Genomic DNA, 57201 nt, shown 5'->3' with positions numbered 1-57201 from the left:
GCGTTCACCGGCGGGCACCGGCCGGATGGCGCCCGAGGCAGCCAGGCGTTCGGCCGCCGGACCTGCCTCGCGCAGCCATGGGGCGGTCTGCGGCCAGGCTTCCAGCATGCGGGCGATGCCGCCGCGGCAGGCCTCGGGCAAGGCCGGCAATCCTGCCGCCAGGGCCGCGTCCAGGTCGTACAGGCGCTGGTCCAGGACCAGGGCGGGGGCCAGCCGGTCGGACCAGCGGTAAGTGGCAAGGGCAATCCAGGACATTCGACAACTCCTCTGTTGATGACATCCGGCACAGCTTTGCATTCACTTTCAATAAATTGTGTGCAATCTTATTTTCCAGCACGCAAATTGGTCAAGAAAATATGCATAGGGGGAAACGCGAAGAAACGATGCCAGGCAAGAGGAAGGAAATGGGAGGCGGCGGCAGGACGAGGCCAACTCCGGTACGGAGCCGGCCCGCCAGGCGCGGGAATGAAGGAGTGGCGTTCAGGACGAACGGCCGGAGGGAAGGTTCAGGCGGCGGAGGCCGATGGATGGCGCTCGCGGCCGAAATGCTGCAGGACGTTCATGGCGGAATTCGCCGCATGGCTGTGCATGGCCTGGGCGGCCGCCTCGCCGTCGTGCTCCAGCAAGGCCTTGACCAGGGCCTCGTGCTCGACGTGGGAATGCTGCAGCCGGTTCTCGGCCACGAAAAAACCTTGCGCGCGGAAAGGCGCCAGCCGCTGGCGCAGCCCCAGCGCGATTTCCTGCAAGGTCTTGTTGCGCGCGCCCGCATAGATGAGCGCATGGAACTCCTCGTTCAGGGCGGCATAGGCCTGGGAATCCCCGCGCGCCACCGCGTCGGTCGCCTGCTGGTGGATGAATTCGATCCGCTTGCGGTCGCTGGGGGCGGCCCGCAACGCACACAGCTTGGCGCACAGCGCCTCGACCTCGCCCGAGGCCTCGAACAGCCCATCCAGGTCGGACTCGGCCATGACCGCGACGGAAAATCCGCGCCGCGGCAGATACTCGACCAGGCGGGTCGATGCCAGCTGGCGCAGCGCATCCCGGACCGGGCTGCGCGAGACATTGAAGCGGGTGGCGATGGATTGTTCGTCCAGGCGTTCGCCGGGCTGGAAGCGGCCGCGCACGATTTCCTCGGCCAGTTGATCCGCCACGGTCTGCGAGAGCGTCTTGCCGGGTCCTTTGTCCGTCATCTGGGAACCTTGTGCGAGGGCGGTTGCGATTCGAAAATTGTCTACAAAAACAATCTACCGCATACAATTTTAGCACCGACGCCAAAATAGAAAAGGGGCTGCGCCGCAGCCCCCTTCTTCCCCTTCCCGATTCCCCCGGCCACGTCAGTGTACCGGCGCCCCATCCTGGAACCAGCGCGCCAGCAGGGCCCGCTCGTCGTCGGTCATGCCGGTGGCGTTGTTCAGCGGCATGGTCTTCTGCACCACGGCCTGCTGGTAGACCACCTGCGCATGCGATTTCAGCAGCTCGGGGGTTTGCAGCTGTATGCCCTTGTTCGCGAGCTGGGCGTTGTGGCACACCACGCACCGCTGCGCCACCACCTGCCGGACCTGCCCGATGTCCTGGGCGCCCAGCGGCGCCGACGGTGCGGCGGCCTTGTCCAGGCCGGGCGGCGCGATCGCCACGGCCACCCCCAGCAGCAGCGCGATGCCCGCCGCCGGATACCAGGGGTTGGTGACGCCCTTGTGGCGCAGCACGAAGAACTGTCGGATCAGGGCGCCCGCCAGCATCAGGGCGATCAGCACCAGCCAGTTGTGGGGGGCGGAATAGACCATGCTGTAGTGGTTCGACAGCATGGCGAACAGCACCGGCAGCGTGAAGTAGGTGTTGTGGACGCTGCGCTGCTTGCCCAGCTTGCCGTGGATGGGATCGACCGGCTCGCCCGCGCGCATGGCGGCCACGACCTTGCGCTGCCCCGGGATGATCACCATGAGCACGTTGGCGCTCATGATGGTGGCGATCATGGCCCCCACGATCAGGAAGGCCGCGCGCCCCGCGAACAGGTGGCAGGCCAGCCAGGCCGCCGCCGCCACGAACAGCGCCACCGCGATGCCGACCTTGCGGTCCGCGCGCTCGTCGGTGCCCGCGACACGGCAGATGATGTCGTACACCAGCCAGCCCACCACCAGGAAGCACAGCACCGCCACCACCGCCGCCACCGGCCCCCAGTCGAACACGTTGCGGTCGATCAGGTAGGTCTGGGCGTTGAACAGGTATAGCGCCACCAGCAGCGCGAAGCCCGACATCCAGGTGGAATAGCTTTCCCAGTAGAACCAGTGCAGGTGTTCGGGTAGGCGCTTGGGGGCGACGAGATACTTCTGCGGGTTGTAGAACCCGCCGCCGTGCACGGCCCAGAGTTCGCCGGAGACGCCCTTGTCGATCAGTTCCGGGTCTTGCGGCTTCATCAGGCTGTTGTCGAGCCAGACGAAGTAGAACGAGGATCCGATCCAGGCGATGCCCGTGATGATGTGCAGCCAACGCAGCAGCAGATTGGCCCAATCAAGGATGTAGGCTTCCATGCCCTTCCTGCCAGAGCAATGCTCACCACTGCGGGCGCTGTGAGCAGGACGGGTCGCGCCAGATGCGAAGCGCCGCGGCGACCTTACAATCAACGGGGGCCTGGCGGCCCCCGCTTGTGACGGTTTGCATCTTCACCCGACGCCCCGCGGCTTGTCAATATCGTCCGCCGGCACCCCGCCGCTCCTGGGAACGGAACTTGCGAGCTACGCGCGCCGGGTTTGTACAGGAGGTACGCGATGATGTTCGTTCCCCGCCTTCGGCTGTTCGCCGTATGCGCGGCCACGGCCGGCGCCATGGCCGCGGGCTGTTCCCACCCGAGCGATCCGCTGGCCTATACCCGCAACGAATTCGCCCGCACCGACACCTACTCGCGCGCCTATCCGAAGGCGCCCGAAATGGTGTGCGAGGCCGGCAAGCGTTCGCTGCTCAGCCAGGGCTACACGCTGGCCGACGCCGGCGCGCGCTCGATCGAGGGGCACAAACAGTTCCAGAGCGGCGACAACTACAAGGAGATCACCTTCCGCCTGGTCTGCGAACCCGACCATGCCGGAACCACCCGGTCGATCGCCTTCGTCAACGCGGTCGAATCGACCTTCGCGCTGAAGAAGACCAACAACTCGGCCAGCGTCGGCGTCGGGCTGCTGGGCTCGGTGTCCATGCCCTTCACCTCGTCGGACGACTCCATGGTCAAGACCGGCAGCGAGACCATCGTCTCGGATGATTTCTACAGCCGTTTCTTCGCGTTGCTGGAACAGTACATGCCGTCCGCCTCGCCGACGCCGCAGGGCGACGCCGCTGCGCCGGCCCCCAAGTCGCCCTAGCGGCGGGCAGCCATCCGCTAGAATGGACGGGATGCTCCAGAACGGAGCCCCACGCCCGGAGACGAGTCCATGGATCGCCCTGTCGCCCCGCCCCAACTGGCGGATTCCCGTCTTTTCAGAAACCAGGCCTACATAGGCGGCGCATGGGTGGATGCCCGGGATGGCGCCACCTTCGCGGTCGACAATCCGGCCGACGGCGGGACGCTGGCCCGCGTCGCCGACCTGGACGCCTCGCAGACCGAGGAAGCCATCGCCGCGGCCCAGGCGGCGTTCGGCCCCTGGCGGGCGCGCACGGCGAAGGACCGGGCCGCCATCCTGCGGCGCTGGTTCGAGCTGATCCTGGCGCATGCCGACGACCTGGCCGCGCTGATGACGCTGGAACAGGGCAAGCCCCTGGCCGAGGCCAAGGGCGAGGTCGCCTATGCCGCCTCGTTCGTCGAGTGGTTCGCCGAACAAGGCAAGCGCATCGCCGGCGATACGCTGGCGCCCGTGGCCGCCGGCACGCGCATGCTGGTGCTGCGCGAGCCCATAGGCGTGTGCGCGGCCATCACGCCGTGGAATTTCCCGCTGGCCATGATCACCCGCAAGGCGGGCCCCGCGCTGGCCGCGGGCTGCACCATGGTGCTCAAGCCCGCCGAGCAGACCCCGCTGTCCGCGCTGGCGCTGGCGGAACTGGCGCACCGCGCCGGCCTGCCCGCCGGCGTGCTGAACATCGTGACGGCAGACAGCGAACGCTCCATCGCCGCCGGCAAGGCGCTGTGCGCGAGCCCGGTGGTGCGCAAGCTCACCTTCACCGGCTCCACGCCGGTGGGCCGCATCCTGATGCAGCAAAGCGCACCCACCATCAAGAAGCTGTCGCTGGAGCTGGGCGGCCTGGCTCCCTTCATCGTCTTTGAAGACGCCGACCTGGACGCCGCCGTGGACGGCGCCATCGCTTCCAAGTACCGCAACGCCGGGCAGACCTGCGTCTGCACCAACCGCTTCTACGTACACGACAGCATCTACGATGCCTTCGTCCAGAAGCTGGCCGAGCGCACCGGCGGCCTGAAGGTGGGCAGCGGCTTCGACGCCGGCGTCGCCCAGGGCCCGCTGATCGACGAGGCCGCCATCGCCAAGGTCGACCAGCACGTGCAGGACGCCGTGGGCAAGGGCGCGCGGATCCTGGCGGGCGGCAAGCGGCATGCGCTGGGCGGCCGCTTCTACGAACCCACGGTACTGGCCGACGTGTCCGAGGACATGCTGTGCATGCGCGAGGAAACCTTCGGGCCGGTCGCCCCCGTGGTCCGTTTCCGCGACGAGGCCGACGTCATCCGCCTGGCCAACGACACGGAGTTCGGGCTCGCCTCGTACTTCTACAGCCGCGACATCGGCCGCATCTTCCGCGTGGCCGAGGCGCTGGAATACGGCATGGTCGGCGTCAACACCGGCCTGATCTCGAACGAGGTCGCACCCTTCGGCGGCGTCAAGCAGTCGGGCCTGGGCCGCGAGGGCTCGGTCTACGGCATCGACGACTACCTCGAGATGAAGTACGTGTGCCTGGGCGGGATATGAGCGTGCCCGCCCGGCCGCCCGAAGGGCGCGCGACCTCCCTCGGGGAGGATGTCGCGCAGCGACAGGAAGGTAGTCCAGTGAGCGGGCACGCTTCGGTCAGGCCGGCGCGGCCGCAGGACGTCGCGCCCATCCTCGCCCTGATGCGCGGACTGGCGGAATACGAGAACCTGACCCACCTGTTCCTGGCCCGCGACGAGGACCTGCGGGACGCCTTGTTCGGGCCGCATCCGGCGGCCGAATGCCTGGTGGCGGACGTGGCAGGCGAAGTGGTGGGCTATGCCCTCTTCTTCCACAACTACTCCACCTTCCTCGGCCGCCGTGGCCTGTACCTGGAGGATCTCTACGTACACCCCGACCAGCGGGGCCGCGGGCTGGGCAAGCGCCTGCTGCGCGCCCTGGCCGCCCTGGCGGTGGAGCGCCGCTGCGGCCGCTTCGAGTGGAGCGTGCTGGACTGGAACCAGCCCGCCATCGACTTCTACGAAGCCATGGGCGCCGAGGTGCTGCCCGATTGGCGCATCGTGCGCGTCACGGGCGAGGCCCTGGCGCGGCTGGGGTCGGCGGCCGGTTGAGCCGGGCCGCCGGGGGAGCCCCCTCCCCCGGGCCTAGACCCGGAACATTCCCACCATCCGGTCCAGCCGCTCGGCCATCTCGCGCATTTCCTCGGCCGAGCGGGCCGTCTCGCCCATGGCCGCGGTGGTTTCCTCGACCATCTGGGCGATGCTCTCCACCTGCTGGGCGATCGAGGTGCTGGCCGCCGACTGCTCCTTGGTCGCATGCGCCACTTCGCGCACGCGCTCGAGCGAGGTGTCCGCGCTGGAACTGATCTCGCGCAGCGACACGGCCACTTCGTCGGCCAGGCTGGTGCCCTCGGCCACCATGGGCAGGATGTGCTCCATCGTCACGGTGGACTCGGCCGTCTCGCGCTGGACCGCGCTGACCATTTCCTCGATCTCGACCGTGGCCGACGACGTACGCTCGGCCAGTTTGCGGACCTCGTCCGCCACCACGCTGAAGCCTCGGCCCTGCTCGCCGGCCCGGGCGGCCTCGATGGCCGCGTTCAGGGCCAGCAGGTTGGTCTGGCCGGCGATCTCTTTGATGGAAGCGGCGATGGAGTTGATCTGCACCGCCCTTTCCTCCAGGCCCCGGATCTTGTGCGAGGCCTCGCCCACCGCACTGGCGATGCGCTTCATGCTTTCGGCGGCGCTCATGACGCGGGTCTCGCCGTCGCGGCATTTCTCGGCCACGCCCTCGGAGTTGTGCTGGGTCTGGCTGGCCGCATCCGAAATATGGGCCACCGACACGGTCAATTCCTCGACCGCCGCGGCCATCGAGGACGTCGCGTCGCTCTGCTGCACCGCGGCCGTGGAGACCTGGTTCACCGACTCGGCGATGCGATGGGCGTCGCGCTTCATGGTGGCCGCTTCCTCGCGAACCCGCGAGATCAGGTTGCGCACGGACTCCGACATCCTGGCGAAGCCGTCCAGCAGGCTGCCCGGTTCGGCATCCGGCAGCTTCTGGCTGAGATCGCCGCCGGCGGCGCGGCGCATGATCTCGAGCACGGCGCGGGGCTCGCCGCCGATCTGGCGGATGACGCCGCGGGCGATGAGGCCGCTGGCCAGCAGCAGGACCACCGCCAGTACGAGCGCCGTGCCGATGCCCGTGACGAGCTGGCGCGAGATGGCCTCGTCCAGGTCGTCGACGTAGACGCCGGTGCCGATCACCCAGTTCCAGGGCTGGAAATGCTTGTAGATGTTCAGCTTGGGCACGGGCTCCGTCTCGCCGGGCCGGGCGAACAGGATGCGCATGTAGCTCTGCCCGCCCCCCTCGCGCATCGCCGCCAGGCGCTCCTGCATGGCCACGCCCGGATCGCGCTTGTCGCCCGAGCGGGTGATGGCGTTGGAGCCCGCCAGCGCCGGATTGCCCCCGTTCATCACGATGAGGCCCTGCTCGTCGGTGACGAAGATGTATTCGGTCTTGCCGTTGCTGCCGCCATAACGGAAGCCCTGCAACGCCGCCTTGGCGGCCTCCTGGGCCTGCTGCTGGGTCATCTGGCCCTTCTGCTGCAGTTCCTGGTAGTGGTTGACGACGCCCCAGGCGCCCTGGGCGACGGCCAGGATCTCCGATTTCTTGGCTTCGAGCAGCAATTGCCGCTCGCTGTAGATGGACCATCCCTGCACCGCCAGCAGCAGGACCACCGCCAGGGCCACCAGCGCCGCCAGCCGGCCCTTCAGCGACGACCTGGCCGTCAAGGACGCCGGGGCGGGACGTGTCTCGCCGCCGGAAAAACCACTCGTATCATGCATTACCGCGCTCATTCGATCCCCTTGCACGCGACCCGCCGGGGCATGGCGCACCGGCGCGGCGACGAAAACTCACTCAAGCCATTAACGGCATGCCCGGCGGGATCTGTATGGCGGAACACGGGACCGGGCCAGCCGGCAAACATGAAAAGAAAAAGGGGAGCTTTCGCTCCCCTTTTTCCTGGCTTTGCCAACCGCCGTCAGGCGGCTTCGCGGCTGGCGCGCTTGCGGTCGTGCTCCTTCAGGTGCAGCTTGCGCAGCCGGATGTTCTTGGGCGTGATCTCGACCAGTTCGTCGTCGGCGATGAATTCCACCGCGTACTCCAGCGTCAGCTGGATGGGCGGGACCAGGCGCACGGCCTCGTCCGTGCCCGAGGCGCGTACGTTGGTGAGCTGCTTGCCCTTGATCGGGTTGACCACCAGATCGTTGTCGCGGCTGTGGATGCCGATGATCATGCCTTCGTACAGCGCCTCGCCGGGCGAGACGAACATGCGGCCGCGGTCCTGCAGCTTCCACAGCGCGTAGGCCACGGCATCGCCGTCCTCCTGGCTGATCAGCACGCCGTTGTGGCGTTCGCCCAGGGTGCCGTCGCGAACCGGGGCATATTCGTCGAACACGTGGCTGATCAGGCCGGTGCCGCGCGTCAGCGTCATGAACTCGCCCTGGAAGCCGATCAGGCCGCGTGCGGGAATGCGGTATTCCAGGCGGGTACGGCCCTTGCCGTCCGACGCCATGTCCAGCAGTTCGCCCTTGCGGCGGCCCAGTTCTTCCATCACCGAGCCCTGGTGGCCGTCCTCGACATCCACCGTCAGCAGCTCGAACGGCTCGCACTTGACGCCGTCGATCTCCTTGAAGACCACGCGCGGACGCGAGACGGCCAGTTCGTAGCCCTCGCGGCGCATGTTCTCCAGCAGGATGGTCAGGTGCAGTTCGCCACGGCCCGACACCTCGAACACGGTATCGTCGCCGGTTTCGCGCACGCGCAGCGCCACGTTGGACTTGAGCTCGCGGTCCAGGCGGTCGCGCAGCTGGCGGCTGGTCACGAACTTGCCTTCGCGGCCGGCCAGCGGTGACGTGTTCACGCAGAAATTCATGGTCAGCGTCGGCTCGTCGACCTTGATCATGGGCAAGGCCTCGGGCGCCTCCGGTGCGCACACCGTGCAGCCGATGCCCAGTTCATCGATACCGTTGATCAGGACGATGTCGCCGGCCTGCGCCTCGGGAACGATCTCGCGCTCCAGGCCACGGAACTTCAGCACCTGGTTGACCCGGCCCTTGATGGGGTTGCCCTCGGGGCCGAACTTGATCACCACGTCCTGCAACGGACGCACGCGGCCGCGCGTGATGCGGCCCACGCCGATCTTGCCGACGTAGCTGGAATAGTCCAGCGACACGATCTGCAGTTGCAGCGGACCGTCGGCATCGTCGTTGCGCACGGGCACCTTGTCCAGGATCACGTCGAACAACGGCTTCATGTCGCCGCTGCGCACGTCCTCGGTCAGGCCCGCGTAGCCGTTCAGGCCCGACGCGTAGACGACCGGGAAGTCGAGTTGTTCCTCGCTTGCGCCCAGCTTGTCGAACAGGTCGAAGGTCTGGTTGATCACCCAGTCCGGACGCGCGCCCGGGCGGTCGATCTTGTTGATAACGACGATGGGCTTGAGGCCCAGGGCCAGCGCCTTGCGGGTGACGAAGCGGGTCTGGGGCATCGGCCCCTCGACCGCGTCGACCAGCAGCAGCACGCCGTCCACCATGGACAGCACCCGCTCGACCTCGCCGCCGAAGTCGGCGTGCCCCGGGGTGTCCACGATGTTGATGTGCGTGCCTTCGTATTCGACCGCACAGTTCTTGGCCAGGATCGTGATGCCACGTTCCTTTTCGATGTCGTTCGAGTCCATGACCCGTTCGGCCACCTGCTCGTTCTCGCGGAAGGTGCCCGCCTGCCGCAGCAGCTGGTCCACCAGGGTCGTCTTGCCATGGTCCACGTGGGCGATGATCGCCACGTTGCGCAATGCGCGTGTCATGTCGTTTCCTTGAATGAAATCAATCTGTCGGGCTGCAGCCAGCCGTCCTCGCAGCGAGCCGTTCCCAGGAATCCACCGTCCGGCCCGGCAACCCGGACCTTGCCTGCTTCTGTCTCGGCGGCCGCCGTGCCGGTTGCCTCGCCGGCGGCCATTCTTTCCTTGCGCCCCTGCATGAAGCGCTGGGCCGCCGCCGCCTCCAGCCGTACGACCGGCAGGTCGGCCAGCAGCGACTCCATCGGCAGCAGCGCGCCGGCCGGATCGGCCAGCGCCTCCAGCCGTTCCAGGGTCCAGGCCTGTGCCAGGTCGAACCCCGCCGTACGCGTGCGCCGCAGCGCCGTCAGGTGCGCGCCGCATCCCAGTGCCCGGCCGACGTCCTGCGCCAGCGTACGGACGTAGGTGCCCTTGCTGCACGAGACGTCGATCGTCGCCGATCGTCCGGACAGCGACAGCAGCCTCAACCCATGGATCGTGACCTGCCTCGGCTCCCGCTCCAGCTCGACGCCCTCGCGCGCGTATTCGTACAAGGGCTTGCCGTCGCGCTTGAGCGCCGAATACATGGGCGGCACCTGCGAAATCCTGCCGACGAAGCGTGACAACACGTCGCGCATCCTCGCCTCGTCCACGGCCAGGGCGGGATCCTGTCCGGGAAAACCGACCGGCATGCCCGTACGGTCGCCGCTGTCCGTTTCCTCGCCCAGCGCCAGCGTCGCGGTATAGCTCTTGTCGGCATCGAACATCCCGCCGGAGAACTTGGTCGCTTCGCCGAAGCACAGCACCATCAGGCCGGTCGCGAACGGATCCAGCGTCCCCGTGTGTCCCGCCTTGCGCGCATCCAGGATGCGGCGCGCGCGCTGCAAGGCATGATTGCTGGACAAGCCCTCGGGTTTGTCCAGCAGCAACACACCATCCAGCGCACGCCCGCGTCGGGAAGCCATCGCAATCGTCGGAAAAAAAGGACGCGGCGCGGCTTACGCGCGGTCGTCGTCAGGAGCGGACGGTTCTGCCGGCGCGATGCCCTCGCGCTCGTCCTGGCCGGTCTGGCCGGATTCGGTCAGTTCGTCGGCCTTGACGCCCGGCGTGTTGGCCTGGGCGATCAGCCGGTTCATTTCCATGCCGCGCGACATCTGGCGGTCGTGGAAGAAATGCAGCGTGGGGACGGTGTGGATATGCAGCCGCTTGAACAACAGCGAATGCAGCCAGCCCGCCTTTTCGTTCAGCGCGGTTTCGGCCGCGGCCGGCTCGGCGCCCATGACGGTGAAATACACCTTGGCATGGGCGTAGTCCGGCGTCAGGTCCACGCCCGTGAGCGTGACCAGTCCGGCGCGGGCCGTATCGACCTCGCGCTGGATCATCTCTGCCAGGTCCTTCTGGATCTGGTCGGCCAGCCGCTGGTTGCGGCCGCCGGGGAGCTTCTTCTGCCTGTGACGACTCATCTGCCTGCACGTGCCCCTTTACAGGGTACGCGCCACTTCCTTCACCTCGAACACCTCGAGCTGGTCGCCGATCGCGATGTCGTTGTTGTTGCGCAGCGTGATACCGCAATCGAAGCCGGACTTGACCTCGCGCACGTCGTCCTTGAAGCGGCGCAGCGAATCGACCTCGCCGGTCCACTGGACCACGTTGTTGCGCAGCAGGCGGACCTGCGAATTGCGGCGGACCACGCCATCGAGCACCATGCAGCCGGCGATGTTGCCGATGCGGGACACGTTGTAGACCTCGCGGATCTCGACCAGGCCGATGACCTCCTCGCGCTTCTCGGGGGCCAGCATGCCCGACATGGCCGACTTCACGTCATCCACGGCGTCGTAGATGATGTTGTAGTAGCGCACGTCGATGCCGTTGTTCTCGGCCAGCTTCTTGGCGCTGGCATCCGCCCGCACGTTGAAGCCGATGACGACCGCCTTCGAGGCGATGGCCAGGTTGATGTCGCTTTCCGACACGCCGCCGACCGCCGCGTGCACGACCTGCACGCGCACCTCGTCGGTGGACAGCTTGGTCAGCGCCTGCACCAGCGCTTCCTGCGAACCCTGGACGTCGGTCTTGACGATGAGCGCCAGCGTCTGCACGCCCTCGCCCATGTTGTCGAACAGCGATTCCAGCTTCGCGGCCTGCTGGCGGGCCAGCTTCACGTCGCGGAACTTGCCCTGGCGGAACAGCGCGATCTCGCGCGCCTTGCGCTCGTCGCTCAGCACCATCAATTCGTCGCCGGCGGCCGGGACCTCGGTCAGGCCCTGGATCTCGACGGGAATGGACGGGCCGGCCTCGGCGATCGGCTTGCCCACTTCGTCCAGCATCGCGCGCACCCGGCCGAAGCTCGCGCCGGCCAGCACGGCGTCGCCGCGCTTGAGCGTGCCGCTCTGGACCAGGATGGTGGCGACCGGGCCGCGGCCCTTGTCCAGCTTGGCTTCGATGACCAGGCCCTTGGCCGGCGCATCGACGGGCGCCTTCAGTTCCAGGACTTCGGCCTGCAGCAGCACCTGTTCGAGCAGTTCGTCGATGCCGGCGCCGGTCTTGGCCGACACGGGCACGAAGGGCGAATCGCCGCCGTACTCTTCCGGCACGACTTCCTCGGCCACCAGTTCCTGCTTGACGCGATCGGGGTTGCTCTCGGGCTTGTCGATCTTGTTGATCGCCACCACGATGGGCACGCCCGCCGCCTTGGCATGGTGGATCGCTTCCTTGGTCTGGGGCATGACGCCGTCATCGGCCGCCACCACCAGGATCACGATGTCCGTGGCCTGGGCGCCGCGCGCCCGCATGGCGGTGAACGCCTCGTGGCCCGGGGTATCCAGGAAGGTCACCACGCCACGCTCGGTTTCCACGTGGTAGGCGCCGATGTGCTGCGTGATCCCGCCCGCTTCGCCCGAGGCGACCTTGGCGCGGCGGATGTAGTCCAGCAGCGAGGTCTTGCCGTGGTCGACGTGGCCCATGACGGTCACCACCGGCGCACGCGGCATCTCCACGGCATCGGTGGCCGGCGCCTGGTCCAGGAAGGCCTCGGGATCGTCCAGCTTGGCCGCGATCGCGGTGTGGCCGAGTTCCTCGACCACGATCATCGCCGTTTCCTGGTCCAGCACCTGGTTGATGGTGACCATCTGGCCCATCTTCATCAGGACCTTGATGACCTCGGCCGCCTTGACCGCCATCTTGTGGGCCAGGTCGGCCACCGAAATGGTCTCGGGCACGTGCACTTCGCGCACGATGTTCTCGACCACCTGCTGCGCCTTCTGGTCCTGGTGACGGTTGCGGCCACCGCGGCCACCGCCGCGCCAGCCGTCGCGGCTCGCGCCGGCGGTCGCGTCGCCGCGGGTCTTCAGGCCCTTCTTGCGCGAGGCATCGTCGGACCAGGTCGAGGCGACGGCCCCGGCCTTCAGGACCTTCTTGCCCGGCGCGGCCTTGTTGTCGTCCTTCTTGGCGGCCGGCGCGGCGGCTGCCTTGTTGTCCTGGCCGGCAGCGGCCTTCGCGGCCGGCTTGTGCAGCGTACCGGCGATCGGCGCCGTCGGGGCGGCAGCCGGCGCGGGCGCCGGTTGCGGAGCGTGCAGGACCTTGTTGCGCGGACGGCTCAGCATCTCGCGCAACGCGGCGGCCTCGGCTTCGGCGGCGCGGCGCGCCTTGTCGCGCGCCTCGGCGGCCTTGGCGTCGGCCTTGCGCATTTCTTCCGCCTTCTTGCGGGCCTCTTCGGCCTTGACGCGCGCCGCCTCGGCGCTCGACGCAGCCTGGTTTGCTACGACATCGCTCACTGCAGCCCCTCCCTCGGGCACGGCAGGGTGGGTAGATTGGGCAGCGGCTGCCTCGGCGGCGGCACGCTTGGCTTTCTCGGCTTCGGCCGCGGCTTCCTCGGCTTCCTTGGCCGCGCGCTCGGCGGCCAGGCGGGCCTGTTCCTCGACTTCGCGCAGGCGCGCCTCGGCCTCGCGGCGCTCGCGTTCCTCGGCTTCGGCACGCTCGCGCGCCTGCGCCTCCTGCTGCTCGCGCTCGAGACGCGCGGCTTCCTGGGCCTCGGCTTCCGCCTGGCTGGCGCGCGCCTCGTCCTCGGGGCGCGCCTGGCTGGTTTCCAGTTCGGCGCCGTCGCCCGCGTCGCGCTTGATGAAGACGCGCTTCTTGCGCACCTCGACCTGGATCGTGCGGGCCTTGCCGGTCGCATCGGCCTGCTTGATCTCGGACGTCTGCTTGCGGGTGACCGTGATCTTCTTGCGGTCTTCGGACGCACCATGGGCACGGCGCAACGATTCGAGCAGTTGTGCCTTGTCGCTTTCGGTGACGGTATCGTCGACCGACTTGATGCTTACTCCCGCGGCGCGCAGCTGCTCCAGCAGTACGTTGGCGGGCAATTTCAGCTCGGTTGCGAACTGGGCGACAGTGTTACTCGACATTCGTTTCTCTTCCCCGGTGTGGCTGATCGACGGTATGGGCAAACTCAAGCCTGCTCGAACCAGTGCGCGCGCGCACGGACGATGAGCTGCTTGGCCTGCTCTTCATCGATGCCGGTCAACTCGATCAGTTCGTCGACGGACAGGTCCGCCAGGTCGTCGCGCGTGAGCACCTGCCCCTCCGCCAGCTTGGCGGCCAGTTCGGGCGTCACGCCTTCCAGACTCAGCAGATCCTGCGCGGTCTCGACCCGCTCTTCCTGCGCGATGGCCTCGGTCAGCAAGGCGTTGCGGGCACGATTGCGCAGTTCGTTGATCGTGTCCTCGTCGAAGGCTTCGATTTCCAGCAGTTCCTGGATCGGCACGTAGGCGATTTCCTCCAGGCCCGTGAAGCCTTCCTCGATCAGGATGTCGGCCACTTCCTGGTCGACGTCCAGCTTGGACATGAAGGTTTGGCGCAGGGAGCTGTGCTCCTGCTCCTGCTTGGCCTGGCTTTCGTCAGGCGTCATGATGTTGATCTGCCAGCCGGTCAGCTCGGACGCCAGGCGTACGTTCTGGCCGCTGCGGCCGATGGCGATCGCCAGGTTGTCCTCGTCGACCACCACGTCCATGGCATGGCGGTCTTCGTCGACCACGATGGACTGGACGTTGGCCGGCGCCAGCGCGCCGATCACGAACTGCGCAGGATCCTCGGACCATAGCACGATATCGACCTGCTCACCGCCCAGCTCGTTGCGCACCGCCTGCACGCGCGAACCGCGCATGCCGACGCAGGTGCCGATCGGGTCGATGCGGCGGTCGTGGGCGACCACGGCGATCTTGGCGCGCACGCCGGGATCCCGGGCCGCGCCCTTGAGCTCGAGCAGGCCCTGCTCGATCTCGGGCACTTCGTTCTCGAACAGCTGGGCGATGAACAGCGGCGTGGCGCGCGACAGGATGATCTGCTGGCCGCGGGCCTGGCGGTCGATGCCCTTCAGGTAGGCACGCACGCGGTCGCCCACGCGCAGGTTTTCCTTGGGGATCATTTCCGAACGCGGCAGGCGCGCCTCGACCTTGCCGATCTCGACGATGGCGTCGCCCTTGTCCATGCGCTTGATGGTGCCGGACACGATCGACTCGCCGCGCTCCAGGAAATCGTTCAGCAGTTGCTCGCGCTCGGCGTCGCGGATTCGCTGCAGGATGACCTGCTTGGCGGCCTGCGCGCCGATGCGGCCGAACTCGATGGGCTCGAGCGGCTCTTCGATGTATTCGTCCAGCTCGATGTTGGGCACGACCTCGCGCGCTTCCGACAGCAGCGTCTGCTGGTCGGGCATCTGCAGGCCGGCCTCGTCGGGCACGACCAGCCAACGGCGGAACGCCTCATGGTCGCCCGTCTCGCGGTCGATCGCGACACGAATGTCGACATCCTCTTTGTAGAGCTTCTTCATGGCGGAGGCCAGCGCGCTCTCGAGAGCACCGAACACCACGTCGCGCGTGACGTTCTTCTCGCGCGCCAGCGCGTCCACCAACAACAGAATCTCGCGGCTCATCGCTTTTTGCCCCTGAAATTCAGAACCGGATCCAGCTTGGCCCGCTCGATCTCGTCGAGCGTGAACCGCAATACCTGGATATCCCCTTCCTTTGCTTCGAATTCGATGCCGAACGTCTCGGGTTCGGCGCCCTTGTCTGCCCCATCCGCCTGCGCGGCCGGATCGGCTTCCGGAACGACCAGCGTGCCGGCGAAAACCTTGCGTCCCTCGAACGGCAGGCGCAGCTTGACCTGCGCGCGCTCGCCGGCGAACCGGATGAAGTCCCTGGCGGTGCGCAGCGGCCGGTCGGTGCCGGGGGAACCGACTTCCAGCCGCGCGTAGTCGATGTTCTCGACCTCGTAGACGCGCGACAACTGCCGGGAGACCGCCTCGCAGTCCTCGATGCGCACCCCGCCTTCGCGATCTATCGTGACACGCAGCAGCCCCTGCCCGGCGCGTTCCACGTCGACCAGTTCAACCCCCAGGCCCGCCAGGGATTGTTCGGTAAGCTGAAAAAGATCTGCCATGCCTCGTTATGCGCCCTCGTTCGTGAACGGCATGCCTGGCATGCCGCCGTGTATCGGCCGTGGCCCGTCGCCCGGCGCTGGCCAGGGATCCGACGGACACGAACCGGAAAACCAAAAAAAAATGGGCTGCACGGCCCAGCCCATTTTGCGACATCGCCCGGATCGCGCGCTTACGCGCCGCGAGGTCCGAACGACCGCCTGTTCTGTTGTCGGAGGACTCAACCGGGGACCAGCCTTCGGGCACGAATGCCGCAAGCCGCCTTTCAACCGGAGAACCCTCCTGCCCTACAACACACCAGCCGCCCACGCAAAACGTCGGACAGCCATCGCGCAAGGTGGAGACCGGCTCGAAAAGTGCCCTGTTCGCGCACTGAACCCTAAACGCGGTGTCTAGCCTGTAGATGTTAAGCCAAATCGGCCTTTTTTTCAAGCCAATGACCACCGCGCCACAGGAGAGGCCTAGCCGCGGCCCCGGCGTGCCCGTCCGTTCGCTCCGCCCAGGAATCCCAGGTGGGACTCGTGCGCCGAAGCGCTGCGAGGCTGGCGATCTTCGCCGGCGCCACGACCGGCGCCCTTCCCCGCCTTGGGACCGTTGCCGCCCTTGCCCCGGCCGCGCTGGGCGCGGCCGCCGGCCGCCGCCCCGGCCTCGGGCTTGCGGCCGTCGGGCCGCGCCCCCGGACGGGCCGGGCCTTTCTTGCCGTGCTTGCGGCCGCCGGGTCCGCCGGCGCGCTCGGCACCACCGTGGGGGTGCCCATTGGGCAGGCCGCCCGCGAAACTCTGGCCCGTGCCATAGGGGTCGGAGGGGAAACTCTGCCCCACTCCCGGCATGGCGGCCTTGCCGCCCTGGATGCGCCCCTTGCGGCCGACCCGGGCGCCATGCATGCCGTTCTGCTCCAGCGTACCGAACCCCGGGGGCAGCGCAGCCTCGTGCGATACGGGCTGCGTGCTGCGCCGTCCCCGGCGCCCGCCTTCCTCGTCGTCCGCGCGGACCAGGCCCAGCTGGACCTGCAACGCCGTCACCAGCGAAGGATCGAGCTCCTCCCACCGTCCGCGGCGCAGGTTGCGCGGCAGGGACACGTCACCGAAGCGGGTACGCAGCAGGCGGCTTACCACCACGCCCTGCGACTCGAACATGCGCCGCACTTCGCGATTGCGGCCTTCCTGCAGCGTGACGCGGTACCAGCGGTTGCTGCCGTCGCCGCCCAGGTAGTCCAGGGAACCGAACGCGGCCATGCCGTCATCCAGCTGCACGCCCTCGACCAGCGCCCGGCGCTGCTCGTCGGTCATCTCGCCCAGCACGCGCACCGCATATTCGCGCTCCTGCCCATAGCGGGGATGGCTGAGGCGGTTGGCCAGGTCGCCGGAGGTCGTGAAGATCAGCAGGCCCTCGGTGTTCAGGTCCAGCCGGCCGACCGACAGCCATTTGCCGTTCTTGATCTTGGGCAGCCGCGAGAACACCGTGGCACGGCCCTCGGGGTCGTCCTGGGTGACGATCTCGCCCGCGGGCTTGTGGTAGAGCACGACCCGCGGCGGACGCGAGGTATGGCGCCGCTGCACCAGCTTGCCGTTCACGCGCACCTGGTCATTGGGCGCCACGCGCTGCCCGATGTGGGCGGGCTCGCCATTGACCGACACCCGGCCGGCCACGATCAGCTCTTCCATTTCGCGCCGCGACCCGATGCCGGCATCGGCCAGCACCTTGTGCAGCTTGGGCATGACGGCCTCGCTGGACAGGTACTTGCCCAGGCGGCGCTTGAGGTCGGGGGCCTTGTCGAGGAAGGACAGCGCCTGTTCGGCCTCTTTCTCGGCCGCGCGCAGTTCCTCGGGACTCAGTTCGGGCAGCGCCATCTGGGCGCCGTCATCGGCCTGGACACCCGCCTCGCGGCGCTTCTGCCCCGCGCGCCGCTGCTGCGGTGGCTTCGGACCCTTGGCGCCCCTGGGGCCCTTGGCATCCTGGGCACCCTTCGCCTCGCGCGGCTTGCGGCGCGGCGGCTTGGCTTCGGCGGGAAACAGCGTAGCCTGGCCGTCTTCGGCGGCAGGCGCCTCGGCCGGGGCCCCCGCTTCCGGAGCAGCCTCATCGGCCGGACGGCGCCGACGGAAAGGCGTACGCAAATTCCGCCGGCCCCGGGCCTTTTCCTGCGTGGGCGCACCTGCCTCCAATGGAGCGGACGCCTCCACGCTTTCGGCGGGGGGCATATCGTGCGTGGTTTCGTTCATGTATGGTCTTGGTTGCTTGTCTTCGTAACCGAGGACTCCTCGTCCTCGACACTCGGCGCCGGCTCGGCGTCGGGCGCTTGCATTTCGGTTTCCTGCTGGCTGGCGGACTCGTCCGCCGCATCGCCGGCGGCGATTTCCTCGCCCACCGGCTCCCGGGCCTGCGCCGCCTGGGCAGAAGCCTCGTCCGCCCCGGCGCCGCCGGAGTCGGCGCCTTCGACGACGGCTACTTCATCGGCGACAGTCACCTCATCGGCGACGGCCACATCCTCCGCGGCGACCACCTCGTCAACGGCAGTCCATTCATCCGCTGCGGCCGCTTCCTCGACGGTGGCCGCGCCCTCGGCGACGGCCACTTCTTCAACGGCGGCCTCGCGCGTTTCGCCGGCTCCGGCGGCCTCCGCGGCCGCGTCATCATTGGCAGCCGCCGAGGCCTCGCCCGGGATGTCCTGCTCGGCCCCGTCCACCGCCAGGGACAGGTCTCCGGATCCGTCCAGCCCGCTCAACGCGGCCACGGATTCGGCGGACTCCAGGGGCGGCAGCTCGTCCAGCGCCTTCAGCCCCAGGTCGTCCAGGAAATGTCGCGTCGTGCCGAACAGCGCCGGACGGCCGGGCGCGTCGCGATGGCCGATCACCTCGATCCAGCCGCGGTCCTCGAGGGTCTTGATGACCTGCGAGGACACGGTCACGCCGCGGATTTCCTCGATGTCGCCGCGCGTGACCGGTTGCCTGTAGGCCACGATCGCCAGCGTCTCCATGACGGCCCGCGAATACTTCGGCGGCCGCTCGGGATTGAGCCGTTCGAGATAGGGCCGCATGGAGGGCCGGCTCTGGAACCGCCAGCCGCTGGCCAGCGCCACGAGCTCGATGCCTCGCTCGGCCCATGACTGGTGAATGTCCTGCAACAGGCCGCGTATCGTGTCGTTGCCGACCTCGTCGGCGAACAGCTTGCGCAGTTCCGACAATTGCAACGGTTCCTGCGCGCACAAGAGCGCAGTCTCCAGCACGAGCCTTGCCTCGCTGGTGTTCATGAGCGTGTGATCAAACGGGCGTAATCCGTATGGTTCCCAATACGGGTTCTGATTCTTAGAGCATGTGGCCTGGACGACCGGCTCGACCGACCTTCAGGCGAGCTGGCGGAGTTCTACGTTATGCTGAACCGGCCTGTGATGATGCGGGAGCGTTTTGGGAGCCGGGTTCGTGACCACCGGCAAGACCGGCCGCGCCTTGTCGGCGCGGGCGCAAGCCCCTGCAGCGGTTCTTAGTGTAGCGTCTGCACGCGCTTGTCACAAGCCTCCGGGCAAACCGGTCCCGCGCGGTTGACGGGCCCCAACCCATTCCTGCCTCTCCATGCCTGCCTCCCGACTCTGGAACTCCGCCTATTTCCTGCTCATCACCACCGTGCTGTTCTGGTCGGGCAACTTCATCGTGGGACGCGCGGCCGGCGGCACCGTGCCGCCCATTGCGCTGGCCTTCTGGCGCTGGGCCGGCGGCACGCTGATCCTGCTGGTGCTGGCCCGCCGGCATTGGCTGAACGACCTGCCGGCCATTAGGCGGCACGTGCCGATCCTGCTCCTGCTGTCGCTGCTGGGCATCGCCGGCTTCAACACGCTGGTCTACATCGGATTGCGGCAGACGTCCGCGGTCAACGCGCTGTTGATGCAGTCGGCGATCCCCATGGTGACGCTGCTGTTCTCGTTCCTGCTATTGGGCCAGCGCGCGTCGCTGCCGCAGATCGCCGGCGTGGCGATCTCCCTGGCGGGCATCGCCGCCATCGCGACCCGCGGCCGCCCGCAGGACCTGCTCGCCCTCGCGCTCAATCCGGGCGACGCCTGGATCGTCGCGGCGGTCGCCGTCTGGGGCCTGTACACCACCCTGCTCGCCCGCCGGCCCGCCATCCATCCCCTCAGCCTGCTGACCGTCACCTTCCTGATGGGCACGCTGATGCTCCTGCCCCTGTACCTGTACGAGCACGCGCAAGGCGCGCGCATCGAAGCCGGCCTGCCGGGGGCACTGGCCATCGCCTACGTGATCCTGCTGCCCGGCATCGTCGCCAACTTCTTCTACAACCGCGGCGTGGAACTGATAGGCGCGGGACCCGCCAGCCTGTTCATCCACCTGATGCCGGTGTTCGGCACCCTGCTGGCGGTCGTGTTCCTGGGCGAGCGGGTCCACCTTTTCCATCTGGCCGGCATCGGCCTCATCGCGACGGGTATCGCGCTGGCGACGGCCGCACGCAGGCGGGCCGCCGGGCGGCGGCCGTCATCGTGACGAGGAAAGACCGGCGCCTGGCCGGCGCGGCTAGGGGCGGAAGTCGCCCGTTCCCAGCTGGACGATTCCGCTGGTGGGCGTGCCGAGGGTTTCCGCCGCCGCGCTGAGGATTTCGTGCCGGCCCCGGTGGAACGCGGCCAGCAACGCGTCGGCGGACGCATCCGAGGCGCCGAAGTGCTCGCGCAGCACATCGGCGGAAATCTCGAACTCCTGGGATTTGCGGCCCTCGAATCGGGCGGTGAAGCGAACGGCGCCGTCAAGCACGGCGGGCCGGACTTCTCTGGCAAGCTCCGTGGTCATAAGCCTGTCTCCGATAGTCTGAACCAGCGGCCGTCCCTAGGGCCTAGCGACGACCGATTCGCGCATCGCGATCCTTGACTCTAGGCCCAATGGCCGCGCGCGTCCACTGCACCCGGGGTAATGCGATGCATAAGCCCCAACCCATCCGGCTTGCGGCGGTGCAACGTTTCGTTGCATGCGCCGCGCGCGCCCGGCACAATCGCGGCTTTGCCGGATCGGCATGTCGCGCTTGTCAAGGAAATCCGCATGGCCATGCTGGGTCTGAGGGGAAAATCGCTGCTGGCACTGTTGTTCGCCTGCGCCGTGGCGCTGGTGCCGGCGGCGCTGCTGGCCTGGCAGGGCATCAACGCCGTCCGGGAATACTTCGGCGTCGCCTACGCCCGCAACCATACGCTGCTGAGCGAGCAGAAGCTGCTGGCGCCGGTCATGCGCGAACTGGCGCTGGCCCAGCGCATGGCCAACTCGACGCTGACGCTGGACTGGATGCGCGATCCGGCCGACCCCGAAAAACGCCGCCGCTTCTTCCGCGAGGCCCGGGGCTACCAGCGCGACTTCCGCGACCACTCCTATTTCGTCATCGACGGCACGCCTTCCTACTACTACAACGACGACAAGGGGCCCACGATCGAAACGCCCCGCTACACACTGAAACGTTCCGAACCCAAGGACGCCTGGTTCTTCTCGACCATGCAGGACAGCTCGCCCTACGACCTGCAGATCGACGTGAACCACGTCCTGGGCGTGACCAAGTTCTGGTTCAACGTGCAGGTGCGCGACGGCGAGCAGCGGCTGGGCATGATAGGCACCGGCCTGGACCTGACCACCTTCCTGAAGGGCTTCATGGAGGGAGTGGAGCCGGGCGTGACCACCATCATCTTCGACCGCCAGGGCAACATCCAGGTCCATCCCGACGCCGACCGCATCGCCTACAAGTCCATGACGGCCGAGGAAACCGCCCAGCGCACGGTCCAGGGACTGGTGGGCCGCGATACCGAGCGCAACCAGTTGCAGAAGGCCATGGCCGACGCCCTGGCGAACCCCGGCCACGCCGTTCCGCTGTTCGCCACGCTGAACGGCGCGAAATCGGCCGTCGCGCTGGTCTACCTGCCCGAACTGCGGTGGTACGTCCTGACGTCGGTGGACCTGGGCATCGCGCGCATCGTCAACTACCAGTGGCTGGTACCGGCGCTGCTGGCTCTGGCCGCCGTGCTGTTCCTGCTGCTCCTGGGTTTCGGCTACGCCGTGGACCGGCTGATGCTGGCGCCCCTGCGCCGGCTGCAGCACACGGCGCAGGCGATCTCGGCCGGCCGCTACGACGTCACCCTGCCCGAAGGCGGCAGCGACGAGATCGGCGAACTCAGCCGGGCCTTCGGCGTCATGGCCGAGAAGGTCCGCTCGCATACCGCCGAGCTGGAACAGCGCGTGCGCGAGCGCACCCAGGCGCTGGAAGAAGCCAACGAGCGCATGGCCGCCACCCACAAGACCATCGACGACTCCATCGACTACGCCAGCCTGATACAGCGCGCGATCCTGCCCGACCGCCAGCTGGTGCAGTCCCTGGGACGACACCATTTCGTGCTGTGGAAGCCCCGCGACGTGGTGGGCGGCGATTTCTACGTATTCCGCGCCGATGGCGACAACTGCCTGCTGGGCGTGGTCGATTGCGCCGGCCACGGCGTCGCCGGCGCGCTGATGACCATGCTGGCCCGCGCCGCCATCGACCACGCCATCGCCGAGGCCGGACCGGGCGACCCCGCAGCCATCCTGACCCGCACGGACGCGGCCATGCGCGCCATGCTGAGCGATGCGGAACTGCCGCGCGCGCTGGCCACCAACATGGACGCGGCCCTGGTCTACGTCGACCGGCATGCTGGACAGTTGCGCTTCGCCGGCGCGAAAATGGCGCTCTACGCCAGCAGCGGCGACGCTGTCGAGGAATACAAGGGCGCCCGCCGCGCCCTGGGGGAAAAGCGCGTCGGCGAATATGCCAATGTCACCCTGCCCCTGGCCGACCGCACGTTCTACCTCGTCACCGATGGCCTGCTGGACCAATCCGGAGGCGAGCATGGTTTCAGTTTCGGAAACAGGCGCCTGGTCGGCCTGCTGCAATCGGTGGCCGGGCTGCCGCTCGACCAGCAGGCCCGCGCCGTTACCCAGGCATTGGTAGACTACCAGGGCCGCCAACCGCAGCGCGACGATATTACCGTCTTGTCATTCAAGTTCGAGCAGGCCAACCTTAGCGCGGAGTCATGATGGATTCGATCGACCTCTTCGCCATGCGCGAAAGCTTCACCCGCGACCGCATCATGCTGTGTTTCAACGGCCCCATATCGCGCAGCCTGATCGAGGAAATCGGGAACGCGCTGCGCAACTATCTCCAGGCGGAGCAGGTGCAGCCCTCGGCGGCCATGGATGTTTTCGGCGCATACATCGAAATGACGCAGAACATCCGGCACTATGCCAGCGCCCAGGGCTACGCCGAGCACGAGGCGACGGCCACGGTCATCGTCGCCAACAAGGAAGACGGCCGCCACGTGGTGTCGGCCGGGAACGTGGTGGAGATCGCCGATGGCCACTCGCTGCTGGAACGGATCAACGCCCTGGCCCGGCAGGACAAGGCCCAGCTCAAGGCCAGCTACAAGGAACAATTGCGCAAGCCGCGCGAAGCCGGCGCCAGCAGCGGCTCCGGACTGGGCCTGATCGATATCGCCCGCAAGGCCAGCGAGCCGCTCAGCGCCTCGCTGCGGGAAATCGACGCCGGCCGGGCTTTCTTCAGCCTGAGCGCCGTCATCTAGCAAACGAGTACCAGCACCATGAGCAACCTCACGATTACAGGCAGCCAGTCCACTCCCGCCATCTCGGGCGATTGGGAAGCCGGCGTCCTGACCATGGCCGGCGATTCCTATCCCGAAAATTCCTTCGACCTGTTCAACCAGGTCATCGACTGGGTCGAACGCTTCCTGGCCGAAACCAGGCGCCCCCTGTCCCTGGAGCTGCACCTGCTCTACCTGAACACCAGCAGCGTCCGCGCCATCATGGACGTATTCGACCTGCTGGAGGACGCGCATGGCCGCGGCCACCCTGTCGCGGTCAACTGGCATTACGATAGGCGCAACGAACGGGTGGCCGAGCTGGCCGAGGAATTCAAGGAAGACTGCAGCTTTCCTTTCGCCATCCTCGCTCACGACTGACCTGACGACCATGAAACGCGACATCGAGGACCTAGGCCGGCGCATCGAGCAGTTGCTGGCCCAGCCGGAGTACCAGGACCACCCGCTGCGCGTGGCCCTGGACGAACTCTGGCGCGCCTTCCTCGACCAGACCACCCGGCTGGAGCGCGTCACCCACATCTCCGACGGCTATCAGACCCTGGCCAAGGAGCGCGAGAACGACCTGGACGAGCGGTTCCAGAAACAGTTGCGCAAGCTGGAGAAGCTGGCCCGCATCTCGGACCACTACCAGCGCATGATGCAGGACCTGAACGTCGCCCTGAGCGATGCCTCCAACCGCGACGTCCTGACCGGCCTGGCCAACCGCCGGCACCTGATGCAGCGATTGAAGGAAGAAAGCGAGCGCGCCTCGCGCTCGGGCCAGCCCTACACGATCGCCATGCTGGACATCGACCACTTCAAGCGCATCAACGACACGCTCGGCCATGCGGCCGGCGACCGCGCCCTGATCGAGGTGGGCCGCATCCTGCAAAGCTCGCTGCGCGAATACGACCTGTGCGGGCGCTGGGGCGGCGAGGAATTCATGATGATCATGCCCGGGACGACCCTGGTGTCGGCCCAGACGCTGGCGCAGCGGGTCTGCAAACGCATCCGCGAACACGCCGGCGCGCCGGACGTCGGCCAATCCATCAGCGCCAGCGTGGGCATCAGCGCCTATCGCCATGGCGAGCACTATTCCGACACCGTCGAGCGGGCCGACGCGGCCCTGCTCGAGGCCAAGCGCCGGGGCCGCGACTGCATCGTACTGTCCGAGGTCTGACGGCCTTGCCCGACGGCGCCGAACGCCGAAATACGACGATGGGGCCCGAGCCTCTATAATCTTCCCGCGGTCCGCCTGGACGGCACCGCAAAGCCGGACGCCATGATCCGGCGGAGCTGGAGGAGGCTCAGTTTCAACGGGCCATCGATGCACATCCAGCCTTTCCTCCTGTTCCCGGCTCTACGCCATCCCGCCTCGCGCAGCTACGCGCTGAGGTTGGCCGCCGCCTCGATACTGGCCATGGCGGCCGCCACCGTTTTCTCCATCGCCAACCCGTGGTGGGCCGCCATGGCCGTCTGGATGATCGGCCAGCCCACGCGCGGACTGCTGCTCGAGCGCAGCCTGATGCAATTGCTCGGCACCCTGGCCGGCGGCCTTGCCGCGGTAGGACTGGCCGCGCTGACGGACGGCGCCCCGGCGCTGCTGCTGACCGCGCTTTGCGTGTGGCTGGGCCTGTGCTGTGGCGCCAGCAACCTGCTGCGGCACCAGCGCGCCTACGGCGCGGCCTTGTGCGGGCTGACCACGGCCGTCATCGTCGTGCTGACCGTCGGCACGCCGCTCGACACGGCGGCTTTCGCTACGGCGCGCATGCTCGACAACATGATAGGCATCACCGCCTCGCTGCTCGTCATCGCGCTATGGAATCCGCCCTCTCCCGCGGCCGCCTTGCTGGAGAAGACCCGCGACCTGCTTTGCGCCACCCTTGCCCATGCCGCCCTGCAATTGGGGCCGGGGCTGCCGACGGACCTCGTGCCGCGTGCACGCCGGCTCGTGGCCGCCCTGGCGGAACTGGAAACCACGGCCGAGGACGCGACCGCCGGGTCCCTGTCCCAACGGCGCCGCCTCAAACCCCTGCGCGGACTGCTGGCGGGATTGCTCGACCTGGTCGCCATCATGCCGGCGCTGCGCCAGCACGCGACGGCGCTGGCCCCGGCCCACGCGGAAGACCTGGACCAGTTGCGTGCCAGCCTGGACGACCTGGCCGAGACCATCCAGGCGGGACGCGGAACCTCGCTGGCCATCGTCCGCACCGCGACCCGCCGCCTGCGCGGCGCCGATCCCCTGTTCGACACCTGCCTGGACGAATTCGAACAGGCGCTGGCAGCCATTGCGGCCAGCTACCGGAACATGGCGGCGACCCTGCCGGAACCCGCAGCCTCGGCCAGCGTCCACCATCCTGATATCGCCGGCGTGCGCATCGCCGCCTGGCGCGGCGTGGCCATCCCGGCACTGGCGGCAGGAGCGTGGCTGGCGTCAGGGTGGGAACCTCTGCGCTACCTCATGCTGGGCGCCTGCATCTTCACCGCCCTGTTCGCCTCGGTCGACGAACCCGTGCCGCTGATGCGGCGCGTGCTGGCCGGCGCGACCGCCGCGGCGGTCGCGGCCTTTGCGTGGCGCGTCGGCATCGCGCCCGTCGTGTCCCACCCCTGGCTGTCGCTGGCCCTGGCCTCGCCGCTCATCCTGGCTGCTGCCACGGCGCAGGCGCACCGCGGCACGGCATTCATCGGCCTGGCCTTCAACATGCTGTTCGCGGTGCTGGCGCAGCCGGTCAATATCGGACCCGCCGAACCGATGGCGTTGCTCACGGTCGAGCTCATGCTGCTGACAGGCATCGCATGCAGCTACGCCGCCTACCGCTGGCTGATCCCGATGACCACCCAGCGCCGCCGCCGGCACCTCCACCGCGCCATACGCGCCGAGGTCGCCGCCATCGCCCAGCAGGCCGGCACGCCCGCGCGCGCGGCGCGCCACCTGGCTCGCCTGCGCTTCCTGATCCTGGCGCTGATCGCGCGCTCGGGCATGGAAGCAGCCACCGCCGACGGCGCGCTGGCGGCGCTGTCGCTGGGACACGCGCTTGCCCGCATGGGCCACATGCTCGACCGGCGCCCCGACGCGCCGGAAGCGCCGTGGATAGGCCAGGCCCTGCACACGATGAGCAAGCCGCTGGCCATGCCGCACGACGCCGGTGCAACGCTGCAGAACTACGCCACCCGGGCCCGCGCGGCGGGCGCCTCCGCCACCATGCCCGCCGTCCGCTGGCTGGAGGAAGCCGCGGAGCACCTGACCGAACACACGGCATTCTTCCGCACGCAGCCGGCAAGGAAAGCATGGGCGCCGCAGGTTGCCGATCTTTCTTCTTCCCGCGCAAGGCAAAGCAGGGAACGCGCGTGAAGGCAGCTTCCCATGCTCCAGTTTGCATTGGGAACATGACAGGGATATAATCTTTTTCTTCAGACGCGGGGTGGAGCAGTCTGGCAGCTCGTCGGGCTCATAACCCGAAGGTCACAGGTTCAAATCCTGTCCCCGCAACCAAATAGAAAACGGCCTCGATCGCAATGCGACGAGGCCGTTTTGCTTTGTGTCTGCCTTGGTGCTCTCGTTCGAGATCATTCACGAAATAAACCGAGGAAATGATCCGAGCCACCCCACTATCAATGGCTCTTGAATCATCGCGTATTGGCCTGCGCTCTTCCCTTCACTTCCAAGCCCCTATCGAGGTCGTGGCAACCTGAAGGCATTGGACACGCATGCGCCTTCGAAGCACCCATACCGAGGAATGGACCGCGCAAATGCAAACGGCCTCGTCGCATTGCGATCGAGGCCGTTTTCTATTTGGTTGCGGGGACAGGATTTGAACCTGTGACCTTCGGGTTATGAGCCCGACGAGCTGCCAGACTGCTCCACCCCGCGTCTGAAGAAAAAGATTATACACGTACTCGCGCGGCCATGCCTCACGCCGCCAGCGCCACCTTCTCCCTGCCCTTCAATCCCAGCATCTCGCGCGCCTCGTCGGGCGTCGCGATGCCGAAGCCGAAGGACTCCAGGATGCCGCGTATCTTGCCCACCTGCTGGGCATTGGAAGTGGCCATTTCGCCGGGTCCGATGGACAGCGAATCCTCCAGCCCGACCCGCACGTTGCCGCCCATCAGCGCGGCCTGGGTGACCAGCGGCATCTGGTGGCGGCCGGCGGCCAGGACGGACCATTGGTAACTATCGCCGAACAGCTTGTCGGCGATGCGTTTCATGTGCACGAGGTTCTCGGGATCGGCGCCTATGCCGCCCAGCACCCCCAGCACGAATTGCAGGAAGATCGGCCCCTGCACCAGGCCCCGGTCGACGAAGTGCTTGAGGTTGTACAGGTGGCCGACGTCGTAGCATTCGAACTCGAAGCGCGTACCGTGCGCGCGGCCCAGGCGCTCGAAGATGGTTTCGATGTCGCCGAAGGTGTTGCGGAAGATGGCGTTGCGGGTCTTCTCCAGGTGCTCGCGCTCCCAGGGAAAGTCGAAGTCCTTCATCTTGTCCAGCACGGGGAACAAGGCGAAGTTCATCGATCCCATGTTGCACGAGGCCATTTCCGCCGAGGCATCGATGGCGCCGGCCAGGCGCTGATCGAGCGTCATGGTGTGCGAGCCGCCGGTGGTGATGTTGATGACGGCGTCGGTCTGGGCATGGATGCGCGGCAGGAATTGGCGGTAGACCTCGGGCTCGAAGGCCGGCCTGCCGTCGGCCGCGTGGCGGGCATGCAGATGCAGGATGGCGGCGCCGGCCCGTGCCGCGTCCACCGCCTGTTCGGCGATCTGGTCGGGCGTGATGGGCAGGTGCGGCGACATGCTGGGGGTGTGCACCGATCCGGTGACGGCGCAGGTGATGATGACTTTTCTGGGCACGAAGAGGCTCCTGGTCTGGCGTTATGCCGGCTCGGGGACGACGCGGTTTTCGATGTGGCCGATGCCGTCGATCTCGACGCGCATCACGTCGCCGATCTTGAGGAAGGAAGGCGGATCCATGGCGGCGCCCACGCCCGAGGGCGTGCCGGTGGCCAGGATGTCGCCGGGCTCGAGCGTCATGACGGTGGACAGGTAGGCGATCTGGTCATAGATGTTGTAGATCATCTCGCCGGTCCGGGCTTCCTGGCGCACTTCGCCGTTGACCCGCATGCGCAGCGTCAGCGCCAGCGGATCGGGCACTTCGTCGTCGGTGACGATCCATGGGCCGATGGGGCCGGTGGTGTTGAACGACTTGCCCAGGGTCATGGTGGCCGAGCGCCGCTGCCAGTCGCGCACCGAGACGTCGTTGCACACGAGGTAGCCGGCGATGACCTCCCGGGCCCGCTCGGCCGGGACGTGGCGGCAGCGGGTGCCGATGACCACGCCCAGTTCGGCTTCGTAGTCGAGCTTGTCCGAGACGCGCGGCATGTGCACCGGATCGTAGGGACCGTTGATGCAGCTGACCTGTTTGTTGAACCAGACCTGGCTGTCGGGCACGTCCACGCCGGCGCGCTTGGCCTCGATCACGTGCTTGCCGTAGTTCATGCCGATGGCGAGGTACTTGCCGGGATCGGGCACGGGCGCCTCCAGCCTGACGTCGGCCAGCGGATAGGCCGGCGCCTGTTCGGGATCGACGTCGCGCGCGCGTTGCAGCAGCGCGCGCCCGCCGGCGAGCAGGCCACGCATGGTGGCGGGCAGCGCCGGGTCGGCGGCCGCGAGGTCGATCACGCGCGCGCCCTCGACCTTGCCGACGGAGGTCCTGCCGCGATGGGAGAAAGTGACGAGTTTCATGGGTTCCTTGTTCAAGCGGAAGAAGAAGGTGGTCCGGCCAGGGCCTGCGCCAGTGCGTCGGGCGGCAGGTGGCCCCAGTCGCTGATGCGGTCGTATTCGCGCACGTCGTTCCAGTCCTCGCCCACGGTGCGGCCGGTGGCGCCGATCTCGACGCGCCAGCCGTCGGGGCCCAGGCTGTAGAAACTGACCATGCCGTCGTTGGCGTGCTGGCCCAGCGTGTTGGCGAGCGGCGTGCCGGCGCACAGCGCGCGGTCGTAGGCCAGGCCCACGCTGCGCACGTGCGCGACTTCGAAGTTGATGTGGTGCAGGCGCTGCGGGACTTCGGGCCGCGGCAGGTAGGCGATGGCCAGCGAATGGTGGCGCGGATTGCAATGGAAGAAGGAGACGTGCATCTCGATCTCCCCCATCGGCAGCCGCAGCCAGTCCGACAGGACGAGGCCCAGGCCGTCGATGGCGAAGCGGCGCGCCGCGTCGTATTCGCCGGCGTCGCCCACGGCGAAGACGAAGTGGCCGAAGCCCTGCCCCTGCGTGACGAAGCCTTCGGGAAAGTGCGGGCTCGCGAAAGGCGTTGCCGCGTCCTCCAGCCCCGTCACCAGCTCCAGCGGAACGTCCCAGGGAGTCTGGATCACCGTCAGGTCCCGCACGCGCCGGGCTGCGCGCTCGTCCGCCGTGCCGGCGCGCATGCGCCACCCCTGGGCCGACAAGCGCCCCAGCACGCGGTCATATACCTGCGCATCGACCGCCTCGAAGGCGATGCAGGCAGCATCGTTGCGCGCGCCCTCGCGCACCCATACCCGCTGGGCCTTGCCATCGACGCGCCAGGTCGCCGCCCCATCGGCGGCGGGTTCGCCGGGCATCAGGCCCACGACGTCGGTCAGGTAGCGCCCCAGGTCCGCCGGCGCGGTGCTGTCCAGGCCGATGTAGGCCGCTTCCAGTCCTGTCCTCACACCAGCCTCCTATTGCTGCACCGGCTGGGCGTTCACGTCGCGCAGCACCTTTTCCCAGCGCGTGCGCTCGGCCCGCCAGTAGTTGCCGAACTCATCCACCGACATGGGCTTGGGGTAGACGCCCAGGGTGTCGAGCTTGTCGATCACGTCACGCTCGGCCAGCACCGTGGCCAGGTCCCGGTTGACGCGCTCGATGGCCGGCTTGCCCGTGCCTTGCGGCGCGACGACCGCGAACCAGCCGTTGATGACCAGCGAGGGATAGGACTCGGACGCCGCGGGCAGGTCGGGACGATTGGGTACCCGTCCCTCGGAGAACATCACGATGGGCTTGAGCCGACCGCCCTTGATCATGGGCTCGATGGGCGGCACGCCGTCGATCAGCATCTGGGCATCGCCCCCGACCACGGCCGATATGCTCTGGGAACTGCTGGAGAACGGCACGGCGCGCAGCGGCACGCCGGCGGCGCGCGACAGCATGTCCACCGCCAGGTTGGGCACCGAGTACAGGAAGGTGGTCGATACCACGAAGGTGTCGGGCTGGCGACGGGCCATGGCCAGCACGTCGGCCAGCGTGTTGGCGGGCGACGAGGCGCTGACCGCCGCCATCATCGGGCTGATGCCCACCATGGCCACCGGCTGGAAGTCGCGGACGATGTCGACCTGCGAGCTCTTGTACATGTAGGGCGTGAGCGTCAGTACCGAAGCGGGGGTGAACACGAACATGTGCTCGTCGCGCTCGGCCGATTTCACCGCCGCCAGCCCGACCAGGCCGCCGGCCCCGGGCTTGTTCTCGACGATGACCGGCTGGCCCCAGATCCTGGACAGCTTGTCGCCCAGGAGCCGGGCCATGATGTCGGGCGCCGTCCCGGCCGCAGCCGGCAGGACCAGCCGCACCGGCCGGGATGGCCAGGTGGCCGCTTGGGCCGTGCCGGCCAGGCAGGCCGCCAGCGCGAGGCCGGCGGCGATCCATTTGCGTCGTGAAGCGTTCATGCGTCTGTCTCCTGGATGGTCTTGTCTTGTGTGGTGGTGCGATGCCGGTTCAGGCGTGGACCGCGGCGCGCCCGGCCGCGAGTTCCAATGCCATGGCGCCTTCTTGCGGATCGTGGCCGCGCCATGCCACGTACTGGTCCGGCCGGATCAGGACCAGGTCGGCGCCATAGAGCTCGCGCAGGCCGTCGATGGGAGGCGCCACCACCGTCAGCGGAACGTCCGTGCCCGCCTGCGCGGCCAGCGCCTGGGCCGCGTCCCGCGCGGCCGGGCGGGTGGCGAGCAGCGTCATCCCGCGGAAGGCGAAATGGTCGAACAACGACGCCCCGCGCTCCCGGCCCGGCGCCAGCCAGGCATGCGGCGCGCGGCAGCCCGGGCGGGCGCTCTGCACGTAGCGTGTGGAGTCCCAGGCCTCGCCGCCCGTCTCCGGTCCGTGCGCCAGCACTGGCGACTGCTCGTAACGGCTGCCCAGCACCACGCCCAGCGAATCGAATTCCTGGCGCTTGGAGGCAAGGATGGCCCGCTCCGCTTCCCGGCGGGCGGCGTCCCCCGCCGGCCCGTCGTCCTCCAGGCCATCGCGCCACAGGCTGCCCGAGCTGTGCGACAGGTTGTGCACGGCCTCGTCCACCACCCGGCGATGCACCTGGCGGCGTTCCACTTCGTAGCTGTCCAGCAGCGCGGGACCGCCCCAGCCGTCCAGCGCCGCCGCCAGCTTCCATCCCAGGTCCACGGCATCGCCGATGCCCATGTTCATGCCATGGCCGCCGAAGGGCGGGTGCAGGTGGCAGGCATCGCCGGCCAGGAACACCCTGCCGTCGCGATAGCGCGTGGCGATCAGGCGATGCGCGGTCCATTCGTCGCGATGGCGGATGTCGATCGGGATGTCCAGGCCCAGCGCGGCACGCATCAGGCCTTCGATGGCCGGCTCCTCGCCGTCGCGGCGGGCATAGCCGAAGGTCCACATGTCGTTGGCGTCCAGCGGCGCGACGACCGCCGGCGCCTCCGGATTGACGAGCCAGTACATGACCGCCGGCCCCAGCCCGTGCATGCCGGCCAGGCCCGGGGCGTGGAAGATGATGTTGCGGTGATGCGAGAGCGGCGAGACCCCCTCCATCCGGATGTCCAGCCGGGCGCGCACGGTGCTGCGGGCGCCATCCGCGCCGGCCATGTACGCGGCCCGCACGCGCAGCGGTCCATCCGGTCCTGCCAGCACGGCTTCGACCCCCTGCCCCGACTGCGAAAAATCCTCAAGCCGGGTCGAAAAGCGCACCTGCACGCCCGGCAGGCTCTGCGCGTGGTCGCGCAGCACCTCTTCCACCTTGTATTGGGGCACCCACTGCGCGTGCTCGGGAAAGCGCTCGTCGCGCCTGGGCGAGCAATAGAACGCGTTGGTGAACCGCGCCAGTTCCCGGCCGGCCAGCCTAGTCGCGAACACCACGTTGGACGGATAGTCGACACCGAAGGGGGCCGCCTGCGCCAGCTTGCCCGCCACGCCCCAGCGCCGCATCAGCTCGCGCGAACGCACGTTGGTCGTCTTGGCGCGGGGCGCGAGTCCCACCCGGTCGTGCTGCTCCACCACCAGGCAGCGCCGCCCCTGCATGCCCAGCTCGATGGCCAGCGCAAGCCCAACGGGGCCCGCCCCGATCACCAGCACGTCGGTCTCCAGCAGCGTCTCGCCCGCCATGCCGTCTCCTTCCTGTGTTCTTGAATTGACAGCAGCTTAGGCATTCGGCGATGCTCTGGAAAGATCATTACCTTGATATAGGTTATGAACAATTCAGATAACCAGGACCCGCAGATCGCCGATTTGCGGGCGGTGCTGGCACTGATCGAGGACGGCACCGTCACCCGCGCCGCCCGGCGCCTGGGGCTGACCCAGTCGGCGCTCAGCTACCACCTCGACCGCATGCGCAAGCGTTTCGCCGATCCGCTGTTCGTCCGCGTGGGCAACCGCATGGCGCCCACGCCGTTCGCCCAGCGGCTGGCCGAGCCGGCCTCGCGGGTACTGCGCATCGTGGAAACCGAGATCGCCGGGCTGGCGCGTTTCGATCCCGCCCAGACCAACCGGGAGTTCCGCATCGGCGTCAACGAGATCGGCGCCATCGTGCTGGTGCCCAAGCTGATGAAGCGCCTGGCCGAGGTCGCCCCGCACGCCCGCCTCGCCCCCACGCAGGTCTCGGCCGACACCATGGCCGCCGCGCTGGAATCGGGCGAACTGGACGTCGTCGCCGGACACGTCCCGCGACCGCACGACGCCCTGCTGCGCCAGCATCTCTATCGCCGCGCCTACGTCTGCGTGGCGCGCCGCGACCATCCGCGCATCGGCGATACGATGACCCTGCGCGAATTCGGCCGCACGCCGCAGGTCCAGTCGCCGTCCGTGCCCATCACCTTCGCCTGGATCAACGACCAGTTGCGCAAGCACGGCGCGCAGAGCCAGGTGCGGCTCACCACCGAACACGTGGCCGCGATTCCTTTCATCGTGGCCGCCAGCGACCTGATCGCCATCATTCCGGACGAGGTCTACCACCTGTTCCAGCCTATCGCGCCGATCAAGAAAGTGCGGCTGCCGCTGCGCATTCCGTCCATCGACGTGCACCAGTACTGGCACTCGCGCGTGGCCGGCGATCCGGCGAACCAGTTCTTCCGCTCGGTGGTCTACGAGGTGGGCTGCGAACGCCAGCCCGCTTCGCCCGGCGACCTCTCGTATACTTGACGCACCTCCCGGATCTCCGCAACCGCCGGGGCGCAGCGCCGCTTCCGCCCCCTGGACACGCCATGACCGCTTCCGAACGCGCCCTCACGTATTTCCCGGCTCCGCGCTCCCAGCGCTACTGCTCGCAATGCGGCAACCTGCTGACCCGCCGCATTCCCGACGACGACAACCGCGAACGCGATCTCTGCGACCACTGCGGCGCGATCCACTACCAGAATCCCCGCATGGTGCTCGGGACCATTCCCGTCTGGGAAAAGCAGGTGCTGCTGTGCCGCCGGGCAATCGAGCCGCGCCATGGCTACTGGACCCTGCCCGCCGGCTTCATGGAGCTGGGCGAGACCACGGCCCAGGGCGCGGCCCGCGAGACCCAGGAAGAGGCCGGCGCCCGCATCGAGATGGGGCCGCTGTTCGCCGTGCTGGACATTCCGCACGTGGACCAGGTCCACATCTTCTATCTTGCGCGCCTGACCGACGTCGAGTTCGAGCCGGGCCCCGAAAGCCTGGAAGCCCGATTGTTCGACGAGGACGAGATTCCCTGGGACGACCTGGCCTTCCGTTCGGTCTCCACCGCGCTCAGGCTGTTCTTCGCCGACCGGGCGCGCGGCACGTTCCAGATCCACAGCGACACCCTGCTGCGCGGTCCCGAGCCGGTTCCCGCGTTCTCCACGCCCGCCCCTTGAGTCCCTCGCGCCCGCGCATGCCGGCCCTGCTGGAGCCGGACACGCCCTTCCCGCCGCTCGAGCAGGCGCTCGAGGATCCCCCGGGCCTGCTGGCCGTGGGGGCCGACCTGTCCATCGAACGGCTGCGCGCCGCGTACGCGCACGGCATCTTCCCCTGGTACCTGCCGGGCGAGCCCATCCTGTGGTGGAGCCCGGACCCCCGCATGGTGCTGTTCACCGACCGCTTCTCGCCCTCGCATTCGCTGCGCAAGAAGCTGCGGCAGGTCGAACGCGATCCCGCCATCGAGGTCAGGGTCGACACGGCTTTCGACGACGTCATGCGTGCCTGCGCGGCGCCACGCAGCGACGAGCGTCCGGCCACCTGGATCACGCTGCCCATGCAGCGGGCCTACCGGCTGTGGCACCGGCAAGGCCAGGTGCATTCGGTGGAAACCTGGATCGACGGCGAACTTGCCGGCGGGCTGTACGGCGTCTGCCTGGGCCGGATGTTCTATGGGGAATCCATGTTCACCCGGGTGGCCGACGGATCCAAGATCGCGCTGGCCTACCTGGTGCGTTTCTTGCGTCGCCATGGCGTGGAGATGATCGACTGCCAGCAGGACACGCGCCATCTGGCCTCGCTGGGTGGCGCCACGATTGCCCGCGCGGAATTCGAGCGCCTGATTGTAAAATTCACCCGGATGCCCGAGCTTCCGTGGCGCTCGGGCAGGCTGCGCCATGACGGCGAGATCGTCGACCTGGACGCGCCCCACGCTGCGGCCGACCCCGGCTGAACCGCGCATGACCCACCTTCGAGAACTCCCCTTCGCCGCGCTGCAGTTCTATGCGACCGCTCCCTACCCGTGCAGCTACCTGGGAGACCGGATGGCGCGCTCGCAAGTGGCCACGCCCAGCCACCTGATCAACGCCGACGTCTATTCCGAACTGGTGCGCATGGGATTTCGCCGCAGCGGCGTATTCACCTACCGGCCCCACTGCGACGGCTGCCGCGCCTGTGTGCCGGTGCGGGTGCCGGTGAACCGCTTCCGGCCCAACCGCACCCAGTCCCGCACCTGGAAGCGTCATGCCGATCTGCAGGTATTCGTGGCCGAACTGGCCTATTCGTCCGAGCACTACTCGCTCTATCAGCGCTACCAGTCGACCCGCCACCGCGGCGGCGGCATGGACCAGGACAGCCGCGAGCAATACGCGCAATTCCTGCTCCAGAGCCGCGTCAACACGCGCCTGGTCGAGTTCCGCGACCGGCAGGGACAACTGCGCATGGTGTCCATCATGGACGTGCTGTCCGACGGCCTGTCGTCGGTCTACACCTTTTTCGACCCCGACATGAAGGGCAGCCTCGGTACCTGGAACATACTCTGGCAGCTCGAGCAATGCCGGCTGCTGGAACTGCCCCATCTCTATCTGGGATACTGGATAGAACAAAGCCCGAAGATGGCCTACAAGGTGAACTTCCGGCCCCTGGAAATGCTGGTCAACGGCGAATGGCGCGAATACGCCGGCCCGCCGGCCGCCAGGCCAGCCGGGCCGGCCGTCATCGATACCAGCCGCCTGCACGCCTCCTCTCGCCACGGCCATCCCGACGATGCGCCGTCCTCCACCTCCTGATCCCCATCCGCCTGATGTCCGCGTTTTTTCAAGCCTATCCGCTGTTGCGTCCAGCCCTGTTCGCCCTGGAACCCGAAACCGCCCATGCCCTGACCCTGTCCACGCTGCAGCGCGTGTACGACATGGGATGGACACGCCCCTCCCGCGCCCCGGACCGTCCGGTCGCCCTCATGGGCCTGACGCTGCCCAACGCGGTCGGCCTGGCCGCCGGCCTGGACAAGAACGGCGGGCATATCGACGCGCTGGGCAGCCTGGGCTTCGGCTTCATGGAAATCGGCACGGTCACGCCCCGGCCGCAGCCCGGCAACCCGCTGCCCCGCCTGTTCCGCCTGCCCCGCGCCGAGGCGCTGATCAACCGCATGGGCTTCAACAACGACGGGCTGGCCGTGTTCCTGGCCAACGTCCAGCGCAGCGGCTACCGGGCGCGCGGCGGCATCCTGGGGCTGAACATAGGCAAGAACGCCGACACGCCCATCGACAAGGCGGCCGACGACTACCTGGCCGGGCTCGAGGCGGTCTATCCCCACGCCGACTACGTCACCATCAACATCTCGTCGCCCAACACCCAGAACCTGCGCAGCCTGCAAGGCGCCGACGAACTTTCCGTCCTGCTGCGCCAGCTCGACCAGGCGCGGGACACCCTGGCGGCCCGGCACGGCCGCCGCGTGCCGCTGGCGGTCAAGATCGCGCCGGACCTGGACGAGAGCCAGATCGATGCCATCGCCGACCTGCTGCCGCGCCATGGCATCGACGGCGTCATCGCCACCAACACCACGCTGTCGCGCGATGCCGTCCGCGGCTTGCCCCATGCGGGCGAGGCCGGCGGCCTGTCCGGCACGCCGGTACGGGAAATGTCGCTGCGGGTGGTCGAACGCCTGCGGCGCCAGGCCGGCAACGCGCTTGCCATCGTCGGCGTGGGGGGCATCCTGGAAGGCCGCCACGCGGCCGAGAAGATCGCGGCGGGCGCGGACGCGGTCCAGCTCTACACCGGTCTCATCTATCGCGGCCCCGCGCTGGTCGGGGAATGCCTGTCGGCCGTCTCGCGGCTTCGGAGCTAGGCACTGGGGATATCCCCGTGTGCCTTGTATGACAACGGGGATGCTGCGTCGCGGAAATTCTGTGCACAGGCGTTATACTGACCCAATAAGAAATGGCCTGCTGCAACGCAGAAAGGCCACCCATCTGCGGTGTAATAAAGCTATGAAATTTCACCATATGGGATAAACTAGCTTCATCGCGTAGAGACTCACCACGACAATGCCAAGAGTCACGACCCCCGACGCGGCCATGATCGCCCCGTCCGCGGCCCCCGCGCCGCAGATCGCCATCCAGGTGCTCGAACGCACCATGCACCTGCTCGACGCCCTGGCCCGGCACCCCGATCCGGTCAGCCTGAAAGAGCTGGCCCAGGCCACCGGCCTGCACCCTTCCACCGCCCACCGCATCCTGAACGACCTGGTCGCCGGCCGCTACGTCGACCGCGTCGACAGCGGCATGTACAGCCTGGGCATGCGGCTGCTGGAGCTGGGCCACCTGGTCAAGGGCCGGCTGAACGTGCGCGACGCCGCCATCACGCCCATGCGCATGCTGCATCGCCTGACGGGCCAGACCGTCAATCTTTCCGTGCGCCAGGGAGACGAGATCGTCTACATCGATCGCGCCTACAGCGAACGTTCGGGCATGCAGGTGGTGCGCGCCATCGGCGGCCGCGCCCCGCTGCACCTGACCTCCACGGGCAAGCTGTTCCTGTCGGCCGACGATGCCCGCCTGATCCGCGCCTATGCGCTGCGCACGGGCCTGCAAGGCCACACCTCCAACAGCCTGACCGACCTGGCCAAGCTCGAGCGCGAGCTGGACCAGGTGCGCGCGAAGGGCTATGCCCGCGACAATGAAGAACTGGAAATGGGCGTGCGCTGCATCGCTGCCGGGATCCACGACGACACGGGCAAGCTGATTGCCGGCCTGTCGATCTCGGCGCCGGCCGACCGCATGCAGGACGGCTGGATCGACGCGCTGGTGGATACCGCCAGCCAGATCTCCGAAGCCCTGGGCTACGAACCGTCGCACGCGGTATCGGCGGCCTGACCCCGCGCGGGCGCCGGCCCGGTCCGCCTCAGGCGAAGCCGCCGTTGACCCGCAACACCTGCCCGTTGACCCAACCGCCGTCCGGGCCCGCCAGAAATGACACCGCGGCGGCGATCTCCTCCGGCGTGCCCAGGCGCTCCAACGGCGCCAGCCGCGCGATCTGGTCGATCTGCTCGGCCGTCTTGCCATTGAAGAACAGCTCGGTGCCGACCGGCCCGGGCGCGACGGCGTTGACGGTCACGCCTCGTCCGCGCAGTTCGTTCGCCAGCACCCGCACCAGTCCCTCGACCCCCGCCTTGGAAGCGATGTAGGGGCCGTAGGACGGGAAGGCGCGCGCGACGACGCTGGTGGAAAGCGCGATGATCCGCCCGCCCTCGCCCATGCTCGCGGCGGCTTGTGCCAGGACGAGGAAGGCGCCGCGCAGGTTCGTGGCGATCACCTGATCGAAGTCGGCCAGGCTGTCCGGGGCGACAGGCACTATCGGCATGACGCCCGCGCTATTGACCACCACGTCGATCCGGCCGTAGGCCTGCCGCGCCCTGGCGAACAGCGCGGCCACGTCGTCCTCGCGGCCCACGTCGCCCTGGACCGCCAGCGCCCGGCCCCCGGCGGCTTCGATCGCGGCCACGGTTTCCCCGGCCTTGGCGGCATTGCCCGCGTAGTTGACGACCACCGCATAGCCGTCGGCCGCCAGCCGGCGGGAAATGGCCTGCCCGATGCCCCGCGATCCCCCGGTGACGATGGCGGCCTTCGTGATGTCCGTGCTCATGATGAATCCTGGAAAGAAGAAAGGATGGCGAGCATTCTTCTTGTTTATCTTGTTGAGATAAACCCTGCTAAATTGGCATCTCAATTCAATGACAGACAACAATCCCCGTGGACCGCTTCGAATCGCTCCAATTGTTCACCCGCATCGTGGAACTGGGCAGCTTCAGCCGGGCCGCGATGGCGCTGGACATCCCCCGGGCTACCGCCACCCACGCCATCAAGGAGCTCGAGGCCAGGCTGGCGACGCGCCTGCTCGAGCGCACTACGCGCCATGTCCGCCCGACGCTGGACGGACAGGCCTTCTACGAACGCTGCGTACACGTGCTGAGCGAGCTGGACGAGGCCGAATCCTCGCTGCTGCATGTGGCGTCGAATCCGCGCGGCGTCCTGCGCGTGGACATGCACGGCACGCACGCGACCCGGATCGTCCTGCCCAGCATAGACCGGTTCCACGACCGCTATCCGGGCATCGACCTCGTCGTCAGCAGCGGCGACAGGCTGGTCGACCTGGTACGCGAAGGCGTCGACTGCGTGATACGGGCTGGCCATCCGCGCGACTCGTCCCTGGTGGCACGTCCGCTGGCGGTCATGCCCCAGGTCCTCTGCGCGAGCCCCGGATACCTGGCCCGCTTCGGCACGCCTGGCCATCCCGACGATCTGGCGGGGCACCAGGTCGTACGCTTTTTCGCCAGCCAGGGCACGTCCGACTATCCGCTGGAGTTGGTGGTCGACGGCCAGGCCCGCAGCTATGCGCTGGGTGGCTGGATGTCGGTGAACGATGCCGAGAATTACGTGACTTGCGCACTGCGGGGCTGCGGGCTGATCCAGTTGCCGCGCTTCCACGTCAAGGACGAACTGCGCGACGGGCGGCTGGTGGAAGTGCTGCCCGGATGGCGCAGCCCGGGCCTGCCGCTGTCGGTGCTCTACCCCTCGCACCGCCAATTGTCCCCGCGGGTGCGGGTGTTCATCGATTGGCTGCGGGCCCTGTACGAGGAAAGATTCCCGCCCGACGCGCCCTGAAGCCGCCGGAAAGACAAACGCCGCGCAAGCGCGGCGTCGTCATGGCCGGAAGGCGGGGTGGCCTACAGCGAGCCGATCTCGCGCTGGACCCACTGGCGGATGCGCTGGGCGTCGGCGGTGCGCGTGAGCGAGCCGACCGAATCCAGCAGCACGATGGCCATGTCGCGGCCGCCGATATTGGCCAGCATGACCAGGCAGCGTCCGGCTTCGTTGATGAAACCGGTCTTGGACACGATGATGTTCCAGTCGGAACGGGCCACCAGGCGATTCGTGTTGCGGAAGGTCTGGTGCCGGCCGCCGATATCGACGGAATATTCGGTATCGGTCGTGTACTGGCGGATCAGCGGGCGTTGCGAACCTTCGCGCATCAGGCGCACGAGATCGCGGGCGCTGGAGACGTTCTCGCTCGACAGGCCGGTAGGCTCGACGTAGTGCGTATCGTGCATGCCCAGTGCCGCGGCCTTGGCGTTCATGGCCTGCACGAACGCCGGCAGGCCGCCGGGGTAGTTGCGCCCCAGCGCGTTGGCGGCGCGGTTCTCGGAAGACATCAGCGCCAGGTGCAGCATGTCGGCACGCGACAGGCGCGTACCGACCGACAGGCGGGAATGCGTGAACTTGTGCGTATCGATGTCGTCGGTGGTGACCTCGATCATCTCGTCCAGCGGCAGGCCGGCGTCGACCACGACCAGCGCGGTCATCAGCTTGGTGATGGAGGCGATGGGCGCCACCGCGCCCTCGTTCTTGGCGAACAGCACGTCCGAGGAATTCAGGTCCTGCACGAAGGCCACGCTGGAACGCAGCGACAGATTGCCATCGGCATCCTCGAGCGGGGCGGAAGGCGCATAGGAAGCGTGCCGGATGCCGGCCGAGGCGACCGCCTTCCTGGGGGCGGCCTTGGCGACGCGCTTTTTCTTGGCGGGAACGGAAGCCGTTCTGGACGCCTTGGCGGACTTGGTCTTGGTCGCGGTGGCTTTTTTCGCCGGCTTCGCCTTGGCGCTCTTGGACGTCGTGGGGGTGGCCGCGTAGGCAACGGGAGCAGCCGCGGGCAGGACCAGCCCGGCGGTTAGCGCGCACATCAATGAAACCGACAGAATGCTCTTTCTGATGCGCGCCATGTTTCCTCCGGTAACGACTCAGCCCAGGCGCCGCAGCATATCAGATTTTTGGATAAAAATCTCCATTAAATGAACGACTTAGCGCGCACTTTTTAAGTCGTTATTTAAATGCCACGGCAAAAATTACAAAAAATGCAACGAGGGGGGCGGCATCCCCAGGACAGCCGCCCCCCCGCACGCCGGCAAACGGCGAGGTCAGTCGGCGTAGACGCCGGCCTTTTTGATGACCGCGCCCCACTTGGCGGTCTCGGACTTCACCAGCGTGTCGAGCGCCGCCGGCGTGGCCTTGTCGTTCAGCACGATGGCCCCCAGTTCGGTCATGCGCTGCTTGAACGCGGGATCGTCCAGGCCGGCCTGCAGCGAGGCCTGGAGCTTGGCGACGATCTCGGGCGAGGTGCCCTTGGGCGCCCACAGGCCGTGCCAGATGCCCACCGAGAAGTCCTTCAGGCCCGACTCGTCCAGCGTGGGCAGGTCAGGCAGGCTGGGCACGCGGGTCTTGCTGGTGACGGCGTAGGCCTTGACCTTGCCGGCCTTGATCTGCCCGGTGGTGTTGGTGGTCTGGTCGCACATGAAGTCCACCTGCTTGCCCAGCAGGTCGTTCATGGCCGGCGCGGTACCCTTGTAGGGAATGGTCTGGAATTCCGAGCCTATCGTGCTCATGAACATCAGGCCGCACAGGTGCGAGGCCGAGCCGATGCCGGCATTGGCCATCGACAGCTTGCCGGCGTTGGCCTTCACATAGGTCAGGAATTCCTTGATGTTGGCGGCCGGAAAGTTTTCGCGCGCGATCAGCGTCATCGGCACGTCGACGGTCAGCCCGATGGGCTGGAAGTCATGGGCCTGGTCGTAGCTCAGCTTGCGGTACAGCGCGGGCGCGGTCGAGAAGCCGATGTGCATGAGCAGCACGGTATAGCCGTCGTTCGGCGCCTTGGCCACGCGGGCGGTACCGATGGTGCCGCCGGCACCGCCGACGTTCTCGACCACCACGGTCTGGCCCAGCGACTTGCGCATGGCCTCGGCCAGCGAGCGCGCCACCACGTCGGTGGGACCGCCGGCGGCAAACGGGACGATCATCGTGACCGGTCGAGTGGGATAGCCCTGCGCCATCGCCTGCGTAGGTGCGAGGACGGCCGCGCTGGCCAGGGCCGCGGCCCCGATCGTCGCGGACACAGCTTTCTTGTGGATAGCCATTCTTTTATCTCCTGCCTCGTTAAATAGTTGCGCCGCGAGCCGACAACTCCCGCGGCGGTGAGACGAGTTTAAGGGATGGAAACCACGAAGCCGTGACGGTTTCGCCTATCGTTTCCCCTGAGCCCAGGCCACCGCGAACGCCGACAGCGCCATGCCCGCGACCATGGTCGCGGTCAGCGGCTCGTCGAAGGCGGCCCAGGCCATCAGCGCCGTCACCGCCGGAGTCAGATACATCAGGCTGGCCACGCGCGTGGCCGCCCCGCGCCGGATCAACAGGAACAGCAGGCAGATGGCGCCTATCGACAAGGCGAAGACCGACCATGCCCAGGCGCCCGCCAGCGGCCAGGTCCACTGCACCGCCATGGTCTCGAACATCCACGCCGCCGGCAGCACGACGATCAGCGAAGCACCGAACTGCAGCAGCAACCCGGCCCGCAGGTCCACCCCGGGACAGAAGCGTCTCTGATAAACGGTGCCCGCCGTGATGGACAGCAGCGCCGCCACGGCAAAGGCCAGGGCCTGCGAGGTCAGGCCCATCGTGCCGATACGGTTCCCCACGACCAGGGCCACGCCCACGAACCCCAGGACCAGCCCGGCCCACTGCCGCGCGGAAGGAGGCTCGCCCATCCAGCGTCCGGCCACCGCGGTCAGCAGCGGCTGCAGCCCCACCACCAGCGCCGCCAGGCCCGCCCCCATGCCCAGGTGGATGGCGATCCAGACGCCTCCCAGGTAACCGGCCTGCAGCAGCACGCCGGCCACCGCCATGTGGACACCCTGCCGCCGGCCCGGCCAGGCGATGCCGGCGCTGAACGGCGCCAGCACCACCAGCACGCCGGCGAAGCGCATCGACAGGAAAGTCAGGGGTTCGGCGTAGGGCAGGCCGTAGCGGGCGACGACGAAACCGGTGCTCCAGATCAGGACGAAAAACGGGGAAATCAGGCGGGATGGCAGCGATGAACCCACGACGGCGGCCTTTCGGAGGGTGTCAGGCCGAGAAGTGTAGCCGCCGGGCGGTGCCCCGCACCATGCCTGGGCACAGTAGAACGCCCGGGTATGGCGCATCGCACCAAAACAACGTGGCGCAATGCAACACATCCGCCGGGTCCGCAAAGGCGCGGATCGGGCGTTCCGCTTTTTCCGCCGTTTCCTCCTCCTGTCTTAAAAAAATGTCTTTAATCAGTCACTTATGGGTTTTGCCAACAAAGTGCGATTTTTTCCGCGGGCATCTTGACTTTCGGCGGCACGTCCTTAAAATACGTTTTGTGCATCGCAGCAAAGTCGCTTACCGCGATACGGTGCGTGCACCAGGATCGGGCTTTTTGGGGCGTACTCCCCTGGTTTCCCGGTCGCCCCGTGTAGACAGCCCTCAAGGAGCCCCCTATGTTTGCCACCCCCGAACGCGCCCTGGCCACCCAAAAAGCCGCCTTCGACGCCCTGCTCGCCGCGCAGAACACCGCCTTCGCCGGCTTCGAGAAGCTGGTCGACCTGCACCTCAAGGTCACCAAGGCCACGTTCGAAGAGGCTTCGCTGAAGGCCCAGGAAGCCTTCACGCTGAAGGACGGCCAGGAAGCGCTGGCGTTCGTCTCCGCGCTGGCCCAGCCCAACGCCGAGAAGGCCCTGGCCTACAGCAAGCACGTGTATGACATCGTCTCCGGCGTGCAGAGCGAATTCACCCGCCTGGGCGAAGCCCAGATCGCCGAACAACAGCGCCAGCTGTCGGACGTGGTCGAGCAACTGGCCAAGAACGCCCCGGCCGGCTCGGAAAGCGCCCTGGCCCTGCTGAAGTCGTCGCTGGCCACCGCCACCTCGGCCTACGAATCGGTGAACAAGGCTGCCAAGCAGGCTGCCGAACTGGCCGAATCCAACCTGACCGCCGCCGCCAACGCGACGTTCAAGGCCGCCGCCGAAAACGGCAAGACGACCCGCGCTCGTAAGACCGCATAGGCCCACCCCCTACGCGCTTCGCGCGCCCCCTCAAGGGGGCGATGCGGGTGGACCGGCAGAGCCGGATCCACCGCATCCTGGGTAAAAAAGCGGAGAACGATGTTCGTTCTCCGCTTTTTTGTTTTTAGGTGGATGCGGCGGCGAAGACGCCGCCCAGGCGGCGGGCTTCGTCGCGTAGCATCGCCAGGGCTTCGGCGGCGCTGTCGGGATCGCCCTTGACGCCTAGTTCGATGTGGCGCCGCTTGCCCTCGCCCATGCTGGGCAGGCTGAACACTTTCACGCCCGGCCAGCGGCGCTCGATGGCCTCCATCACGGGGGCGATGCTGGACTCGGCCAGTTCGAACACCATGAACGAGTGCTCCACGTGCGGCACGGCGTGGTGCAGCCCCGCGTAGCGGTGGTCCAGCGTCCATTCGATCATCGGCCACGCCATGACCGGAAAACCCGGCACGAAAGTGTGATCGCGGATGAAGAACCCCGGGATCTTGTTGTATGGATTGGGCACGATCTCGCTGCCCACCGGGAACTCGCCCATCTGCAGGCGCCGCAGGTTGTCCGGCGCCGTCATGTCGGCCGTGCCCGAGCCCTGCGCGGCCGTTTCCGCACAGCGCTGCGTGATCAGCTCACGGGCCTCGTCGTGCAGCGCCAGCGGCAGGCCCAGCGCGGCCGCGGCCGCCTGGCGGGTGTGGTCGTCGGGCGTGGCGCCTATGCCGCCACACGAGAACACCACGTCGCCGCTCGCGAAACTGCGCCGCAGCGCGGCGACCAGGGCCTCGCGATCGTCGCCCAGGAATTCCGCCCACGACAGCCGCAGGCCGCGCGCGCCCAGCAGCTCCACGATCTTGGAAAAATGCTTGTCCTGGCGACGGCCCGAAAGGATCTCGTCGCCGATGATGATCAGGCCGATGCGGCGATGGGAAACGGCTGTGTCGTTCATGGCGTGGTTTCGCTGCGCAAGCGGCGCAGCGCCTCGAGTGCGAAGTGCGAGAACAGGAGCGCGGAAAACACCGGCAGCAGGAACCAGGCCGGCGGCAGCAGGTTCAGCAGCGAGCAGATCAGCCCCAGCGTCCAGAAGCCGCGATTATGCCGCGCCATCAGGATGCGCCGTTCTTCCGGCGAGGCATGCTCGATCATGGCGTCGAGCCGCAGCATGCGGGTAAAGGCAAAGGCCCACCACGCGATGGGCAGCAGCACCGCCAGCGGCGGCAGCAGCCACAGCGGCATGGTGAACAGCCACCCCAGCACGAACAGCGTGGTCACCCACACCGCGTTCCAGACGCTGGCCACCGTGGCATGGCGGCCACGCCGCTGCAGGCCTGGATAGTCGTTCTGCTCCAGGTTGCGCAGCACCAGCGGCATGATCAGCACCGCCGCAACGACCAGCCCCAAGATGCCCGACAACGGCAACAGGATCAGCGTCGCCACGACCGGAATCAGCCACAGCTTCAGCGACGCGATGCCGATCGCGACCAGCATGCCGTCGATCTGCCCCATCAGCGGCAACGAGAACAGCGTGCCCTGCAGCCACTCGGTCAGCGGCGTCCAGAACAGCCAGATCAACACGACGGCGCCCACCAGCGCGACCAGGAAGGGCAACAACAGCGCCAGCAGCATGGGCCCACGGAACTGCGACACCACCGCGCGCCCGAAGGCCAGCCCCACGCCTTGCAGGCCGGCGCTGGGATCACCGCGTTCGACAGGAGAGGAAGTCATCGGATCTCCGGGAATTCAGCCATGGTTGCAAGTATGACGCATGGCGCAGGCATAATGGCTACCGGATCCCTACTTCCCTCGCATCATGGCCGTCTATCTTCCCGACACCGGCGCCAGCGATCTCTCGCGGCGCCTCGACGATCCGCAGACCATACTGGTGGCATGCCTGTGCGCGGCGTGGTGCGGCACGTGCCGCGAATACCTGCCCAAGTTCGAGGAACTGTCGGGCCGCTTCAAGGACCACGTCTTCCTGTGGGTGGACGTCGAGGAACATCCCGACCTTCTCGACGACGAAGACATCGAGGACTTCCCCACCCTGCTGATCCAGAACGGTACCCAGACCCTGTTCTACGGCCCCATGCTGCCGCACATCGGCCACCTGGAACGCCTGCTGGAAAGCCTCCAGACGGACAGCCCCCCACCCAACCTGCCGGGAGCGCCGGAGTTGCGCCGGGCGCTGACCTGAAATGACGTCGCCCGCGATGGGCGGGCGACGGCGACATTCCCGGCTCCGGTCACGCCGGCCGGCCCTGCCCCCAGGGGTCGACGCAGCAGTGGATGGCGGCCGTGCCGGCTTCCCCGCCCACGGTGCGCAGCGCGACATCGACGCGGTCCAGGCCGAACACGTGCGTACACAGCTTGTGCAGCGGATAGCGGCCCGACGCGATGGTTGCCAGCGCGAGTTCCACGGCCTGGTAGCTGTGGCCGCGCACCCCCTTGACCGTCAGGCACTTGCGGAACAGCATGTCGCTGTCGAACCGGGGCACGGGTTGCCCCTTGCGCCCTCCCAGCAGCACCCTGCCGTTCTTGCGCGCCAGCTGGATTGCCGCCACGATGGTGTCCGGTCCGCCCGAAGCGCAATCGATGACCAGGTCCGCCATCAATCCACCGGTCATCTCGGCCACCGATTCCAGCAGGTCGTGCGCTTCGATATCGATGGTGTGATGCGCACCCAGTTCGCGCGCCAGCGCCAGCCTGTGGCGATCGGCGCCCAGGCCCGTCACGATGATGCAGCCGACCCCGGCCTCGCGCGCCGCCACCACGCAGGCCAGCCCCTGCTGCCCCGGCCCCTGGATGAGCACCACCTGCCCCAGCCTCGCTTCCCCCTGGAAATGCACCCATTCGAAGCCATTGCCCAACGGCAGCGCCAGCGTTGCCAGCGTTGCCGACATGGCGTCCGGCACTCGGTGAAACACCGAATTGGGGTGCAGGAACTGGTACTGCCCATAGCCGCCCCAGAGGGACGGCGCGACGGAAATGGGCGTCGAGCCGTACCGGATGCCGCTGCCCAGCAACGAATCCGTGGCATCGCACAGCCGGAAATTCCCGGTCCGGCAGTAGTCGCAATGGCCGCAAGGCAGGTATTCCTCCAGGGCCACCCGGTCACCTTCCTTCAGGCCCCACCGGGCGGCGGCCGATGCCCCCAGCGCCGAAACGCGGCCCACAGTCTCGTGGCCCAGGATCAGCGGCCCCTTGCTCTTGGGATAGTTCAGGAAATAGGGCCAGTCGCTTCCGCAGACACCGGTCATCTCCACTTCCAGCAGGCCGCCGTCCACCGGGATGTCGGGACGGGGAAACATCCGGACCTCGGTCTGCTTGCCGTCCAGGGCGACAGCGGCGCAAATGGTTTCAGACATCGCGTGCATCCTAGATGGAGGTGTGTTCGGTATCGGTCTTGGCCGTCGCATCCTTCAGCACTTGTTCCAGCGGCACGTCCTCCGGCAGCACGAACGAGGCCGAGCGCACCCTGTGCGTGGCCGGGTCCAGCCCGGGCAACGGCGCGTCCGTACCCAGGTTGCCGGCCGCCGCCAGCAGACGCCGGCGTGCCCTGACGATGGCGATGTCGGTAGCCGCCAGCCGCTCCAGGCTCCGGTCGACGATGGGACCCATGCTTTCCTGCAGCGACGCATCCTGCATGGCGATGCCCCTGACCCCGCTGTACAGCGTTCCCTTCTTCTGGGCTTCGCGGTCGATCAGATAATCGTTTCGCTTGTTCGCCACCGTGCGATAGGTGCCCGGAATCAGCTCGGCATAGATCCCCTGCCCGTTCTGCATGGCCTCCAGTTCCTCCGGCTTCAGCGCCCGGGAAGGATGGTGGGTCATGCTCCAGGCATAGCAATTCTCGTCGTCCATCGGCACCCAGGCATGGCCATGCAAGGCATGGTCGCCATACGGCGGAATCATCGTGTACCACGGCATGATCCACTGGGTCACCCGCCAGTAGCTATGGCCCTCGTCGGCACGGCGGCGCGCACCGATGACCAGCCCGCCATCGGACTCCATGACCTCGAGCTTGGGGGCCGTGTCCTGCTGGTACTGCGCTCCTTTCGTCCCCTTGTGCAGCGGATCGGTATGCAGTTCGCCGCTATGCAGGAACGAAACGTGGCTGGAATCGATGCCCCCCTCCATTGCCTGCAGGTAATTGTTTTCCTGTATCCGCTTGCAGACGTAGCGATGCGAGTCGGGCACCATCGCCCATTCGAACTCCGGGAATGCCGGCTGCAGCTCCGGCGGCCCCATATAGGTCCACACCACTCCCCCTCGCTCCACGCAGGGATAGGAAGTCAGCTTCACGCTCTTGCTGAAATGGCTGCCGGCGGGCTCCGACGGTACTTCCGTGCACTGGCCCCGGAAGTCGTATTTCCAGCCGTGATAGGGGCAGCGAATGCCGTCCATTTCGATGCGGCCGAACCATAGCGAGACCCGTCGGTGCGCGCAGAACTCGTCGATCAGCGCCACCCGCCCCTGCGTGTCGCGGAATGCCAGCAGATTCTCGGACAAGAGCTTGACGCGCACCGGCGGCCCGTCGGGCTCGCGCAGTTCCTCGGACAGCAAGGCCGGGATCCAATAACGGCGGAACAGGCTGCCCATGGGCGTGCCGGGGCCGGTCTGCACCAGTTGCGTGTTTTGTGCTTTCGTAACCATGTCGTCTTCGTCAGAAATTGAAAGTCCGGGCGATGCTCAGTCGAGCGCCAGGCCGGCTCGTGCCGCCACATCGCGCCAGGTCGCGATCTCGCGCCGTACCCAGTCGTTCAGGATCGCGGGCGAACCTCCCACGCTCGCCACGCCCATCTGATCGAACGCCGCCTGCACGTCGGGTAGCCGGAGCAGGTCGTTGACGTCGGCATTGACCTTGTCGATGATCGCCGGCGGCGTGCCCGCCGGGGCATGCACGCCCACCCACGTCTCGAGCACCATCTTCTTCATACCCAGCTCGCTCAACGTCGGCACATTCGGAAACTGGGGGACGCGATCATCGGCGACCACCGCCAGCATGCGCATTTTTCCCGACCGTACCAGCGAGGCCGCCGTCTGCAGCACGACGAAACTGGCCTGCACCTGGCCGGCTGCCAGGTCGTTCAGCACGCTGCTGGTGGCCCTGTACGGGACGTGCGTCATCTTGACGCCGTTCTCCTGCTGGAACAGTTCCATGGTCAGGTGGTGCACGCTGCCCACACCCGGCGAGGCGTAGTTGAATTTGCCGGGGGGCAGTTTCCTCAGGTAGCCCAGGAATTCGCCCACGCTCGCGGCCGGCACGTCATTGCTCACGATCAGCGCCAGCGGGCTCTTGCCTACCAAGGCCACGGGCGCGAAGGCGGTGGCGGGATCGTAGGGCAGGTTCGAGCGCACGGCCGCCAGCGTGCTGAAGGCGGTGATCGACATCAGCAAGGTATGGCCGTCGGGCAACTCCTTCGCGACGAAGTCCATGCCTATGGAACCGCCTGCGCCGACCTTGTTGTCGACCACCACCGGCACCCCCCAGCGCTGCGCCAACTTGGGCGCCATCAGGCGCGCGATCAGATCGCCCGTTGTGCCGGCCGAGGCAGGAATGATGATCTTGACCATGTGTTGCGGATAGCCCGCCGCCAGCGCGACCGACGGCAGCAACATGCAACAGGACAGCCAGGCCACCAGTGAGCGGCGCCTCGAACGCCTCTTCAAGTCAGCGGATATCGCCAGTGCCATCGTTGTCTCCGTCCACTCTCGTTGTAGTGGCGACGATTACACTCCAGGCCTATTGATTATCCCAACAATTTATTTTGATCGATTAAGTAGGTGGCCTAATGAGCAATGTTCATCCGTCGCTGGGCAATCTCTCTCTCAAGCAACTGCGCGCCTTCGTCTGCGTGGCCGAAGCCAGGAGCTTCACCGAGGCGGCCGCGCGGCTCAGCCTCTCGCAATCGGCCGTCAGCCAGCTGGTGCGGGAATTGGAATCGGAACTGGAACTCAAGCTGTTCGACCGCACGACCCGCACGGTAAGGCTGACTGACGCGGGCGAGGAACTGCAGCCGACCGCGGCGCGCGTACTGCAGGACCTGGGCGCGGCGATAAGCGGTTCGCGCGACCTGGTGGCGCGTCGCCGGGGACGAGTGAGATTCGCCTGCTCGCCGGTACTATCGTCGCTGCTGTTGCCGCGCGTGATCGGCGCGTTCACGGCGCGCCACCCCCACATCACCGTGATCCTGCGGGATAGCGTAGGCAGCGGGATCGTGGACCTGGTCGCCGACGGCGAAGCGGACCTGGCGCTCAGCGTCCCGCCTTCGGAGTCGCCGTTCGTCGAAGAGGAGCCCTTCCTGACCGACCACCTGGCCCTGATCCATCCCCGCACCTACGGCTGGACCAAGCGGCGACGCGTATCCTGGGCGGACGTCACCACCCATCCCTATATCGCGCTACAGGCGCAGAACCCCACCCGTCATTTCGTCGACTACCACGCGGCATTGGCGAACGTGCGCCTCAAGCCCGCCTACGAGGTCTCGTTCGTCTGGACCGCCATCGGCCTGGTCGATGCCGGGCTGGGCGTGGCGCTTATCCCCGGCCACACCCGCCCCATCGTCGAGAAATACGAAAACGTCGACATGCGGCTGTTCGAACCGCAGACCATCGTGCGTCCGATCTCGCTGCTGCGTCACCGCCAGCGGTCGCTCTCCCCTGCCGCCCAGACCTTCGCCGACTTCATCCGCGCCTACATACGCCTCTGACGCCTATCGCGTCACGGACTCCCACAGCTTTTGCAAGCGCTTGACCGAAACCGGCATGGGCGTCCTCAACTCCTGCGCGAACAACGCCACCCGCAATTCCTCCAGCATCCACCGGAACTCGTCCAACTTCGCGTCCGGCACGCCCTTGCGCGCCGCCCGCGCCCGCTGATAGGGCGCCAGCAACTGGTTCAGGTCCGCCAGCAGGCGCGCATCGCGCGCCGGATCCGCGCGCAGCTTGTCGATGCGCGCCTGGACCGCCTTGAAATACCGCGGGAAATGCGACAACTGCGAGAACGGCGTATCGCGCACGAACCACTTCCCCATCAGCCCGCGCATCTGCTGCTCCATGTCCGCATGGGCCGCGGCATGCGGCTTGGCCTGCGGCAGCTTGCGCTGCGCGGCGGCCCATTCGGTCAGCACCGCCGCCACCAGGCGCGCGATTTCCTGCGCCAACAGTCCTACCCTGCCCTTGCCCTCGGCGCGCCGCTGCGCGAATGACTCCGCGTCCGCCGGCCAGGGATCCGCCAGGCAGGCCTGCGCCAGCGCCGCATCCACGATCTGGTCGCGCAGTTCCTCCTGCGTGCCCAGCGGCATGTAGAGCATGCTCATCTGCGTCATGCCGGTCAGGTTCTTCTCCAGGAACTTGACCTGCTCCTTCAACTGCAGCCGGAACAGGCGCAACAGCCCCGCGCGATGATGGCGCGCGGCCTCGTCGGGATCGTCGAACACGTCCAGGTCGCAGTGCGTGACGCGATCCACCAGCGCCGGATAGCCGATCACCGACAGGCCGCCGCGCCTGATCTCCATCAGCTCGGGCAGGGGCCCGAAGGTCCAGTCCGTCAGGTTCTCGTGCGCCAACGCCTGCGCCACCTCCTTGTCGCGCGCGGCCACCTGCTGGAACGTGGCCTGCGCCTCGCGCCCCAGTTGCGCCTTCAGGTGCGACAGGTTGCGGCTCATGTCCAGCATGCGGCCGTGCTCGTCCACCACGCGGAAATTCATCGACAAATGCGCCGGCAGCGTCTCCTGCTTGAAATCCGACGGCGCCAGCTGCACCGTGGTCTGCTCGCGCACGTCGGCGATCAGCGCCTCGACCAGCCCGCGGTCCGGCTTCTGCGCCCGCTCGAACCAGCGGTCGTAGAAACCCGCCGCGTATTCGGGCAGCGGCACGCAGTGCCGGCGCAGCTTCTGCGGCAGCGACTTCAGCAGCAGATGGACCTTCTCCTTCAGCAGGCCCGGCACCAGCCACTCGCAGCGTGCCGGATCGAGCTGGTTCAGCGCGAACAGCGGTACCGACAGCGTCACCCCGTCGCGCGGCGAGCCCGGCTCGAAGTGATAATCGAGCGCCATGTCGATGCCGTGCAGCGACAGCTTCTTGGGAAACACCTCGGTCGTGACGCCCGCGGCCTCGTGCCGCATCAGTTCGTCGCGCGACAGGAACAGCAGCTTGTCGCCCCCGGGCTTGCGCGCCTCGTCCTGGTACCATTTCTCCAGCGTCACCACCCGGTTCACGTCGGCCGGCACCTGCCGGTCGTAGAACGCGTAGATCAGGTCTTCGTCGACCAGGATGTCGGGCCGGCGCGACTTGTGCTCGAGCTTCTCGATTTCGGCGACCAGCTTGCGGTTGTGCGCGATGAAAGGCAGCCGGCTGTCGAGTTCGCCGGTGACCAGGGCCTCGCGGATGAACAGCTCGCGCGCCTGGCGGGCATCGATGCGGCCATAATCGACGCGGCGGCCGGCGTAGACGGTCAGCCCGTAGAGGGTCGCGCGCTCGTTGGCGACCACCCTCCCCTCCTTCTTTTCCCAACGCGGATCGGACCAGTTCTTGCGCAGCAGGTGGCCGCCCACGCGCTCCACCCACGTGGGGTCAATGCGCGCGATACAGCGCGCGAACAGCCGCGAGGTCTCGACCAGTTCGGCCGCCACGACCCACCGCCCCGCCTTCTTCGCCAGGCGGGAGCCCGGATGGATGAAGAAGCGTATGCCGCGCGCGCCCAGGTACTGGGCCTCTTCGTCGGACTTGTAGCCGATGTTGCCCAGCAGCCCGGACAGCAGCGCCAGGTGGATCTGCTCCAGCGTGGCCTCGGTCTGGTTCAGGCGCCAGCCGTGCTCGCCCACCACCGCCGCCAGTTGCGAATGCACGTCGCGCCATTCACGCATGCGCACCGGCGACAGGAAGTTCTGGCGCAGGTTCTCCACCAGCTTGCGCTGCGACTGCTTGTGCTCGACCGCTTCGTTGAACCACTTCCACAGCTTCAGGAAGGCCATGAACTCGGACCGTTCGTCGGCGAACTTGGCATGGGCCTGGTCGGCCGCCTCCTGCGCGTCCATGGGGCGGTCGCGCGGGTCCTGCACCGACAGCGCCGCCGCGATGATCAGCACCTCGCTCAGGCAGGACTGGTCGCGCGCGGCCAGGATCATGCGGCCGATGCGCGGGTCGACCGGCAGCCGCGCCAGTTCGCGCCCCACCGGCGTCAAGGCGTTGTCCTCGTCGATGGCGCCCAGTTCCTGCAGGAGGTGGTAGCCGTCGGCGACGGCCCGCCCCGGCGGCGCCTCGACGAACGGGAACTGCTCGATGTCGTCCAGCTTCAGGGACTTCATGCGCAGGATGACGCTGGCCAGCGACGAGCGCAGGATCTCCGGGTCGGTGAAAGGCTGGCGCGCCGCGTAGTCGGTCTCCTCGTACAGGCGGATGCACACGCCGGGTCCGATACGGCCGCAACGGCCCGCCCGCTGGTTGGCCGAAGCCTGGCTGACCGGCTCGATGCGCAGTTGTTCGACCTTGTTGCGCCACGAATAGCGCTTCATCCGGACCAGGCCGGTATCGACCACGAAGCGTATGCCGGGCACCGTCAGCGACGTCTCGGCCACGTTGGTGGCCAGGACGACGCGGCGGCCGCTGCCCTTGGGATGGAAGACCCGCTCCTGTTCGGCCTGCGACAGCCGGGCAAACAGCGGCAGCACCTCGGTACCGGGCGGATGGTGCTTGCGCAGGGCCTCGGCCGCCTCGCGGATCTCGCGCTCGCCGGGCAGGAAAACCAGCACGTCGCCGGGGCCGTGGCGGGCGCACTCGTCCACGGCATCGACGATGGCGTCGATCAGGTCGCGTTCCTCGTCGCGCGACAGGTTCTCCTTCTCGCGCGGCCGTTCGGCTTTCCTGGCCGGCTGCTCGTCGGTGTCGCTGGCCTGCATGCCGCGGGTATCCACCGGCCGGTAGCGGACCTCCACCGGGTACAGGCGTCCCGAGACGTTGATGACGGGCACCTCGGGCTGGCCGGGCAGGCTGAAATGCCGGGCGAAGCGCTCCGCGTCTATGGTTGCCGACGTAATGATCAGTTTCAAATCGGGCCGCCGCGCCAGCAACTGGCGCAGGTAGCCCAGCAGGAAATCGATATTCAGGCTGCGTTCGTGCGCCTCGTCGATGATGAGCGTGTCGTAGGCGCGCAACCAGGGATCGCGCTGCGACTCGGCCAGCAGGATGCCGTCGGTCATGAGCTTGACCGAGGCTCCCGGGGCCGTGCGGTCGTTGAAACGGACCTGGTAGCCCACCACCTCGCCCAGCGGCGTGCCCAGCTCCTCGGCGATCCGGCGCGCCACCGAGGTCGCCGCCAGGCGCCGCGGCTGGGTATGGCCGATCATGCCGGCCACGCCGCGGCCGGCATCCAGGCATATCTTGGGCAGCTGGGTGGTCTTGCCCGACCCGGTCTCGCCGCTGACGATGATGACCTGGTGCGCCGCCAGGGCGCGCGCGATCTCGTCTCGCCGGCCGCTGACGGGCAGGTCTTCGGGGTAGGTAATGGGCGGAACCGGGTTGCGCCGTCGTGCCAAAGGCACATTCTTGCGGGATTGTGCGACCATGAGAAGAACTTGGATTAACCCGTCATTATAATTTTGGGATGAACGCAGCCGCACAACCTCCCGACCCCGATCCTGCCCCCTCCGACCTGCACGCCCGGTTCGTGCAGTGGTTCCGCGAAGTGGCGCCCTACGTACATGCCTTCCGCGGCAAGATCTTCGTGGTGGCTTTCGGCGGCGAACTCGTCCAGGCGGGCGCCCTGAACGTCCTGATCCAGGACCTCTCGCTGCTCAGCGCCCTGGGCATACGCCTGGTGCTGGTCCACGGCTCGCGCCCCCAGGTCAACGAGCAGCTCCGGCTCAAGGGCATCCCCTTCCAGTTCGGCCGCGGCCTGCAGATGACCGACACGGCCGCGCTCGAATGCGCCAAAGAAGCGGCCGGCGAGATCCGCCTGGACATCGAGGCGGCGTTCAGCCAGGGCCTGCCCAATACGCCCATGTCCCACTCCCATATCCGGGTCATCTCGGGCAACTTCATCACCGCCCGGCCGGTCGGCGTCATCGACGGCGTCGACTACCGCCACACCGGCCAGGTGCGCAAGGTGGACGCCGAGGCATTGAACATGGCGCTGGGCCAGGGGTCCATCGCGCTGCTGTCGCCGCTGGGCTTCTCGCCCACGGGCGAGGCCTTCAATCTTTCCATGGAAGACGTCGGCACCGCCGTGGCGGTGGCGCTGCGCGCCGAAAAGCTGATCTTCCTGACCGACGCGCCTGTCCTCCACGACAAGGAAGGCAACGTCGACACCGAGCTGGCACGCGAGGACGCCGACGCGCTGATCGCCCAGGGCGACCTGGACGCAGGCACGGCCGTGGTGCTCAAGCACGCTTCGCGGGCGGTCAAGCTGGGCGTGGCGCGCGCGCACCTGGTGCCCTACGACCTGGACGGCGGCGTGCTGCTGGAAGTATTCACCCACGACGGCGTGGGCACCATGGTCGTGGAAGACACGCTGGACGACCTGCGCCCCGCCACCATCGACGACGTGGGCGCGATCCTCCACCTGATCGAGCCGCTCGAGGTCGACGGCACGCTGGTACGCCGCGGCCGCGGCAGCATCGAGCGCGACGTCGAGAAATTCTCGGTCAGCGAACACGACGGCGTCATCTACGGCTGTGCGGCGCTGTATACCTATCCCGAGGAAAAAATGGCCGAGATGGCCGCGCTGACGGTCAATCCGCAGTGGCAAGGCGCCGGCGAAGGCGACAAGCTGCTGCGCCACATCGAAAGCCGTGCCCGGGCGGCGGGCATCACGCGGCTGTTCGTACTGACCACGCGCACCGCGCACTGGTTCATCAAGCGCGGCTTCTCACAGGGCAGCGTGGCCGACCTGCCCAAGGACAAACAGGCGCACTACGACCGCAGCCGCAACAGCCAGGTGTTCATCAAGCGGCTGTAGCCCGTAAAAATGCATTTACATGTATTTTTACAACGCCGATATCAGAACAAACTCTGATATTTAATGTATTTACATATTTCATGCTCGGCATTACCTTAGGCTGAAACCACCCCGCGCCGCGTACCGGCGTCCGCAAGCCAAGGAGCAAGCATGGACATGCATCGCAGGCAATTCGGCGCGGCGGCGCTGGCCATGGCCGCGGCCTGGACCGCCGGCGCGCAGGAAACCTATCCCTCGCGAGCCATTACCCTGGTGGTGGCCTACGCCCCCACCGGCGACACGGACGCCATGGCGCGTCTTTACGCGGCCAAGCTGTCGGCCCGGCTCAAGCAACCCGTGGTGGTCCTGAACCGCCCCGGCGCGGCCGGCACCATAGGCAGCCGCTACGTCAGCCAGGCCGCGCCGGACGGCCACACCTTGCTGTTCGCGCCCAACACCGTGGCCACCGCACCCCTGGTCATGAAACCCGAGGCCCTGACCTACGACGTGCTGAACGACTTCGCCCCCATCGTCCAGACGTCGATCTGCCCGCTGATCCTGGTGGCCAATCCCGCCACCGGCTTCAAGACCCTGGCCGACGTGGTGGACGCCGCGCGCGGCGGGCGGCAACTGTCCTTCGGCACGCCCGGCCCGGGCTCCCCCATGCACATCGCCGGCGAATGGCTGAACCGCGCCGCCGGCATCGGCATCCAGCACGTGCCCTACCGCGCCAACGTCGCGGCCCAGATCATAGGCGGGCACGTGCCGCTGGGCTACGTCACCCTGGGCACCGTCGCGCAATACCTGCAGGCAGGCAAGGTCACCGCGCTCGCCGTCACCGATCCGGCGCGCTCGTCCTTCCTGCCCACCGTGCCCACCATCGCCGAGTCCGGCTACCCCGAGGTCGTGGTGGGCGCCTGGCACGGCTTCTTCGCGCCCAAGGGCACGCCCGACCACGTGGTGGCGCTGCTCAACCGGCACCTGAACGAGATCCTGCGCATGCCGGACGTGGTCGAGACGCTGAAGCACTTCGCGGCCGAACCGGTGGGAGGCCCTCCCGCCCGGCTCAAGGAACTGGTGGCGGCCGACCATCGCCGGCTGGGCGGCATCATCGGCCAGCTCGGCATCCGCGCCGACTGACCGGACGTCCGCAAACGGCCGAGGAGCCCATTTCGGCCAATTTGCGGCGGCCGGCGGCCATCCTGGGGGCGGGGCGCCCGCTGTCCGCGCACGCGCGGCTATATTGCCGCCGCATACGCCGCCAA

Annotated in this window: 49 protein-coding genes and 2 tRNA genes (1 of these 51 only partly in view); 22 read left to right on the top strand and 29 right to left on the bottom strand. The window is 67.6% G+C overall.

The annotated features are described in order from the left end of the window. From N5K27_RS05640 to N5K27_RS05630, 3 genes are all read right to left on the bottom strand, one after another. Window positions 1-255: the beginning of a fumarylacetoacetate hydrolase family protein gene (locus tag N5K27_RS05640; RefSeq protein ID WP_279815153.1), read on the bottom strand. It extends 681 nt beyond the left edge of the window; the window shows 255 of its 936 coding nt (coding positions 1-255); it begins with the start codon at window positions 253-255; its stop codon lies beyond the left edge, outside the window. Window positions 256-506: 251 nt separating this feature from the next. Beyond that, window positions 507-1190: a GntR family transcriptional regulator gene (locus N5K27_RS05635; protein WP_087839166.1), complete on the bottom strand. Its 684-nt coding sequence runs from the start codon at window positions 1188-1190 to the stop codon at window positions 507-509. Between the two features lie 144 nt (window positions 1191-1334). Further along, on the bottom strand, window positions 1335-2528 hold the full coding sequence (locus tag N5K27_RS05630) for a urate hydroxylase PuuD (RefSeq protein WP_087839165.1): 1194 nt from the start codon (window positions 2526-2528) through the stop codon (window positions 1335-1337). A 237-nt stretch (window positions 2529-2765) separates the two neighbouring features. Between N5K27_RS05630 and N5K27_RS05625 the strand changes: the two genes are divergently transcribed. The 3 genes from N5K27_RS05625 to N5K27_RS05615 all read left to right on the top strand — a co-directional run bounded on the left by N5K27_RS05625 (window position 2766) and on the right by N5K27_RS05615 (window position 5470). Beyond that, entirely contained in the window at window positions 2766-3350 is a 585-nt protein-coding gene (locus tag N5K27_RS05625) for a DUF2242 domain-containing protein (protein ID WP_279815150.1), read from the top strand. 69 nt (window positions 3351-3419) lie between these two features. Then, a complete protein-coding gene (locus N5K27_RS05620) occupies window positions 3420-4901 on the top strand; it encodes an NAD-dependent succinate-semialdehyde dehydrogenase (protein WP_087839163.1) in 1482 nt (493 codons plus the stop codon). 77 nt (window positions 4902-4978) lie between these two features. Beyond that, window positions 4979-5470, top strand: a complete 492-nt coding sequence (locus N5K27_RS05615) for a GNAT family N-acetyltransferase (RefSeq protein WP_087839162.1) — start codon at window positions 4979-4981, stop codon at window positions 5468-5470. A gap of 33 nt (window positions 5471-5503) precedes the next feature. Here N5K27_RS05615 and N5K27_RS05610 read toward each other — a convergent pair whose 3' ends face one another. The 9 genes from N5K27_RS05610 to scpB all read right to left on the bottom strand — a co-directional run bounded on the left by N5K27_RS05610 (window position 5504) and on the right by scpB (window position 18866). Continuing rightward, entirely contained in the window at window positions 5504-7204 is a 1701-nt protein-coding gene (locus tag N5K27_RS05610) for a methyl-accepting chemotaxis protein (RefSeq protein ID WP_279815146.1), read from the bottom strand. 197 nt (window positions 7205-7401) lie between these two features. Continuing rightward, window positions 7402-9222 (bottom strand): translational GTPase TypA, encoded by a 1821-nt coding sequence (gene typA / locus N5K27_RS05605; protein WP_087839160.1) that lies wholly within the window; start codon window positions 9220-9222, stop codon window positions 7402-7404. Next, the gene (gene truB, locus N5K27_RS05600) at window positions 9219-10157 is read right to left on the bottom strand and encodes a tRNA pseudouridine(55) synthase TruB (RefSeq protein WP_087839159.1); all 939 of its coding nucleotides are present in this window, start codon (window positions 10155-10157) and stop codon (window positions 9219-9221) included. Before truB ends, typA begins: the two co-directional genes overlap by 4 nt. 33 nt (window positions 10158-10190) lie before the next feature. Then, a complete protein-coding gene (gene rbfA, locus N5K27_RS05595) occupies window positions 10191-10655 on the bottom strand; it encodes a 30S ribosome-binding factor RbfA (protein WP_087839158.1) in 465 nt (154 codons plus the stop codon). Between the two features lie 18 nt (window positions 10656-10673). After that, window positions 10674-13592, bottom strand: a complete 2919-nt coding sequence (gene infB / locus N5K27_RS05590) for a translation initiation factor IF-2 (protein ID WP_087839157.1) — start codon at window positions 13590-13592, stop codon at window positions 10674-10676. Window positions 13593-13636: 44 nt separating this feature from the next. Next, window positions 13637-15115, bottom strand: coding sequence for a transcription termination factor NusA (nusA, locus tag N5K27_RS05585; RefSeq protein WP_087839156.1), 1479 nt, complete (start codon window positions 15113-15115; stop codon window positions 13637-13639). Further along, window positions 15112-15621 carry a ribosome maturation factor RimP gene (gene rimP / locus N5K27_RS05580; protein ID WP_087839155.1) on the bottom strand — a complete coding sequence of 170 codons (510 nt, stop codon included), beginning with the start codon at window positions 15619-15621 and terminating at the stop codon, window positions 15112-15114. Before rimP ends, nusA begins: the two co-directional genes overlap by 4 nt. Before the next feature lie 459 nt (window positions 15622-16080). Continuing rightward, window positions 16081-17838 carry a 23S rRNA pseudouridine(2605) synthase RluB gene (gene rluB / locus N5K27_RS05575; protein WP_243724638.1) on the bottom strand — a complete coding sequence of 586 codons (1758 nt, stop codon included), beginning with the start codon at window positions 17836-17838 and terminating at the stop codon, window positions 16081-16083. Beyond that, window positions 17835-18866 (bottom strand): SMC-Scp complex subunit ScpB, encoded by a 1032-nt coding sequence (scpB, locus tag N5K27_RS05570; RefSeq protein WP_279815138.1) that lies wholly within the window; start codon window positions 18864-18866, stop codon window positions 17835-17837. The genes rluB and scpB overlap by 4 nt, the downstream gene beginning before the upstream one ends. A 319-nt stretch (window positions 18867-19185) precedes the next feature. Here scpB and N5K27_RS05565 point away from each other — a divergent pair, with 319 nt between their 5' ends. Next, a complete protein-coding gene (locus N5K27_RS05565; protein ID WP_087839153.1) occupies window positions 19186-20106 on the top strand; it encodes a DMT family transporter in 921 nt (306 codons plus the stop codon). Between the two features lie 30 nt (window positions 20107-20136). Here N5K27_RS05565 and N5K27_RS05560 read toward each other — a convergent pair whose 3' ends face one another. Next, window positions 20137-20406, bottom strand: a complete 270-nt coding sequence (locus N5K27_RS05560; protein WP_087839152.1) for a DUF1488 family protein — start codon at window positions 20404-20406, stop codon at window positions 20137-20139. A 246-nt stretch (window positions 20407-20652) separates the two neighbouring features. Here N5K27_RS05560 and siaA point away from each other — a divergent pair, with 246 nt between their 5' ends. The 6 genes from siaA to N5K27_RS05530 all read left to right on the top strand — a co-directional run bounded on the left by siaA (window position 20653) and on the right by N5K27_RS05530 (window position 26709). Beyond that, the gene (gene siaA, locus N5K27_RS05555) at window positions 20653-22659 is read left to right on the top strand and encodes a biofilm regulation protein phosphatase SiaA (protein ID WP_087839151.1); all 2007 of its coding nucleotides are present in this window, start codon (window positions 20653-20655) and stop codon (window positions 22657-22659) included. After that, a complete protein-coding gene (gene siaB / locus N5K27_RS05550) occupies window positions 22659-23201 on the top strand; it encodes a biofilm regulation protein kinase SiaB (RefSeq protein ID WP_087839150.1) in 543 nt (180 codons plus the stop codon). The genes siaA and siaB overlap by 1 nt, the downstream gene beginning before the upstream one ends. 18 nt (window positions 23202-23219) lie before the next feature. Continuing rightward, the gene (gene siaC / locus N5K27_RS05545; protein ID WP_087839149.1) at window positions 23220-23597 is read left to right on the top strand and encodes a biofilm regulation phosphoprotein SiaC; all 378 of its coding nucleotides are present in this window, start codon (window positions 23220-23222) and stop codon (window positions 23595-23597) included. A gap of 10 nt (window positions 23598-23607) precedes the next feature. Continuing rightward, entirely contained in the window at window positions 23608-24396 is a 789-nt protein-coding gene (gene siaD / locus N5K27_RS05540; RefSeq protein ID WP_279815134.1) for a biofilm regulation diguanylate cyclase SiaD, read from the top strand. 147 nt (window positions 24397-24543) lie between these two features. Further along, window positions 24544-26568: an FUSC family protein gene (locus tag N5K27_RS05535; protein ID WP_279815132.1), complete on the top strand. Its 2025-nt coding sequence runs from the start codon at window positions 24544-24546 to the stop codon at window positions 26566-26568. Between the two features lie 64 nt (window positions 26569-26632). Next, a tRNA-Met gene (locus tag N5K27_RS05530) sits at window positions 26633-26709 on the top strand. 301 nt (window positions 26710-27010) lie between these two features. Here the strand turns inward: N5K27_RS05530 and N5K27_RS05525 are convergent. The 6 genes from N5K27_RS05525 to N5K27_RS05500 form a co-directional block, all read right to left on the bottom strand. After that, window positions 27011-27087 (bottom strand) — tRNA-Met (locus N5K27_RS05525). Between the two features lie 41 nt (window positions 27088-27128). Beyond that, window positions 27129-28064 (bottom strand): 3-keto-5-aminohexanoate cleavage protein, encoded by a 936-nt coding sequence (locus N5K27_RS05520; protein WP_087839146.1) that lies wholly within the window; start codon window positions 28062-28064, stop codon window positions 27129-27131. Window positions 28065-28085: 21 nt separating this feature from the next. Then, complete coding sequence (locus N5K27_RS05515; RefSeq protein WP_279815128.1) at window positions 28086-28955, bottom strand: fumarylacetoacetate hydrolase family protein; 870 nt, start codon at window positions 28953-28955, stop codon at window positions 28086-28088. A gap of 11 nt (window positions 28956-28966) precedes the next feature. Beyond that, entirely contained in the window at window positions 28967-29902 is a 936-nt protein-coding gene (locus N5K27_RS05510; RefSeq protein ID WP_279815126.1) for a VOC family protein, read from the bottom strand. Window positions 29903-29911: 9 nt separating this feature from the next. Then, complete coding sequence (locus N5K27_RS05505; RefSeq protein ID WP_087839143.1) at window positions 29912-30892, bottom strand: tripartite tricarboxylate transporter substrate binding protein; 981 nt, start codon at window positions 30890-30892, stop codon at window positions 29912-29914. A gap of 49 nt (window positions 30893-30941) precedes the next feature. Continuing rightward, window positions 30942-32573: an FAD-dependent monooxygenase gene (locus N5K27_RS05500; RefSeq protein ID WP_279815123.1), complete on the bottom strand. Its 1632-nt coding sequence runs from the start codon at window positions 32571-32573 to the stop codon at window positions 30942-30944. Between the two features lie 84 nt (window positions 32574-32657). Here N5K27_RS05500 and N5K27_RS05495 point away from each other — a divergent pair, with 84 nt between their 5' ends. The 6 genes from N5K27_RS05495 to N5K27_RS05470 all read left to right on the top strand — a co-directional run bounded on the left by N5K27_RS05495 (window position 32658) and on the right by N5K27_RS05470 (window position 37978). Next, a complete protein-coding gene (locus tag N5K27_RS05495; protein ID WP_087839141.1) occupies window positions 32658-33605 on the top strand; it encodes a LysR family transcriptional regulator in 948 nt (315 codons plus the stop codon). Window positions 33606-33667: 62 nt separating this feature from the next. Further along, window positions 33668-34285, top strand: coding sequence for an NUDIX hydrolase (locus tag N5K27_RS05490; protein ID WP_132980431.1), 618 nt, complete (start codon window positions 33668-33670; stop codon window positions 34283-34285). A 17-nt stretch (window positions 34286-34302) separates the two neighbouring features. Next, window positions 34303-35058 (top strand): leucyl/phenylalanyl-tRNA--protein transferase, encoded by a 756-nt coding sequence (gene aat / locus N5K27_RS05485; RefSeq protein WP_132980471.1) that lies wholly within the window; start codon window positions 34303-34305, stop codon window positions 35056-35058. 7 nt (window positions 35059-35065) lie between these two features. Continuing rightward, window positions 35066-35893 (top strand): arginyltransferase, encoded by an 828-nt coding sequence (locus N5K27_RS05480; RefSeq protein WP_087839138.1) that lies wholly within the window; start codon window positions 35066-35068, stop codon window positions 35891-35893. A 14-nt stretch (window positions 35894-35907) separates the two neighbouring features. After that, window positions 35908-36951, top strand: coding sequence for a quinone-dependent dihydroorotate dehydrogenase (locus tag N5K27_RS05475; protein ID WP_087839137.1), 1044 nt, complete (start codon window positions 35908-35910; stop codon window positions 36949-36951). 229 nt (window positions 36952-37180) lie between these two features. Next, complete coding sequence (locus N5K27_RS05470; RefSeq protein WP_254914606.1) at window positions 37181-37978, top strand: IclR family transcriptional regulator; 798 nt, start codon at window positions 37181-37183, stop codon at window positions 37976-37978. A 28-nt stretch (window positions 37979-38006) separates the two neighbouring features. Here the strand turns inward: N5K27_RS05470 and N5K27_RS05465 are convergent, their stop codons facing one another. Continuing rightward, window positions 38007-38747, bottom strand: a complete 741-nt coding sequence (locus tag N5K27_RS05465) for an SDR family oxidoreductase (RefSeq protein ID WP_279815121.1) — start codon at window positions 38745-38747, stop codon at window positions 38007-38009. Window positions 38748-38854: 107 nt separating this feature from the next. On the opposite strand from N5K27_RS05465, the gene N5K27_RS05460 reads away from it, so the two are divergent. Then, the gene (locus N5K27_RS05460; RefSeq protein WP_279815119.1) at window positions 38855-39766 is read left to right on the top strand and encodes a LysR family transcriptional regulator; all 912 of its coding nucleotides are present in this window, start codon (window positions 38855-38857) and stop codon (window positions 39764-39766) included. Between the two features lie 62 nt (window positions 39767-39828). Here the strand turns inward: N5K27_RS05460 and pbpG are convergent, their stop codons facing one another. The 3 genes from pbpG to N5K27_RS05445 form a co-directional block, all read right to left on the bottom strand. Beyond that, window positions 39829-40881 (bottom strand): D-alanyl-D-alanine endopeptidase, encoded by a 1053-nt coding sequence (gene pbpG, locus N5K27_RS05455; protein ID WP_176400755.1) that lies wholly within the window; start codon window positions 40879-40881, stop codon window positions 39829-39831. A gap of 195 nt (window positions 40882-41076) precedes the next feature. Beyond that, window positions 41077-42072, bottom strand: coding sequence for a tripartite tricarboxylate transporter substrate binding protein BugD (locus N5K27_RS05450; protein WP_087839133.1), 996 nt, complete (start codon window positions 42070-42072; stop codon window positions 41077-41079). A gap of 105 nt (window positions 42073-42177) precedes the next feature. Continuing rightward, complete coding sequence (locus N5K27_RS05445; protein ID WP_279815116.1) at window positions 42178-43035, bottom strand: DMT family transporter; 858 nt, start codon at window positions 43033-43035, stop codon at window positions 42178-42180. A 417-nt stretch (window positions 43036-43452) separates the two neighbouring features. Here N5K27_RS05445 and N5K27_RS05440 point away from each other — a divergent pair, with 417 nt between their 5' ends. Then, window positions 43453-44016: a phasin family protein gene (locus N5K27_RS05440; RefSeq protein WP_087839131.1), complete on the top strand. Its 564-nt coding sequence runs from the start codon at window positions 43453-43455 to the stop codon at window positions 44014-44016. Window positions 44017-44140: 124 nt separating this feature from the next. Here the strand turns inward: N5K27_RS05440 and N5K27_RS05435 are convergent, their stop codons facing one another. Continuing rightward, complete coding sequence (locus tag N5K27_RS05435) at window positions 44141-44953, bottom strand: molybdopterin-binding protein (protein ID WP_279815113.1); 813 nt, start codon at window positions 44951-44953, stop codon at window positions 44141-44143. After that, window positions 44950-45729, bottom strand: a complete 780-nt coding sequence (locus tag N5K27_RS05430; protein ID WP_087839129.1) for an EI24 domain-containing protein — start codon at window positions 45727-45729, stop codon at window positions 44950-44952. The genes N5K27_RS05435 and N5K27_RS05430 overlap by 4 nt, the downstream gene beginning before the upstream one ends. An 85-nt stretch (window positions 45730-45814) precedes the next feature. Between N5K27_RS05430 and N5K27_RS05425 the strand changes: the two genes are divergently transcribed. Further along, the gene (locus tag N5K27_RS05425; protein WP_087839128.1) at window positions 45815-46195 is read left to right on the top strand and encodes a thioredoxin family protein; all 381 of its coding nucleotides are present in this window, start codon (window positions 45815-45817) and stop codon (window positions 46193-46195) included. Window positions 46196-46244: 49 nt separating this feature from the next. Here N5K27_RS05425 and N5K27_RS05420 read toward each other — a convergent pair whose 3' ends face one another. From N5K27_RS05420 to N5K27_RS05410, 3 genes are read right to left on the bottom strand one after another with little or no spacing between them, the layout of a single operon-like run. Then, window positions 46245-47366 (bottom strand): alcohol dehydrogenase catalytic domain-containing protein, encoded by a 1122-nt coding sequence (locus N5K27_RS05420; protein WP_087839127.1) that lies wholly within the window; start codon window positions 47364-47366, stop codon window positions 46245-46247. A gap of 10 nt (window positions 47367-47376) precedes the next feature. Further along, window positions 47377-48654 carry a Rieske 2Fe-2S domain-containing protein gene (locus N5K27_RS05415; protein WP_132980427.1) on the bottom strand — a complete coding sequence of 426 codons (1278 nt, stop codon included), beginning with the start codon at window positions 48652-48654 and terminating at the stop codon, window positions 47377-47379. 36 nt (window positions 48655-48690) lie between these two features. Next, window positions 48691-49620 carry a tripartite tricarboxylate transporter substrate binding protein gene (locus N5K27_RS05410; RefSeq protein WP_279815110.1) on the bottom strand — a complete coding sequence of 310 codons (930 nt, stop codon included), beginning with the start codon at window positions 49618-49620 and terminating at the stop codon, window positions 48691-48693. A gap of 173 nt (window positions 49621-49793) precedes the next feature. On the opposite strand from N5K27_RS05410, the gene N5K27_RS05405 reads away from it, so the two are divergent. Next, complete coding sequence (locus N5K27_RS05405; RefSeq protein ID WP_279815109.1) at window positions 49794-50711, top strand: LysR family transcriptional regulator; 918 nt, start codon at window positions 49794-49796, stop codon at window positions 50709-50711. A 3-nt stretch (window positions 50712-50714) separates the two neighbouring features. On the opposite strand, the gene hrpA is transcribed toward N5K27_RS05405, so the two are convergent. Further along, entirely contained in the window at window positions 50715-54614 is a 3900-nt protein-coding gene (gene hrpA, locus N5K27_RS05400) for an ATP-dependent RNA helicase HrpA (RefSeq protein WP_279815339.1), read from the bottom strand. On the opposite strand from hrpA, the gene argA reads away from it, so the two are divergent. Beyond that, entirely contained in the window at window positions 54605-55957 is a 1353-nt protein-coding gene (argA, locus tag N5K27_RS05395) for an amino-acid N-acetyltransferase (protein ID WP_087839122.1), read from the top strand. The two genes, hrpA and argA, sit on opposite strands and share 10 nt — an antisense overlap. Before the next feature lie 150 nt (window positions 55958-56107). Then, window positions 56108-57076, top strand: a complete 969-nt coding sequence (locus N5K27_RS05390) for a tripartite tricarboxylate transporter substrate-binding protein (RefSeq protein WP_279815106.1) — start codon at window positions 56108-56110, stop codon at window positions 57074-57076. Window positions 57077-57201 lie beyond the last annotated feature (125 nt).

Source organism: Pigmentiphaga sp. GD03639 (assembly GCF_029845405.1).
In the GTDB taxonomy this organism is placed as follows: domain Bacteria; phylum Pseudomonadota; class Gammaproteobacteria; order Burkholderiales; family Burkholderiaceae_B; genus Pigmentiphaga; species Pigmentiphaga daeguensis.
Note: the sequence above shows the minus strand (reverse complement) of the source record. Positions and strands in the feature narration are given on the sequence as shown.

Bases quoted from the DNA above. Each gene is read 5' to 3' on its own strand.
- N5K27_RS05565 (WP_087839153.1), top strand. From the start codon at position 19,186: ATGCCTGCCTCCCGACTCTGGAACTCCGCCTATTTCCTGCTCATCACC.
- N5K27_RS05470 (WP_254914606.1), top strand. From the start codon at position 37,181: ATGATCGCCCCGTCCGCGGCCCCCGCGCCGCAGATCGCCATCCAGGTG.
- argA (WP_087839122.1), top strand. From the start codon at position 54,605: ATGAACGCAGCCGCACAACCTCCCGACCCCGATCCTGCCCCCTCCGAC.
- N5K27_RS05630 (WP_087839165.1), bottom strand. From the start codon at position 2,528: ATGGAAGCCTACATCCTTGATTGGGCCAATCTGCTGCTGCGTTGGCTG.
- nusA (WP_087839156.1), bottom strand. From the start codon at position 15,115: ATGAGCCGCGAGATTCTGTTGTTGGTGGACGCGCTGGCGCGCGAGAAG.
- aat (WP_132980471.1), top strand. From the start codon at position 34,303: ATGCCGGCCCTGCTGGAGCCGGACACGCCCTTCCCGCCGCTCGAGCAG.
- N5K27_RS05415 (WP_132980427.1), bottom strand. From the start codon at position 48,654: ATGGTTACGAAAGCACAAAACACGCAACTGGTGCAGACCGGCCCCGGC.
- N5K27_RS05410 (WP_279815110.1), bottom strand. From the start codon at position 49,620: ATGTTGCTGCCGTCGGTCGCGCTGGCGGCGGGCTATCCGCAACACATG.
- N5K27_RS05450 (WP_087839133.1), bottom strand. From the start codon at position 42,072: ATGGCTATCCACAAGAAAGCTGTGTCCGCGACGATCGGGGCCGCGGCC.
- truB (WP_087839159.1), bottom strand. From the start codon at position 10,157: ATGGCTTCCCGACGCGGGCGTGCGCTGGATGGTGTGTTGCTGCTGGAC.
- N5K27_RS05505 (WP_087839143.1), bottom strand. From the start codon at position 30,892: ATGAACGCTTCACGACGCAAATGGATCGCCGCCGGCCTCGCGCTGGCG.
- N5K27_RS05515 (WP_279815128.1), bottom strand. From the start codon at position 28,955: ATGAAACTCGTCACTTTCTCCCATCGCGGCAGGACCTCCGTCGGCAAG.
- infB (WP_087839157.1), bottom strand. From the start codon at position 13,592: ATGTCGAGTAACACTGTCGCCCAGTTCGCAACCGAGCTGAAATTGCCC.
- siaC (WP_087839149.1), top strand. From the start codon at position 23,220: ATGAGCAACCTCACGATTACAGGCAGCCAGTCCACTCCCGCCATCTCG.
- N5K27_RS05430 (WP_087839129.1), bottom strand. From the start codon at position 45,729: ATGACTTCCTCTCCTGTCGAACGCGGTGATCCCAGCGCCGGCCTGCAA.
- pbpG (WP_176400755.1), bottom strand. From the start codon at position 40,881: ATGGCGCGCATCAGAAAGAGCATTCTGTCGGTTTCATTGATGTGCGCG.
- N5K27_RS05560 (WP_087839152.1), bottom strand. From the start codon at position 20,406: ATGACCACGGAGCTTGCCAGAGAAGTCCGGCCCGCCGTGCTTGACGGC.
- rbfA (WP_087839158.1), bottom strand. From the start codon at position 10,655: ATGAGTCGTCACAGGCAGAAGAAGCTCCCCGGCGGCCGCAACCAGCGG.
- N5K27_RS05465 (WP_279815121.1), bottom strand. From the start codon at position 38,747: ATGAGCACGGACATCACGAAGGCCGCCATCGTCACCGGGGGATCGCGG.
- N5K27_RS05620 (WP_087839163.1), top strand. From the start codon at position 3,420: ATGGATCGCCCTGTCGCCCCGCCCCAACTGGCGGATTCCCGTCTTTTC.
- N5K27_RS05500 (WP_279815123.1), bottom strand. From the start codon at position 32,573: ATGGCGGGCGAGACGCTGCTGGAGACCGACGTGCTGGTGATCGGGGCG.
- N5K27_RS05625 (WP_279815150.1), top strand. From the start codon at position 2,766: ATGATGTTCGTTCCCCGCCTTCGGCTGTTCGCCGTATGCGCGGCCACG.
- N5K27_RS05435 (WP_279815113.1), bottom strand. From the start codon at position 44,953: ATGAACGACACAGCCGTTTCCCATCGCCGCATCGGCCTGATCATCATC.
- N5K27_RS05420 (WP_087839127.1), bottom strand. From the start codon at position 47,366: ATGTCTGAAACCATTTGCGCCGCTGTCGCCCTGGACGGCAAGCAGACC.
- N5K27_RS05495 (WP_087839141.1), top strand. From the start codon at position 32,658: ATGAACAATTCAGATAACCAGGACCCGCAGATCGCCGATTTGCGGGCG.
- N5K27_RS05635 (WP_087839166.1), bottom strand. From the start codon at position 1,190: ATGACGGACAAAGGACCCGGCAAGACGCTCTCGCAGACCGTGGCGGAT.
- siaD (WP_279815134.1), top strand. From the start codon at position 23,608: ATGAAACGCGACATCGAGGACCTAGGCCGGCGCATCGAGCAGTTGCTG.
- N5K27_RS05535 (WP_279815132.1), top strand. From the start codon at position 24,544: ATGCACATCCAGCCTTTCCTCCTGTTCCCGGCTCTACGCCATCCCGCC.
- typA (WP_087839160.1), bottom strand. From the start codon at position 9,222: ATGACACGCGCATTGCGCAACGTGGCGATCATCGCCCACGTGGACCAT.
- N5K27_RS05475 (WP_087839137.1), top strand. From the start codon at position 35,908: ATGTCCGCGTTTTTTCAAGCCTATCCGCTGTTGCGTCCAGCCCTGTTC.
- siaB (WP_087839150.1), top strand. From the start codon at position 22,659: ATGGATTCGATCGACCTCTTCGCCATGCGCGAAAGCTTCACCCGCGAC.
- N5K27_RS05425 (WP_087839128.1), top strand. From the start codon at position 45,815: ATGGCCGTCTATCTTCCCGACACCGGCGCCAGCGATCTCTCGCGGCGC.
- N5K27_RS05405 (WP_279815109.1), top strand. From the start codon at position 49,794: ATGAGCAATGTTCATCCGTCGCTGGGCAATCTCTCTCTCAAGCAACTG.
- N5K27_RS05610 (WP_279815146.1), bottom strand. From the start codon at position 7,204: ATGCATGATACGAGTGGTTTTTCCGGCGGCGAGACACGTCCCGCCCCG.
- rluB (WP_243724638.1), bottom strand. From the start codon at position 17,838: ATGAACGAAACCACGCACGATATGCCCCCCGCCGAAAGCGTGGAGGCG.
- scpB (WP_279815138.1), bottom strand. From the start codon at position 18,866: ATGAACACCAGCGAGGCAAGGCTCGTGCTGGAGACTGCGCTCTTGTGC.
- rimP (WP_087839155.1), bottom strand. From the start codon at position 15,621: ATGGCAGATCTTTTTCAGCTTACCGAACAATCCCTGGCGGGCCTGGGG.
- N5K27_RS05390 (WP_279815106.1), top strand. From the start codon at position 56,108: ATGGACATGCATCGCAGGCAATTCGGCGCGGCGGCGCTGGCCATGGCC.
- N5K27_RS05440 (WP_087839131.1), top strand. From the start codon at position 43,453: ATGTTTGCCACCCCCGAACGCGCCCTGGCCACCCAAAAAGCCGCCTTC.
- N5K27_RS05480 (WP_087839138.1), top strand. From the start codon at position 35,066: ATGACCCACCTTCGAGAACTCCCCTTCGCCGCGCTGCAGTTCTATGCG.
- N5K27_RS05490 (WP_132980431.1), top strand. From the start codon at position 33,668: ATGACCGCTTCCGAACGCGCCCTCACGTATTTCCCGGCTCCGCGCTCC.
- siaA (WP_087839151.1), top strand. From the start codon at position 20,653: ATGGCCATGCTGGGTCTGAGGGGAAAATCGCTGCTGGCACTGTTGTTC.